Here is a 57,479-nt window from a genome sequence, read left to right on the forward strand (position 1 = left end):
CACCAGCGTGGCGAAACGGCCGCCGAAGGTTTTCTCCCAGAAACGACGACGTTCGCCGATCGAGGCCAGCCGCTGTTTGGCCTGGCCGCGCCAGCGGCCCGCCACCTGCGCCATCTGCCCCAAACTGGCGGGCAGCAACGCCTCCAGCTTTTCGCGCAGCAACCGCGCCAGCACCGGCGCCTGGCCGCTGGACGACACCGCCACCACCAGCGGCGAGCGATCGATGATCGACGGGAAGATGAACGAACAGCGCGGCTGATCGTCCACCACGTTGGCCAACACCCGGCGTTTATCCGCCTCGGCGAACACCGCGGCATTCAGCGCGTTGTCGTCCGTGGCGGCGATCGCCAGAAACACGTCGTCCAGCTGTTGCGGGTCAAAGGTTTTCCCCAGCCAGAGCAGTTGCCCTTGCTGACGTTGTTGTTCCAGTTCCGGTGAGAGCGACTGCGCAACTATCCGTATTTCAGCCCCGGCGCGCTGAAGCAGATCGACTTTGCGCGCAGCCACGTCACCGCCGCCAACGACCAGCACCGGACGTTGTTTCAGGTCGGCAAATATTGGTAGATAGTCCACAACAGCCTTTTCATATAACAGAAAGATAGTGTGACTATACGGGCTGAGATTTAGCCTCTGAAATGACGAAAAGGAATGATTAGTTCCTTTATGGAATATAGGCCGCAACGCCAGAGGCAAACGGTGATAACTGCGGCGACGGTTTGCGCATTCGCGCGAAAATTAAGAGACGGGGAAATTGTGTAATGCCGCCCGGCGTCTCATACTGGGTGCCGAAGAAAAATGATCGGCAGCGCCGATAGCAAAGAAGGATTTTTCGGTATGTTTTCCCGTTTTTACCTGAAGACCAGCCTGCTGGCCCTCGCACTCGGCGGCGTCTTCAGCGTTTGTGCCGCACAGCCCGCAAAAGACGCGCCAATGGGCCGTTTCGCCGCCGAACAGACCCGCCACATCGCCACTTACTTCCCCGGCCGCATGGCGGGCAGCCCGGCCGAATTGCTCACCGCCGACTACCTGAAGCAGCAGTTCAGCAAGATGGGTTATCAAAGCGATATTCGCAGCGTCAACACGCGCTATCTCTACACCAGCAAAGACGGCAAGAAGAATTGGAACAACGTCACCGCCAGCTCGGTGATCGCCGCCCGCAACGGCGACAGCCCGAAACAAATAGTGATTGTCGCCCACTTCGACACCTACACGCCGCAGAGCGACGAAGACCTGGATAACAACCTCGGCGGCCTGACGCTGCAGGGCGTCGACGACAACGCCTCCGGCATCGGCGTGATGCTGGAACTGGCGGAGCGCCTGAAAAGCATCCCCACCGCCTACGGCCTGCGCTTTGTCGCCACCAGCGCCGAAGAGATCGGCTCGCTGGGCGCACAGAACTACCTGCAACGCATGAGCGCGGAAGAGAAAAGCAACACCGTGCTGGTGATCAACCTCGACAGCCTGATCACCGGCGATCGTCTGTACTTCAACGCCGGGCGCAACACGCCGCCGCAGATGGCGAAACGCTCCCGCGATCGCGCGCTGGATATCGCCCATCGCTACGGCATCGCCGCCGCCAGCAATCCGGGTAGCGCCCAGCATCCGAAGGGCACCGGCTGCTGCTCCGATCAAGAGGTGTTCGACGCCGCAGGCATCCCGGTGCTGTCAGTGGAGGCCACCAACTGGTCGCTGGGCGACAAGGACGGCTACCAGCAGCGCGCCGTCAGCCCGCACTTCCCGCAGGGCATCACCTGGCACCGCCCGCAGTATGACAACCTGCAGTACCTGGATCGCTACCTGCCGGGGCGGATCGACAAACGCAGCCGCGAAAGCGTGCAGATCCTGCTGCCGCTGATCAAAGAGCTGGCGCAGGCGCACCCGCCGAAAGCACAGAAGAAAAAGTAGTTCGCAAAAAAACAGGGCCCAGCACTGCTGAGCCCCGTCATGTTGATCGCGCCGTTTAGCCTTCGTGCAGGCCGCACTCGCGCTTCAGGCCGAAGAAACGCGTCTCTTCCTCGCTCATGCCCGGCTCCCACTTCTGGGTGGTGTGGGTATCGCCTACCGACAGGTAGCCCTGCTCCCACAGCGGGTGATAGCTCAGCCCATGTTCGGTCAGGTACTGGTAAATCTTGCGGTTGTCCCAGTCGATGATCGGCAGGATCTTGAACACCCCGCGCTGCACCGCCAGCACCGGCAGATTGGCGCGGCTGCCGGACTGCTCGCGCCGCAGGCCGGCGAACCAGCTCTGCGCCCCCAGCGTCTCCAGCGCGCGGTTCATCGGCTCGACCTTGTTGATCTGGTTGTACTTCTCAATCCCTTCCACGCCCTGCTCCCACAGTTTGCCGTAGCGCGCCTCTTGCCAGGCGGGAGACTGTTCGGCGCGGAACACCTGCAGATTCAGCTTCAGCTGGTCGGTCAGTTGATCGATAAAGCGGTAGGTTTCCGGGAACAGGTAACCGGTGTCGGTCAGGATCACCGGGATATCCGGCCGGATGCGCGTCACCAGGTGCAGGCATACCGCCGCCTGAATGCCGAAACTGGACGAGAGTACGAACTCGCCGGGCAGATGCTCCAGCGCCCATGCAACGCGCTGTTCGGCGCTGAGGGTCTCCAGTTGGCCGTTGACCACCGCCAATGCCAGCGCCTGCCCGGATTTGGGCAACGCGTTCAGCGCCGCCAGATCGAATTCAGCCATGTTGTCTCTCCTGCTACTTGAAATTACCTGTGCGGCCCCTCTGCCCAGGGGCCGCCCGGCCTCACTCCCAGAAATCTCGCGCCGGATCCAGCACCGGTTTGACGATGCCCGCGCGAACGGTGAAGTCGCCGAAGCCTTCGCCGGCGTTGCGCTCCTTCGCCCAGCGCCCCACCAGCAGGTCGATCTCGCTCAGGATCTCGTCTTCGTTGATGTTCTCGCGGTACATGCGCGGAATGCGCGTGCCTTCGCGGTTGCCGCCCAAATGCAGGTTATAGCGGCCGACCGCCTTGCCCACCAGCCCCAGCTCCGCCAGCAGCGCGCGGCCGCAGCCGTTCGGGCAGCCGGTGATGCGCAGCACGATATGCTCGTCGCCCACCCCGTGCCGATGCATGATCCCTTCCACCTTGGTGACGAACTGCGGCAGGAAGCGCTCGGCCTCCGCCATCGCCAGCGGGCAGGTCGGGAACGATACGCAGGCCATCGAGTTCTTGCGTTGCTCGCTGATCTCGTCGTCGATCAGGCCATGATCGCGCGCCAGGGCTTCGATCTTCGCCTTCTCGCTTTCCGGCACGCCGGCGATGATCACGTTTTGGTTCGCCGTCAGACGGAAGTCGCCTTTATGGATCTTGGCGATCTCCGCCATGCCGGTCTTCAGCGGGCGCCCCGGATAGTCCAGCAGGCGGCCGTTCTCGATAAACAGCGTCAGGTGCCATTGATCGTCGATGCCCTTCACCCAACCGATGCGATCGCCGCGGCCGGTGAATTCATACGGCCGGATCGGCGCGAAGGTGATACCGGCGCGCTTTTCCACTTCGGCGCGGAAAACGTCCACCCCGACGCGCTCCAGCGTGTATTTGGTTTTGGCGTTCTTGCGATCGGTGCGGTTGCCCCAGTCGCGCTGCGTGGTCACCACCGCTTCCGCCACCGCCAGCGTATGCTCGAGCGGAATGTAGCCGAATTCGCTGGCCTGCCGCGCGTAGGTCTTCTTGTTGCCGTGTTCGATGGACAGCCCGCCGCCCACCAGCAGGTTGAAGCCTACCAGCTTGCCGTTTTCGGCGATCGCCACGAAGTTCATGTCGTTGGCGTGCAGATCGACGTCGTTCTGCGGCGGGATCACCACCGTGGTTTTGAATTTGCGCGGCAGGTAGGTCGGCCCCAGAATCGGCTCTTCGTCGGTGGTGGCCACCTTCTCCTGATCCAGCCACACCTCAGCGTAGGCACGGGTGCGCGGCAGCAGGTGTTCGGAGATCTTCTTCGCCCACTCGTAGGCTTCCTGATGCAGCTCGGATTCCACCGGGTTGGAGGTGCACAGCACGTTGCGGTTAACGTCGTTGGCGGTCGCCAACGCGTCCAGCCCCAGACGGTTCAGCAGCTGGTGCACCGGTTTGACGTTGCCTTTCAGAATGCCGTGAAACTGGAACGTCTGGCGGTTGGTGATGCGAATGCTGCCGTACAGCGTGCTCTCCTGCGCGAACTTGTCGATGCCCAGCCACTGCTGCGGGCTGATGATGCCGCCCGGCAGGCGGCAGCGCAGCATCATGGCGTGGCGCGGCTCCAGCTTCTGCTCGGCGCGTTCGGCGCGAATATCGCGGTCATCCTGCTGGTACATGCCGTGAAAACGGATCAGCAGGAAGTTGTCGCCGTTGAAGCCGCCGGTCAGGCCGTCGTTCAAATCTTCGGCGATGGTGCCGCGCAGGAAGTTGCTCTCCTTCTTCATGCGCTCCGCATCGGCCAGTTTGCCTTCGACTACCAAAGGCCCGGGGTGTTTATCACTCATCAGTAAACATCTCGCTGATAACGGCGCTCAAGGCGCAGCTCACTTAAAAATTCATCCGCCTGCTCGGTATCCATGCCACCGTGCTCGGCCACCAGTTCCAGTAATGTGTTTTCCACGTCTTTCGCCATGCGATTGGCATCGCCGCAGACGTAAATGTGCGCGCCTTCCTGAATCCAGCGCCACACTTCCGCGCCCTGTTCGCGCAGTTTGTCTTGTACGTATATTTTATGTTGCTGGTCGCGGGACCAGGCCAGATCGATGCGGGTCAGCAGGCCGTCTTTCACGTAGCGCTGCCATTCGACCTGATACAGGAAATCTTCGGTGAAGTGCGGGTTGCCGAAGAACAGCCAGTTTTTGCCGCTGGCGCCGTCGGCGTCGCGCTGCTGCATAAAGGCGCGGAACGGCGCGATGCCGGTGCCCGGGCCAATCATGATCACCGGCGTTTCCGGGTTGGCCGGCAGGCGGAAGTTGTCGTTGTGTTCGATAAACACCCGCACGTCGCCGTCTTCCTCCAGGCGATCCGCCAGGAAGCCGGAGGCGCCGCCGCTGCGGGCGCGCCCGTCGATGTCGTAACGCACCACGCCCACGGTGATGTGGACTTCGCTTTCGTTCTCCGCCTGCGAAGAGGCGATGGAGTACAGACGCGGCGTCAGCGGGCGCAGCAGGCCGACCAGCTGTTCGGCGCTCAGATCCGCCGGCGCCTGACGCACCATGTCGACGATCGGCGTGTTGTGCGCGTACTGCTGCAGCGCAGCTTTATCCGCCAACAGGCCGATCAGCGTTTCATCGCGCGACAGCGCGGCGTATTTATCGACGATCGGCGTGGTGTTCTGCGTCAGCTCGAAATGGCTGCGCAGCGCCTGCGCCAGCGGCAGGGTTTGCCCTTCCACCTCGACCGGCTCGTCGCCTTTCAGCCACAACAGCTGCACCAGTTCGTCCACCAGCGCCGGATCGTTGTCGAACCATACGCCGAGCGCATCGCCCGGCTGATAGCGCAGGCCGGAGTCGCCCAGATCGATTTCGATATGGCGCACGTCTTTATCCGACGCGCGGCCGGTAATTTTCTGATTGACCGCAAGCTGGGCGGTAAGCGGTTGTTCCTTGCTGTACGGGCTGCTGTCGATCAGATCGACCGCGCCGCTGGCCAACACGCCCGGTGCGGCGCTTTCCGCCGGCGCGCGCGCCTTCAGCACCGACACCACCTGTTTGCGCCAGGCGGCGGCCAGTTCCTGGTACTCCACGTCGGCGTCCACGCGCTCCACCAGGCGCTCGGCCCCCAGCTCGGCCAGCTTGCCGTCGAAATCCTTACCAGACTGGCAGAAATTCTCATAAGAGGTGTCGCCCAGCCCGAACACCGCAAAAGCGGTGTCATTCAGCTTCGGCGCCTTCTTCGAAAACAGGAATTTATGCAGCGCCACCGCTTCTTCCGCCGGCTCGCCTTCCCCCTGCGTAGAGGCGACGATCACCAGCAGGCGCTCTTGAGCTATCTGCTTGAACTTGTAGTCGCCGGCGCTGATCAGCGTGGCGCTCAGATTGGCGGCCAGCAGATCGTCGCGCAGCTGCTCCGCCAGGCGGCGCGCATTGCCGGTCTGCGAAGCGGAAATGATGGTGATGCCGGCGGCAGCCGCAGGGGCGACAGGCGCAATGGCCACGGCTCCGGGCTGTTGATTGACCATGCCCCAAAAATAGCCGGACAGCCACGCCAGCTGCGTCGGCGAATAGTCGCCGATCGTCGCCTGCAAGCGCGCCAGCTGTTCGGGCGTCAGCGGGAGCAAAGATGTTGGAGGAGCCTGAGTCGTCATTGCTGTACTTATTTCCTATACTTAGCGCCTTTCCTGCCAGGCGCGCGCCAGTGTCAGTCGCTGTCTCTTCGCTGCGTCGGGTGTGCGGAAAAGATCAGGAGAGTTTGTAAGGTTACCGAGCAGAATAGCAACGATTAAATAAGGGATAGCAATAAATCATAACCAAAATGACTAAGCTGTTTTTCCGGTAAGGGATAACGCTTAAACCGTTAAACAAAGTTTTTTATCCAGATGAAATTAAAGCGCTTTTTTTCATCGTTTTTTCACCGTTCAACATTTCGGCTCATTACCCCAGCCGATAGGTGCCGCAAACACCAAACAAAAAAAGTGTTAACCGGATGCGTTTGCCGTGGCGGTAGACCATAACGGTATAAATGGCAAGCAGACGCGCTTTCCGGTACTATGCGGCGGTTTTTGAGTCAATGAGGCCGTAATAATGGCAACCACGCTGTTTAAAGATTTTCAGTTTGAAGCCGCACACCGTTTGCCCCACGTGCCGGAGGGCCATAAGTGCGGCCGTCTGCATGGGCATTCGTTTATGGTGCGTCTGGAAGTGACCGGTGAAGTGGATCCCCACACCGGTTGGGTGATGGATTTCGCCGAGCTCAAGGCTGTGTTTTCCCCGATCTGGGAGCGGCTGGATCACCATTATCTGAACGATATTCCAGGATTGGAAAATCCCACCAGCGAAGTGCTCGCCGCCTGGATTTGGCAGCAGCTCAAACCCCAGTTGCCGGAACTGACTGCGGTGATGGTGAAAGAGACCTGTACTGCGGGATGCGTATATAAAGGTTAAAAGAAAGGGCGCCCAAGGGCGCCCTGATTTTAGGCGATGTTCAGATACTTGTGGGTCTGCATCGACAGCCGCCAGTTGCGCGCGATGCAGGTTTCGATGCACAGGCGGGTCGCCTCTTCTTTCTGGCTGATCGGCTGCAGCGCGATAATGCGCGCCTTGTCGTCCTGCAGCGTCGCCAGCAGCGCGTCCAGCGCCTCGATGTCGCGCTCGCGCGCCACCGGATGCTTCACCTCGTCGGCGCGCCGCAGCGCCTGATCCAGCACCTTCATGCCGCCGCGCATATTCACCTTCGGCGAAACCGTCACCCAGGTTTTGGCGGAACAGCGCACCTCGTGGGTGCCGCTGGTCTCAATCTGGCAGCCGTAGCCATGCTGTTCGAACAGCTCGGTCAGCGGCGCCAGATCGTAGATGCAGGGTTCGCCGCCGGTGATCACCACATGGCGCGCGGTGTAGCCTTGTTGGCGCATCACCGCCAACAGCTGCTCGGCGCTGGCGTTGCCCCAGGCGTCGCTTTCCTCTGTTTTGACCAGGATCCGTTGCAGGTCGACTTCCCGATTGGCTTCCTTTTCCCAGGTATGTTTGGTGTCGCACCAACTGCACCCTACCGGGCAGCCCTGCAAGCGGATAAAAATGGCCGGCACGCCGGTGAAGAAGCCTTCGCCCTGCAAGGTTTGGAACATCTCATTGATCGGGTACTGCATCGGTTTCTCAATCTGGAAAAGTAAAAAGCGATTATCGCAGATTCCGGCCCGGCGACCAAACGGCCAACATTGTATTAAATTTTATTCTCCGCGCCGCCGCCAGCATATCTCACCACCCACGGCGTTCATTTAATTTGTGAGTCGGGCTTTGGCCTTTCATTCACGGTGTAACCCGCTTCGCAAAAACAACATTTATTTAACGCATAAGATAAATATATTTGACATAAAGCGCCGACGCGCAGATGTATATACAAGCAAACACAAGCCGAGCGTCAGTTTCGGCCACGTTCCATCCATCACGACTACATCTGCGTTTAGAGGGTGCCATGACTCATTCCACCAGCGAGTTGAACATTCAGCAGGCCATCGACGACAGCAAGTTTTCGCTGTTTCACTGGACCCTGATCATTCTCGGATTCCTGATCCTCGCCATCGACGGTTTCGATACCGCCGCCATGGGCTATATCGCCCCCTCGGTCGCTAAAGACTGGGGCATCGTCAAACAGGATCTGGGGCCGGTGCTGAGCGCCGCGCTGCTGGGGCTGTCGCTCGGCGCGCTGATCGCCGGGCCAATCTCCGACCGCATCGGCCGCAAGCGCGTGCTGGTGTTTTCCTGTCTGTTCTTCGGCCTGTCGAGCCTGGCCACCGCCTACGCCGGCTCGCTCAATAGCCTGACGCTGTGGCGTTTCCTCACCGGCCTCGGGCTGGGAGCGGCGATGCCCAACGCCATCACGCTGATCTCCGAATACGCGCCGCAGCGCTGCCGTTCGCTGGCGATCAACACCATGTACTGCGGTTTCCCGCTGGGCGCGGCCGGCGGCGGCGCCATTTCATCGTGGCTGATCCCGAGCTACGGCTGGCACAGCGTGCTGCTGCTCGGCGCCATTGCGCCGCTGGCGTTGACGGTTTTGCTGATCCTGCTGCTGCCGGAATCAGTCAAATACATGGTCAACCGCGGGCAGGATGCAGCGAAGATCAAGCGCATCGCACAGCGCTTCGTCAGCCAGAGCCTGGACGGCGTGACGCGTTTTTACCTGTACGAAGAAAAGCTTACGCACACCAAGACCAGCGTCGGCCTGCTGTTCAGCCGCCCTTACCTGCTCGGCACGCTGATGCTGTGGCTGACCTACTTTATGGGGCTGGTAATTTACTACGTGTTGCTGAGCTGGATGCCGATCCTGATGCAGGGGCTGGGTTACCAGCTGGAGCAATCGGCGATGCTCACCTCGCTGTTCACCTTCGGCGGCACGCTTGGCATCCTGGTGGCCGGCTGGCTGATGGATCGCTGGAACGCGCATAAGGTGGTCTCGAGCGGCTTTGTCGCCACTGCCCTGCTGATCGTGGCGATGGCGACCGAGGACAAACACATCGTGCTGCTGGGCGCCTTCATCTTCCTGATGGGCGTCACCATGAACGGCGCGCAGTCCGGGCTGCAAACGCTGGCGGCCACCTTCTACCCCACCCACAGCCGCGCCACCGGCATCGCCTGGATGCAGGGCATCGGCCGCTTCGGCGGCGTCGCCGGCACCATGATGGGCGCCCAACTGCTGGCGATGCAGTGGGAGGTGCAGAGCATCCTGATGTTCCTGTGCGTGCCGGCGCTGATCGCCGCCATCGCCACGGTATGCAAAATGAGCCGCAAACCGACGCTACAACCGGCGGCCTGACCCTGGCAAGCCCGCCACCGACGGCGGGCTTTTTCCCTGCGGCGATAGGGTTTGTTTATCCCCTGGCCGCAACTGTAATCAGTCTGTAAAAATATTGTGACTAGCCGCCCAAAAATGAGTCATTTTTAATTCATTTTTGCCGAACAGCTCACTTTTCTCCGGCTTTCCATACATGAAGCCGGCGATAAAAAATCGCATATCAAACTGATATAAAAAGAAAATAACTTTTTCTTATGCCACTTTTAAGCGGCAACTGGTCAGTGTTGCATATGCTTGTACATACAAGTATATGTTAATAAACCCTACGCATTGTTATGCCGTGGTACTCATCCCCCACCGCGGCATGGAATCTGCACCGATACTGTTTGAGGAAACTGCTGTGACTACAAATAACAAAGTTCGCAATGTCGATGTACGCGCGCCACGCGGCACACAATTAAACGCAAAAAGCTGGCTGACCGAAGCGCCGTTACGCATGCTGATGAACAACCTCGATCCTGAAGTTGCGGAGAACCCACACGAGCTGGTGGTGTACGGCGGCATCGGCCGCGCCGCGCGCGACTGGGATTGCTACGACAAGATCGTCGAAACGCTGAAAACGCTGGAAGAAGACGAAACCCTGCTGGTGCAGTCCGGCAAGCCGGTCGGCGTCTTCAAAACCCACAGCAACGCGCCGCGCGTGCTGATCGCCAACTCCAACCTGGTGCCGCACTGGGCGACCTGGGAACACTTCAACGAACTGGACGCCAAAGGCCTGGCCATGTACGGCCAGATGACCGCCGGCAGCTGGATCTACATCGGCAGCCAGGGCATCGTTCAGGGCACCTATGAGACCTTCGTCGAAGCGGGCCGCCAGCATTACGACGGCAGCCTGCAGGGCCGCTGGGTGCTGACCGCCGGCCTGGGCGGCATGGGTGGCGCGCAGCCGCTGGCCGCGACGCTGGCGGGCGCCTGCTCGCTGAACATCGAATGTCAGCAGAGCCGCATCGATTTCCGCCTGAAAACCCGCTACGTCGATGAGCAGGCTAAAGATTTGGACGACGCGCTGGCACGCATCAAAAAATACACCTCGGAGGGCAAAGCCATCTCCATCGCCCTGTGCGGCAACGCGGCGGAAATCCTGCCTGAGCTGGTTCGCCGCGGCGTGCGCCCGGACATGGTCACCGATCAGACCAGCGCCCACGATCCGCTGAACGGCTACCTGCCGAAAGGCTGGAGCTGGGAAGAATATCGCCAGCGCGCCCAGACCGAACCGGCCAAAGTGGTCGCCGCCGCCAAGCAGTCGATGGCCGATCACGTCAAAGCCATGCTGGCCTTCCAGCAGATGGGCGTGCCGACCTTCGACTACGGCAACAACATTCGCCAGATGGCGAAAGAAACCGGCGTCGACAACGCCTTCGACTTCCCGGGCTTCGTGCCGGCCTACATCCGTCCGCTGTTCTGCCGCGGCATCGGGCCGTTCCGCTGGGCAGCGCTGTCCGGCGATCCGCAGGACATCTACAAAACCGATGCCATGGTGAAAGAGCTGATCCCGGATGACGAACACCTGCACCGCTGGCTGGACATGGCGCGCGAGCGCATCAGCTTCCAGGGCCTGCCGGCGCGCATCTGCTGGGTTGGCCTCGGCCAGCGCGCCAAGCTGGGCCTGGCGTTCAACGAGATGGTGCGCCGCGGCGAACTGTCCGCCCCGATCGTCATCGGCCGCGACCACCTGGATTCCGGCTCCGTTTCCAGCCCGAACCGTGAAACCGAAGCGATGAAAGACGGCTCCGATGCGGTTTCCGACTGGCCGTTGCTCAACGCCCTGCTGAACACCGCCAGCGGCGCCACCTGGGTTTCCCTGCACCACGGCGGCGGCGTCGGCATGGGCTTCTCCCAACACTCCGGCATGGTGATCGTCTGCGACGGCACCGACGAAGCCGCCGAGCGCATCGCTCGCGTCCTGCACAATGACCCGGCTACCGGGGTCATGCGTCACGCCGACGCCGGTTACGATATCGCTATCGACTGCGCCCGTGAGCAAGGCCTGAACCTGCCGATGGTTGCCGCGACCCAAGGAGAAAAAGCATGAAAGCGCTGACTATTCGCCCGGGCAAACTGACGCTGGCCCAGCTACGCGACGTCTATCAACACCCGGTGACGCTGACGCTGGACGACAACGCCTACGCGCCAATCCAGCAGAGCGTGGCCTGCGTGGAACGCATCGTTGAAGAAAACCGCACCACTTACGGCATCAATACCGGGTTTGGCCTGCTGGCTTCGACGCGCATCGCCCGCGACGATCTGGAAAACCTGCAGCGTTCGATCGTGCTGTCGCACGCCGCCGGCGTGGGCGAGCCGACCGACGACAACCTGGTGCGCCTGATCATGGTGCTGAAGATCAACAGCCTGTCGCGCGGCTTCTCCGGCATTCGTCTGGAAGTCATCCAGGCGCTGATCGCGCTGGTCAACGCCGAAGTTTATCCGCATATTCCGCTGAAGGGCTCGGTCGGCGCCTCCGGCGACCTGGCGCCGCTGGCGCACATGAGCCTGGTGCTGCTGGGCGAAGGCCAGGCGCGCCATCAGGGCCAATGGCTGCCGGCGACCGAAGCGCTGGCTAAGGCCGGCCTGAAACCGCTGACGCTGGCGGCGAAAGAGGGCCTGGCGCTGCTGAACGGCACCCAGGTCTCCGCCGCCTTCGCGCTGCGCGGCCTGTTCGATGCCGAAGACCTGTTCGCCGCCGCGACCGTGGCGGGCAGCCTGACGGTGGAAGCGGCGCTGGGCTCTCGCAGCCCGTTCGATGCGCGCATCCACGAGGTGCGCGGCCAGCGCGGCCAGATCGACGCCGCCCTCGCCTACCGCCACCTGCTCGGCGCGCGCAGCGAAGTCTCCGACTCGCATCGCAACTGCGAAAAAGTGCAGGATCCTTACTCCCTGCGCTGCCAGCCGCAGGTGATGGGCGCCTGCCTGACGCAGATCCGCCAGGCCGCCGAGGTGCTGGAAATTGAAGCCAACGCCGTCTCGGATAACCCGCTGGTGTTCGCCGAACAGGGCGACGTGCTGTCCGGCGGCAACTTCCACGCCGAGCCGGTGGCGATGGCCGCCGATAACCTGGCGCTGGCGTTCGCCGAAATCGGTTCGCTGTCCGAGCGCCGCATCTCGCTGATGATGGACAAACACATGTCGCAACTGCCACCGTTCCTGGTGGAAAACGGCGGCGTGAACTCCGGCTTCATGATCGCCCAGGTGACCGCCGCGGCGCTGGCCAGCGAAAACAAAGCGCTGGCGCACCCGTCGAGCGTCGACAGCATTCCGACCTCCGCCAACCAGGAAGACCACGTTTCCATGGCGCCGGCCGCCGGTCGCCGCCTGTGGATCATGGCGGACAACGTGCGCGGCATTCTGGCGGTCGAATGGCTGGCCGCCTGCCAGGGCCTGGATTTTCGCAACGGCCTGAAGACCTCGGAAGGTCTGGAGCAGGCGCGCCGTCTGCTGCGCGAGCATGTCAGTTTCTACGACAAGGATCGTTTCTTCGCCCCCGACATTGAAGCCGCCAGCCAACTCTTGGCGGCCGGTCACCTGACATCGCTGCTGCCTGCGGCGCTGCTGCCTAGCCAGGCATAATCATCACACACTGAATCACGCAGTTTGTTCTGCCCCGCCGGGTGCGTTCCACCCGGCGCGGGCAGCGCGTGCCTGTTCGGCAAACACTTAACGGGAAGCAACATGCGTAACGAAACAACACAACTCAGACGCGGACTAAACGCGCGGCACATCCGTTTCATGGCTCTCGGCTCGGCGATCGGTACCGGCCTGTTCTACGGCTCCGCCGGCGCCATCCAGCTGGCCGGCCCGGCCGTGCTGCTGGCCTACCTGGTGGGGGGCGCAGCGGTGTTCATGGTGATGCGCGCGCTGGGTGAAATGGCGGTGCACCAGCCGGTTTCCGGCTCGTTCGGCCACTACGCCAGCCACTATCTCGGCCCGCTGGCCGGGTTCCTCACCGGTTGGACCTACACCTTCGAAATGGTGATCGTCGCCCTGGCGGACGTCACCGCCTTCGGCATTTATATGGGGCTGTGGTTCCCGGACGTCGCCCAGTGGGTCTGGGTGCTCAGCATCATTCTGTTTATCGGCGCGCTCAATTTGTGCAGCGTCAAGGTGTTCGGCGAGCTGGAATTCTGGCTGTCGCTGGTCAAGGTCGCCGCCATCGTGGCGATGATCGTCGGCGGCGCGGCGGTGATGCTGTTCGGCTTCGGCCAAGCCCAGCACGCTACCGGTATCAGTAACCTGTGGCAGCACGGCGGCTTTATGCCCAACGGCATCGGCGGCGTGGTCGCGTCATTGGCGGTGGTGATGTTCGCCTTCGGCGGCATCGAGATCATCGGCATTACCGCCAGCGAGGCGAAAGACCCCGCCAAAGTGCTGCCGAAAGCGATCAACGCCGTGCCGGTGCGCATCCTGCTGTTTTACGTGCTGACGCTGACGGTGCTGATGGCGATCTACCCGTGGAACAGCATCGGCCAGAACGGCAGCCCGTTCGTTGAGATCTTCAGCAACCTCGGCATCAGCTCCGCCGCCAACGTGCTGAACGTGGTGGTGATCACCGCCGCCATCTCGGCCATCAACAGCGACATCTTCGGCGCCGGCCGCATGATGTACGGCATGGCGCAGGACGGCCAGGCGCCGCGCAGCTTCACCAAACTGACCGCCAGCGGCGTGCCGTGGATGACGGTGCTGGTGATGTCGGTCGCCCTGCTGCTGGCGGTGGTGCTCAACTACCTGATCCCGGAGAAGGTCTTCATGATCATCGCCTCGATCGCCACCTTCGCCACCGTCTGGGTGTGGCTGATGATCCTGCTGTCGCAGATCGTCATGCGCCGCACGCTGTCGCCGGAAGAAACTCGTCAGTTGAGCTTCCCGGTGCCGTGGTGGCCGGTGGCGCCGGCATTGGCGACCGCCTTTATGGCATTCGTCATCGGCCTGCTCGGCTACTTCGAAGAGAGCCGCATCGCGCTGTACGTCGGGCTGGTGTGGATCGCTTTACTCACCGTGGCTTACTGGCTGTGGGTGCGCAAGAAAGGCGGGGGTTCGCCGGTGACCGCGGCAACGCAGCAGATGTAACGCTCGCTTCTGATAAAACCCGCTGCGGCGGGTTTTTTAATGCGCCTGCGCCAATGCTTGCAGGACATCCGCCTGCAAGTCGTCAAACGCCTCCAGCCCGGCGGACAACCGCACCAATCCCTCGCTGATATGATGGCGCCGCCGCTCTTCGGGGCTGTAGGCCGAGTGCGTCATGCTGGCCGGGTGTTGCGCCAGGCTTTCGCAATCGCCCAGACTGACCGCGCGCAAGATGAGCTGCAGCGCATTGAGGAAGCGAATGCCTGCACTCATGCCGCCCCGCAGTTCAAACGCCAGCATGCCGCCGGGGCGCGCCATTTGCCGCTGCGCCAACGCATGCTGCGGGAAGTTCGCCAGGCCGGGATAATACACCCGCTCGACCGCAGGATGCTCCGCCAACATCTCCGCCAGACGCTGCGCGTTATCGCAATGACGATCCATGCGCAGCGGCAAGGTTTTCAAACCGCGCAGTACCAGCGCAGCATCCTGCGCCGACAGCACTGCCCCGTTCATGTCCTTCAGCCCCTCAAGCCGGATCGTCTGCGCCAGCGCCTCGCTCGTCACCGCCAGCCCGGCCAGCAGATCGCCGTGGCCGCCGAGGTACTTGGTGGCCGAGTGCACCACGATGTCGGCGCCCAGCGTCAGCGGCCGCTGCAGGTACGGCGTACAGTAGGTGTTGTCCACCAGCAGCAACGCCTGATGCCGGTGTGCAATCTCCGCCACTGCGGCGATATCGATCAGTCGCATGTTGGGGTTGGCCGGGGTTTCGCAATACACCAGCCGGGTGCGCCTACCGATCGCGGCGGCCAGCCGCTCCGGCCGGGTCAGATCAACATGGGTTATCTTGACGCCAAAGCGCGCCAGACCGTGATGAAAATAGCTGAAGGTGCACCCATACACCGTTTCATCGACGATCAGCTCATCGCCCGGGCTGAGCAACGTCCAGCAACAGGCGGTGATCGCCCCCATGCCGGAAGAGAACGCCACCGCCGCTTCCCCCTCTTCGAGGTTGGCGATGCGCTGCTCCAGCAGATTCAGCGTCGGGTTGGCGATACGTGAATAGAAATACCCCGGTTCGGTGCCGGCAAAGCAAGCGCCGCCATATTCCGCCGTGGGAAAGGTAAAAGTGGAGCTCATAAACACCGGCGGGCACAGCGCCCCCTGATGCTGCTGAGGATCGTAGCCATAATGAATAGCGCGGGTAGCGAAGGCATGGTCAAGTTTGCCGGACATAACGACTCCTTATCTGAGTGAACGAAGCCGATTCAATTATTCATCGGAAGCATCCGGCGGCAACGCGCCATCCCGTGTACGCCGCCCGATAATTTGCAGAGTGCGCAGCAGCAGCATGACGCCCAGCAGGGTGTCCGGCTGCTTCAGCAAGGCGTAAGCCGCACGAAAATTGGCGGGCGGCGGGTTCAATTGCAGCTCGCTGTGCGCCATCTTCAACGCAGTCCCTCCCTCCCAACCGACCGTAACCAGCCCTTCGAATACGCCGGCCAGTTTTTCCACCAGCGCGTTGTCGGCGATATCCACTACGTCCGACAGCAACGATAGCAGATCGACCACGTTGTCCAGCCGCCCGCCGGCCAGCAGCGGCCGCAGTTTTTCCAGCAAGCCCGCCAGCGATTGGAGTTCATCACCATGCACCGTGCTTTCCGTCATATCAGCCCCCTTACCGTGGCCCAATACAGACCGCGGTTAAAACCGTTGCGCAGCATGCCGCCCACCTTGGTGGCCGGGGTCGGCAGCACGTCGTGACGGTAGTCGTACACCAGCGGCATGCCGGCATTCAGCCCCATTTGCGCGACCGCCTGCACCTTGCCGTCGTAATGGCTGACCGTTTGCCCCAGCCGTATTTCCGCCACGATGTTGTCGGCGATCACCGGCGCCTGATTGTGGCAAGAACCGCCCGCCTTGCTGACCGGCAGATCCACGGTGTCGCCTATCACGTATACGCCCTGCTGGCCGTACACCTGCAGCGTTTGGTGATCGGTCGGCAACCACCCCTCGCCGTTTTGAATATCGCTCAGGCCGGTGTTGCGCACCGCTTCCACCGCCCGGATCGGCGGCGTGGCCATCAGGATGTCAAACGGCTGTTCCTCCCCCTCGGCGGAATAGGCGATGTTGCGCTGTGCGTCCACCCGGCTGAGGGTAAAACCGCGCTGGTGACGGATATCGCGCGCGGCAAAAATGGCGGGCAGCGCTTCGCCGGTCGGGCGCTGCAAAAACAGGCAGTTGCGCAGCAATTGGGAAATGGTCGGATAGGTATAAACGATCTCCACCGCCTTACGCACGCCGCGCCGCCGCAGGTAGTCATCCAGCATCAGCGTGGTTTCGATCGGCGCGATGCCGCACTGGTGGGGCACGTTGGGGGTTTCAGGGAAGGAAACGGTGATGAAGATACGCCCTTTCTCGATAGTCGCCAGTTTTTGCGCCAACCGCCTGGCGGCCTGATACTGGTAAAAATGATCGCCCGCCTGCGCCAGCCCTTCGATACGCTCCGGCCAGGGGACGCAGCCGGTAGCAAAGACCAGAAAGTCATAGGAATAAATTTTACCGCTTTGCGTGGCTATATTTCGCTGTGTTAAATCGAAAGATTCCGCTTTATCAACAATGAATTGTATTTCAGGGCGCAATAAACTCCGCTGTGAGCGCGTGAGTTCCTGCTTGAAAAAAGTATTGAACGCCACATACATAAACGCCGGTTTGTAATAATGCAGCGGTGAATCCGATATCATTAATAACTCGACTTTATTATTAATAATTTCTCGGTGCAATTTTTCGGCCAATACATTGGCCAGGATGGTGCCGCCGGTTCCGCCGCCGACAATGACGATTCGCTGTCGCATCAAGCCCTCTCTCAACCGGCCAGCAAGCCGGCAGTATTAAGGCATAGTGAGGATGAAGATCTACGGCAGAACGGCGAGAAATAAACTGCCTCATTGGCAGTCTAGTAACGAATAATTATAAAGCAAATAAAAATGGAATATAAAATAAACACAGTTACTATCTTTAATAAAATTATCGGGTTAAATAGGACCACGTTTTCAATAAAAAAATTATTATTAGACTGACATTCATCACGAATTTAAAACATAAAAAAACCCGCCGCAGCGGGTTTTTATTTAGCAACCGAATCGGTCGAACTTACTGGCCTTTAACTTCTTTCAGGCCGTTGAACGGCGCACGGTCACCCAGCGCTTCTTCGATACGGATCAGTTGGTTGTACTTGGCAACGCGGTCAGAACGGCTCATGGAACCGGTTTTGATCTGGCCAGCCGCAGTCCCTACCGCCAGGTCGGCGATGGTCGCGTCTTCGGTTTCACCGGAACGGTGAGAGATCACCGCGGTGTAGCCGGCGTCTTTCGCCATCTTGATAGCCGCCAGAGTTTCGGTCAGAGAACCGATCTGGTTGAATTTGATCAGGATGGAGTTAGCGATGCCTTTCTCGATGCCTTCTTTCAGGATCTTGGTGTTGGTCACGAACAGATCGTCGCCCACCAGCTGGATTTTGTCGCCCAGAACTTTGGTCTGGTAAGCGAAGCCCGCCCAGTCGGATTCATCCAGACCATCTTCGATAGACACGATTGGGTACTGTTTGGTCAGATCTTCCAGGAAGTGAGTGAACTCTTCGGAAGTGAAGGCTTTGTTGCCTTCGCCGGCCAGCACGTATTTACCGTCTTTGTAGAATTCGGAAGCCGCGCAGTCCATCGCCAGAGTGACGTCTTTGCCCAGCTCGTAGCCCGCCGCTTTTACCGCTTCAGCGATAACCGCCAGCGCTTCGGCGTTGGAACCCAGGTTTGGCGCGTAGCCGCCTTCGTCGCCCACGGCGGTGTTCATGCCTTTGGCTTTCAGAACTTTCGCCAGGTGGTGGAACACTTCAGAACCGATGCGCACCGCTTCTTTCAGGGTTTTCGCGCCAACCGGCTGAATCATGAATTCCTGAATGTCGACGTTGTTGTCAGCGTGCTCGCCGCCGTTGATGATGTTCATCATCGGCAGTGGCATGGAGAATTTGCCTGGGGTGCCGTTCAGTTCAGCGATGTGCTCGTACAGCGGCATGCCTTTAGAAGCTGCGGCCGCTTTCGCTGCTGCCAGGGAAACCGCCAGAATGGCGTTGGCGCCGAAGTTGGATTTGTTTTCGGTGCCGTCCAGCTCGATCATGATCTTGTCGATGTTCGCCTGGTCTTTGGCATCTTTACCCAGTACTGCCTGAGCAATCGGACCGTTTACTGCAGCAACGGCTTTCAGTACGCCTTTACCCAGGAAACGAGACTTGTCACCGTCACGCAGTTCCAGCGCTTCGCGGGAACCGGTAGAAGCACCTGACGGCGCAGCAGCCAGGCCGACGAAACCGCCTTCCAGATGAACTTCGGCTTCAACAGTCGGGTTACCGCGGGAGTCGATGATTTCACGACCGATGACTTTAACGATTTTGGACATTAGGTTTTCCTCAGTACAAGTTAAACTAAAACTCCAGACAAACAGCGCGCGGTTCTCACCGCGCGCCGCCTACCAAATATTTTATTTCACCTGGCGCTTCTGATGCTCGCCTGCGGCTTTCACGAAGCCGGCGAACAGCGGATGCCCATCACGCGGCGTAGACGTAAATTCCGGGTGGAACTGACAGGCTACAAACCACGGGTGATTCGGCAGTTCAATGATCTCGACCAGCTTGTTGTCGGCGGAACGACCGGCGACACGCAGCCCTGCGGCTTCGATCTGCTTCAACAGCATGTTGTTAACTTCGTAACGGTGACGGTGACGCTCGACAATGGTCGGTTCGCCATACAGCTGACGCACCAGGCTGTTGTCGATCAGGTTGCACTGTTGGCCACCTACGCGCATCGTGCCGCCCAAATCGCTTTCTTCGCTGCGCACTTCGACGTTGCCGTCTTCGTCGCGCCATTCGGTGATCAACGCCACCACCGGGTACTTACAGTCTGGCATAAACTCGGTGGAGTTGGCGTTTTCCATGCCCGCCACGTTGCGAGCGAACTCCATCAACGCCACCTGCATGCCCAGGCAAATGCCCAGGTAAGGAATGTTGTTCTCGCGCGCATAGCGTGCGGTCATCACTTTGCCTTCCACGCCGCGGTAACCGAAGCCGCCCGGGATCAGGATCGCGTCCAGCCCTTTCAGCACTTCCACGCCGCGGGTTTCCACGTCCTGCGAGTCGATCAGCTTGATGTTCACGGTCAGACGGTTTTTCAGCCCGCCGTGCTTCAGCGCTTCGATCACCGACTTGTAGGCGTCCGGCAGCTCAACGTATTTGCCGACCATGCCGATGGTCACTTCGCCGCCCGGATTGGCTTCTTCGTAGATCACCTGTTCCCATTCGGCCAGGTTGGCTTCCGGTGCGTTCAAGCTGAATCGTTTACAAATATAATCGTCCAGCCCCTGAGATTTCAATAGGCCTGGGATTTTATAAATAGAATCAACGTCTTTCAGAGAGATAACCGCTTTTTCCGGCACGTTGCAGAAAAGCGCGATTTTAGCGCGTTCGTTAGCAGGAACTGCGCGATCGGAACGGCAAATCAGCACATCAGGCTGAATACCGATGGAAAGCAGCTCTTTTACGGAATGCTGGGTCGGCTTGGTTTTCACTTCGCCGGCCGCCGCCATGTACGGCACCAGCGTCAGGTGCATATACAGAGTGTGCTCGCGGCCCACTTCCACCGCCATCTGACGGATAGCTTCGAGGAACGGCAGCGATTCGATATCGCCGACGGTGCCGCCGATTTCCACCAGCACCACATCGTGGCCTTCGCCACCTTCGATGATGCGCTCTTTGATCGCGTTGGTGATGTGCGGAATGACCTGCACGGTCGCACCCAGATAGTCGCCGCGGCGTTCTTTACGCAGCACGTCGGAGTAGATGCGGCCGGTGGTGAAGTTGTTGCGACGCGACATTTTGGTGCGGATGAAGCGCTCGTAGTGACCCAAATCCAGATCGGTTTCTGCGCCGTCTTCGGTGACGAAAACTTCCCCATGCTGAATCGGGCTCATGGTGCCCGGATCCACGTTGATGTACGGGTCCAGTTTCATGATGGTAACGTTGAGGCCACGGGCTTCAAGAATAGCCGCCAGAGAGGCTGCGGCAATGCCTTTACCCAGAGAGGATACGACCCCGCCGGTCACAAAAATATAATTAGTTGTCATGCTGAACCTGAGAGTTTAGGTTTAAAGACGATGGAAGAACCAGGACGGGAAAGTAGTATACCCGAACCTCTCCTGACCTACAAACGATCGTTTTGCTGTCCATCATCTCGGCCGCCCTCCCGTGTTCATCAGGGTTTACTCCGCCGGCGCCGCATAAACCCTCCAGATAAAACAAAGAGTTAGCAGAGAAAATTTCTTTTTACCGCCCCTCAGGAGCGATAAAACGCCTTAGATTTCAGTTTGTTGCCCTTTTGCTGCCGCCGGCAGCCATGCGCCTTTGACCTGACCGAAAGCTTAACCGTTTCAGCTAGAGCGAACCTTGTCGGCGATCAACATTGTCGCGGCGATTCAGCTTTCCTAAACCCGATTAGCCTGGGATCGAGGCTCATCGCGTTAACGACTGATGTAGAGCATGCGTTCAGGCATATCAACAATCACACGATGACCCCGCATAAAGCCCATCCCCAACAGACCATCAAAGCCCAGCACCTCAGACGTTGGGCCTTCGGTAACGATAGCCAAATCGTTGTGATGCCGGCCCCGGCGATCGGTCAAGGTGAATCTGGTCACTCGGCAATCCAGGTTCGTGGCCTCAGGCTCAATGGAACGACAGCCGGAAAACAAGAGGCCAGCCGGCAAGCCAGCGGCAAACAAAAGAGAATGGCTGGCGCCGGTATCAACAATCAGGCGCAACGGTTTATTGCCAACGAAGGCCGTCACGCTCAGCCCCTCATCGGTCTGTTCGAACGGATAAGAAGCCCATTTTGCAATGTCTGAAGGCAGATGAGCCAACATTTGCAAACGATCGTTTTCGAAGTCCATCAGCACTTTTCGATCGCGGAACAACCCGAGCCCCATCACTTCACTTACCGGCACCTCGTTTCCCAGGCTGAGTCCCCAGGGCTTAAAACTCACCGCTTCGACGTCGTTAAAAGGGATATTGCCAATAAACAGCCGACTAATCCGCCAGGCAGACACCTGATTTTCACCGCCAGAGAGATCTCTGAGCTGCCGAGGTGCCAGCCGCACCACCTTCAGGCTCGGTTGCGCGACCAGACGCTCCAGATCGTGTTGATAAAGGTGTATCCCTTCTGCGCTGCCGGTATCCAGCATGAGCGTGTGTAACCGGTTATCGATCTGCACATCGACTAATGGCAGCCTGCGTTCATCATACCGCAGCCGCCCAACATCAGCAGGAGGCGACGCCGTGCTGAAACCGGGAAAAAAACATGCTAAAAGCACCAGCCTCTTGATCATGACGCCACCTTCCTTTGCCTGCGTGGAACTTCCTTAATGTTCGATCCAGTGCCATTAACGTCGGCAGTACATCAGATTTCAGATTTCTTCACCTGCTGCCAGGCGTCTTCCATCTGCTCCAGCGTGGCGTCTTCAAGCCGCAGCCCGCGTTGCTGGACGATCGCTTCCACCTGGCGGAAGCGGCGCTCGAACTTGCGGTTCGCCGCCTGCAGCGCGTTCTCCGCCTTGTGCCCCAGATGGCGCGACAGGTTCACCGTGGCGAACAGCAGATCGCCGATCTCCTCTTCCAGCTTGCTCTCATCGACCACCGCCTGGCGGGCTTCGTGCATCACTTCATCGATCTCTTCGTACACTTTGTCCAGCACCGGCCCCAGGGTGTTCCAGTCGAAGCCGACCGAGGCGCAGCGTTTTTGAATTTTGTGCGCCTTCATCAGCGCCGGCAACGCCTGCGGAATGTCGTCCAGCACCGAGTGCAGCGCTTTTTCGGCGCGCTCGCCGGCCTTGAGCTGCTCCCAGCGCGCGGCCACGGCTTCGCTGTCCCCCCCCTCGGCGTCACCGAAAATGTGCGGGTGACGGCGCTCCAGCTTATCGCTGATGGCGGTGCACACCTCATCGAAATCGAACAGCCCCTGCTCCTGCCCCATCTGGGCGTAGAACACCACCTGGAACAGCAAATCGCCCAGTTCGTCGCGCAGATCGGCGTAGTCCTGCCGCTCGATGGCGTCCAGCACTTCGTAAGTCTCTTCCAGCGTGTAGGGCGCGATGGTGGCGAAAGTTTGCTTGCGGTCCCACGAGCAACCGACCTGCGGGTCGCGCAGCGTTTTCATGATGTTCAGCAGGCGCTGCAGCGGAGTGGATTGGGTCATAAAAAATCTCTGAGAAAGAATGAGGGCGCATGGGAGCGCCCGCCGAATGCATGGACCTCGGGCCGTATCGATGGCGCATACGGCCCGAAAGGCGATATGGGCTTAGTTGCCGTGCAGACGCTTGGCGTCTATCACGTCCGGCAGCTGGTTCAGCTTCGCCAGCACTCGGCTCAGCACCTGCTGGTTGTAGATTTCTATATCCATGTCGATGGTGGCCAACTGTTTCTTGGTGTCGCTGCGGCTGGCAACCCCCAGCACGTTGACCTTTTCGTTGGCCAAAATGGTGGTAATGTCGCGCAGCAACCCGCTGCGATCGTTGGCCATCACGCGCACCACCAGCGAATAACCGCTGGAGTAGCTTTCACCCCATACCGCATCGACGATGCGCTCCGGCGCGTGCGATTGCAAATCGACCAGCTGATCGCAGTCCGCACGGTGGATCGAGATGCCGCGCCCCTGGGTGATAAAACCGACGATGTCGTCGCCCGGGATCGGCTGGCAGCAGCGGGCAATGTGGTGCATCAGGTTGCCCACGCCCTCCACCACCACTCGGCCGTTGTCCTTGTTGCGGGCCGGCGGCGGCGCTTTCTGCTGCACCAGCTGGCGCAGCGCCTCGCGATCCTGTTCTTCGGCGCTCGGCTTGTTGAACTTGCCCTGCAGGTAATTCACCATCTGGTTCAGGCGAATGTCCCCGCCGCCGATCGCCGCCAATACCTCGTCCAGCGAGTTCATGTTGTAGCGCGGGATCAGCAGCTTTTCGGCCTCTTTCAGGCTGATGCCGAGGTGTTCCAGTTCGTTGTCCAGCATCTGGCGGCCGGCGAGAATGTTCTTGTCGCGATCCTGCTTGCGGAACCAGTTGTGGATCTTCGAGCGCCCGCGGCTGGTGGTGACATACCCCAGGTTTGGGTTCAGCCAGTCGCGGCTCGGGTTCGGCTGTTTCTGGGTGATGATCTCAATCTGATCGCCCATCTTCAGCTGATAGGTAAACGGCACGATGCGGCCGCCGATCTTGGCGCCGATACAGCGGTGACCGACGTCGCTGTGAATGTGGTAGGCGAAATCGAGCGGCGTGGAGCCGGCCGGCAAATCCACCACGTCGCCTTTCGGGGTAAATACATAGACCCGATCGTCGAACACCTGGCTGCGCACTTCGTCGAGCATCTCGCCGGAGTCCGCCATTTCTTCCTGCCAGGCGATCAGCTTGCGCAGCCAGGCAATGCGTTCTTCGTAGCCGGAGCGCACGGTCACGCCTGCGCCCTCTTTGTACTTCCAGTGCGCGGCCACGCCCAGTTCGGCATCTTCGTGCATTTGGCGCGTGCGGATCTGAATCTCTACGGTTTTGCCGCGCGGCCCCAGCACCACGGTGTGGATCGACTGGTAGCCGTTCGGCTTCGGGTTAGCGACGTAGTCGTCGAACTCATCCGGCAAATGGCGGAAGTGGGTATGCACGATGCCCAACGCCGCGTAGCAATCCTGCAGGCGCTCCGCCACGATGCGCACCGCACGCACGTCGAACAGTTCGTCGAACGCCAGGTGTTTTTTCTGCATCTTGCGCCAGATGCTGTAGATGTGTTTCGGCCGGCCGTAGATCTCCACCCGAATGCCTTCGTTGGCCATCTCGGCGCGCAGCCCGGCGACGAAATCGTCGATGAACTGTTCGCGATCGATGCGGCGCTCATGCAACAGCTTGGCGATGCGCTTATATTCTTCCGGATGCAGGTAGCGGAAGCAGAAATCCTCCAGCTCCCACTTCAGCTGGCCGATGCCGAGCCGGTTGGCCAGCGGGGCGTAGATGTTGGAACACTCTTTCGCCGCCAGCACGCGTTCGTCTTCCGGCGCGTCTTTCACCTCACGCAGGTGGGCGATGCGCTCCGCCAGCTTGATGACCACGCAGCGGAAATCCTCCACCATCGCCAACAGCATGCGGCGCACGTTGTCGACCTGTTCGGAGGCCATCGAGTCGTTTTGGGTGGCTTTCAGTTGGCGAATGGCGTCCATATCGCGCACGCCGTGCACCAGCGCGACGATGCCCTTGCCGAACGCTTCGGTCAGGGTCTCTTCCTGCACGATGCCGGCGTCCACCAGCGGGAACAGCAGCGCGGCGCGCATGCTGTCGTTGTCCATGCTCAGCGTCGAGAGAATTTCCACCATCTCCAGGCCGCGCCACAGCAGCAGCGAGGCGTCAGGATGGTTTTGGGTCTGCTGCTCACAATAACGCCAGGTTGCGGCCAATCGCTCACATGACTGCGGGTTAGGTAGCCCCAAGCCGGCGATCCACTCATCAAGAGCGAACTCACCCGCCGTATTCAGATGTGCACTTCTTACCGCAACCATAACTTCTCCCTACTTTGCAGCGACCTCTGGCGCACGCTCGTTGATAAACAGCGCCATTGATTCAAGATGCCCCGTGTGCGGAAACATATCCAACATCCGCACGCGCGCAAGACGATAACCGGCGTTCAACAGCACGTTGCTGTCGCGAGCCAGCGTGGTGGGGTTACAGGAAACATACACCACCCGCGCCGGCGCCAGTTTTACAATGTGTGACATCACCCCGGCCGCACCGGCGCGGGCGGGATCCAGCATCACCTTATCAAACCCTTGTGCTGCCCAAGGTTGCCGCGCAACGTTGTCCTCCAGATTCTCATGGAAGAACGACGCATTATTCAGCTTATTCTTATGTGCATTATATTGCCCATTCGCTACCAGCGTGGCAACACCTTCGATGCCCACCACCGCGGCGGCGCGGCGCGCCAGCGGCAGGGTGAAATTACCCATGCCGCAGAACAGGTCCAGCACCCGATCATTGGGTTGAATGTCGAGCCATTCAAGGGCCTGCGCCACCATTTGTTGGTTTACGACGTCATTGACCTGAATAAAGTCGCGCGGACTGAAGTCTAAGCGTAGCCCGTCAACCTGATAATACGGCGTTTCACCGCACAGTTTTTCCACCCGATCGCTGTCCGGCGCCAGATAAACGGCGACCTTTTCCCGCTCGCCAAACGCCAACAGCGCCTGCCGATCCGCCTCTTTCAGCGCGTCGAGATGACGCAGCACCAGCAGCGGGCCGTTATCCGCCAGCACCAGCTCCACATGCCCCAGCCGCCGCACCGCCTGCAGCCCGCTCAGGCAGGCGCGCACCGGCGCCAGCAGCTGCTCCAGCTCCGGCCGCAGCACCGGGCAGTGCTCCACCACCACCAGCTCGCTGGAGGCCGCCTGGCGAAAGCCCATCATCAGGCGCTGCTGCTTCGGCTGCCACGCCAGGCTCAGGCGGGCGCGGCGGCGATAGCCGTATTCCGGGCCGGCGATCACCGGTTCCTGTTGCGGGGTTACTCCGGTTTCGCGGGCGATCATGCGCACCAGCGCCGCCGCCTTGCTCTGCTGTTGCAGCGCCTCATCCGCATGTTGCTGCTGGCAGCCGCCGCACACGCCGAAATGCGGGCAGCGCGGTTCTACCCGCTGCGGGCTGCGGCTCAGCAGGCGTTTGAGCTTGCCTTTGGCGAACTGGCGCTTGTCTTCGGTCAGTTGGATTTCCGCCTGCTCGCCCGGCAAGACGCCCGGCACGAACACCGCTTTGCCGTCGTGGCGCGCCACGCCCTGGCCGAAAGGATCGAGATCGCTCACCGTCACGGTGAAGATTTGTGAGCTCTGCCGGGTCGTCACGCGGCGTTTGGGAGAGTAGAATTGCGCCATATTTGTCGATTGTGTGCTGGTTCATTAAGCTAGTGTCAGCTGTCAATTCTCCCACATTGGAATCCCATGACCAAATACAGCCTGCGTGCGCGCATGATGATCCTGATTCTGGCACCGACCTTGCTGATTGGTTTGCTGCTCAGCACCTTCTTCGTGGTGCACCGCTATAACGAGCTGCAGGAACAACTGGTCGACGCCGGCGCCAGCATCATCGAGCCGCTGGCGGTGGCCAGCGAGTACGGCATGACGTTCCGCAGCCGCGAATCGGTCAGGCAGTTGGTCAGTCTGTTGCACCGCCGCCATTCGGACATCGTGCGTTCGATCACCGTGTTCGATGCGCAGAACAATCTGTTTGTCACCTCCAATTATCACCACAACTTCGCTCAGCTGCAGCTGCCGAAAGGCGTGCCGTTACCCACTGAGCTGATGCTCACCCGACGCGGCGATTCGCTGATCCTGCGCACGCCGATCCTGTCGGAAAGCCAGTATCCGGATGAAACCGCCGACGGCGGCAGCCACCCCGACAACAACCTGGGCTATGTGGCGATCGAGCTGGATCTGCAGTCGGTGCGGCTGCAGCAATATAAAGAGGTGTTCGTCTCCACCCTGCTGCTGTTGCTGTGCATGTGCATCGCCATCCTGTTCGCTTACCGGCTGATGCGCGACGTGACCGGCCCGATCCGCAACATGGTGAATACCGTCGACCGTATCCGCCGCGGCCAGCTCGACAGCCGCGTGGAGGGCTACATGCTCGGCGAGCTGCACATGCTGAAGAACGGCATCAACTCGATGGCGATGTCGCTCACCGCCTATCACGAAGAGATGCAGCAGAACATCGATCAGGCCACCTCCGACCTGCGTGAAACCCTGGAGCAGATGGAGATCCAGAACGTCGAGCTGGATCTGGCGAAAAAACGCGCGCAGGAGGCGGCGCGCATCAAGTCCGAATTCCTGGCCAACATGTCGCACGAGCTGCGCACCCCGCTCAACGGCGTAATCGGCTTCACCCGCCAGATGCTGAAAACCGATTTGAGCGCGACCCAGACCGACTATTTGCAGACCATCGAACGCTCGGCCAACAACCTGCTGACCATCATCAACGACGTGCTGGACTTCTCCAAGCTGGAGGCCGGCAAGCTGGTGCTGGAGCATATTCCGTTCGCCCTGCGTGAAACGCTGGACGAAGTGGTGGTGCTGCTGGCGCCCAGCGCCCACGATAAGGGGCTGGAACTGACGCTGGATGTGCACAACGACGTGCCGGAGCAGGTGATCGGCGACTCGCTGCGCCTGCAGCAAATCATCACCAACCTGCTGGGCAACGCCATCAAGTTCACCGAAACCGGCAATATCGATATTCGCGTCGAGCTGCGCAAACGGCTGGATCGCCGGGTGGAAGTGGAAGTGCAGATCCACGACACCGGCATCGGCATCTCCGAACGCCAGCAGTCGCAGCTGTTCCAGGCGTTTCGTCAGGCAGACGCCAGCATCTCCCGCCGCCACGGCGGCACCGGGCTGGGGCTGGTGATCACGCAAAAACTGGTGAAAGAGATGGGGGGCGATATCTGCTTCCACAGCCAGTTAAACCGCGGCTCGACCTTCTGGTTCCACATCACGCTGGATCTGAACGAGGGCATGCTGTCGCTGGCGCCGAGCCTGCCGGATCTGAACGGCAAAACGCTGGCCTATATCGAGTCCAACCCGACGGCGGCGCAGGCGACGCTCAACATGCTCAGCGTCACGCAACTGGTGATCACCCACTCGCCGACGCTGGCCCAGCTGCCGCCAGGCCACTATGACTTCCTGCTGGCCGGCGTGCCCATCCCGTTCCGCGCCAATATGGCGCAGCACGAGGACAAATTGCTGGCCTCGCTGAAGCTGGCCGATCGGGTGATTCTGGCGCTGCCGTGCCAGGCGCAGATCGACGCCGAGCTGCTCAAGCAACAAGGCGCGCTCGGCTGCCTGATCAAGCCGATCACCAGCACCCGGTTGTTCCCGCTGCTCAGGATGGAGACACCGACACGCCTCACCGCGCCGCCTGAGCGTAAACGCCTGCCGCTGACGGTGATGGCGGTTGACGACAACCCGGCCAACCTGAAGCTGATCGGCACGCTGCTGGGGGAACAGGTAGAAAAAACCCTGCTGTGCGAGAGCGGCGAGGAAGCGCTGGCGCTGGCGCGCGACAACGTGCTGGATCTGATCCTGATGGACATTCAGATGCCGAAGATGGACGGCATTCACGCCAGCGAGCTGATCCGCCAACTGCCGCATCACAACTCCACGCCGATCGTCGCCGTTACCGCCCATGCCGCCAGCGGCGAGCGCGAGCACCTGCTGCAGGCCGGGATGGACGACTATCTGGCCAAGCCGATCGACGAGAAAATGCTGACCCGCGTGCTGTCGCGCTACCACAGCGGCGACGTGGAAAACGCCGTCGCCGACGACGCGCCGCTGTCGCTCGACTGGCCGCTGGCGCTGCGTCAGGCGGCCAATAAACCGGATCTGGCGCGCGATCTGCTGCAAATGCTGCTCGATTTCCTGCCGCAGGTGCGCGAGCGGGTGCAAGCGCTGCTCGACGGCCAGCATGACGACGAGATCCTCGATCTGGTCCATAAGCTGCACGGCAGTTGCAGCTACAGCGGCGTGCCGCGCCTCAAGCAGCTGTGTTTCTACCTCGAGCGGCAGCTGCGCCAGGGCGTCACCAACGACGAGCTGGAGCCGGAGTGGCTGGAGCTGTTGGATGAGATTGAACTGGTGATCCACGCGGCGCGCGCGCATCTGACGCAACCGGCCTGAATCCTCAGGCCATAACGCAAAAAGGCACGCCGCAGCGTGCCTTTCTTTTTAACGCCAGACGCCTATCACTGCGCCAGCAGGTACAGCTGGCTCTCGCCGCGCTGGATATTCAACGCCAGCACCGACGGCTTGCTGTCGAGGATTTTACGCAGCTCGCCCAGGTTCTGGATCGGCTGCTGGTTCACGCCCAGGATCACATCGCCCTTTTTCAGGCCGATACGCGCCGCGGCGCTGCCGGCTTTCACGCTGTCGACCTTGACGCCCTTCACATTGCCGACCTGGGTGTTGCTCAGCTCGGCGCCTTCGATGCCGGTGTAGATATTGCCCGAGGCCACCTGAGTCTGCGCGCTTTGCTCCAGCGTGACGTCAATCGTCACCGGTTTGCCGTCGCGAATAATGCCCAGCGACATCTTGCTGCCGACCGGCAGCGTGCCGATCTCCGCCCGGAACGAGGCGAAGCTGGAGATGGCCTTGCCGTTCATGGTGACGATCACGTCGCCGGCCTTGATGCCCGCCTTCGCGGCGGAAGACTTCGGCATCACCTGGCTGACGAAGGCCCCGCGCTGCGCGTCGACCTTCATCGCCTTGGCCAGCTCAGAGTTCAGCTCGGTGCCCATGATGCCCAGCTCGCCGCGTTTCACCTGGCCATATTCGACCATTTGTGCCGTCAGGTTTTTCACCATGTTGCTCGGAATGGCGAAGCCGATACCGATGTTGCCGCCGTCCGGCGCCAGGATCGCGGTGTTGATGCCGATCAGCTCGCCGTTCAGGTTAACCAGCGCGCCGCCGGAGTTACCGCGGTTGATCGCCGCATCGGTCTGGATGAAGTTTTCATAGTTTTCAATGTTCAGGCCGCTGCGCCCCAGGGCGGATACGATGCCCGAAGTGGCGGTTTCACCCAGCCCGTACGGGTTGCCGATCGCCACGGTGTAATCGCCGACGCGCAGCTGATCGGAATCCGCCATCTTGATCGCCGTCAGATTCTTGAAGTCTTTCAGCTGGATCAACGCGATATCGGAACGCGGATCCTTGCCGATCACCTTGGCGTCGAAACGGCGGCCGTCACTCAGCTGCACCTGGATCTTGTTGGCGTTGTCCACCACGTGGTTATTGGTCACCACATAGCCCTTGGCGGCATCGATGACCACCCCGGCGCCCAGCGCCTGGAATTTCTGCTGCGTGCCCTGCGGCTGGCCATCCGGCCCTGGCTGTTCGCCGCCCTGACACATCGGCGAGCCCTGGAATGGCGAACCGTCCTGACAGAACGGCGAATCTTCGCCGAAGAACTGTTGGAACTGCTGCGGCATGCGCGGCGTATTGACCGTGGTGCTGCCCTCAACGTTAATGCTCACCACGGAAGGCATCACCTTTTCCAGCATCGGCGCCAGGCTCGGCAGCTGTTGGGTGTTGGAAGAGGCGGTTTCAGCGGCGCTGGCCGTGACCGGGCCCATCGCCATACCGATACTGAATGCCAGTGCGCTCAGAACTAATGCGGTTTTTTTCATCTGTGTGTCTCTTATAAAGTCGTTCAAAAAGAATGGCCGTCTTGCGTGCTTATTCAGAGTTAATTAATAGCCCGAAGTTCCGGCACAGATGATTGGCAATAGTAAACAAATATTGTCCGTCTTTACAAAAGTCGAGACAGCCAACCGGTTGGAATTGCTGACAATTATTCTTCAGTTGAATTATTCCGCCGCCATTAATCGGCGATATTCATCATAGGCGTAAAGGTCGGTCATTCCGCTGATATAGTCCTGCAATAAACGGGCGCGGAAATAATATTCCCGAATGGCTTGCTGCTCCAGCGATAAATGCTGCAGCCCCTCTACCGCCTCCGCATACGCCAGCCGATGCTTGGTGGACAGCTTGTGGAACAGGCGCGTTTCGATCGGGTAAGCGCGGTGACTGTCCTCGCGCACCAGCTGGCTGAAGTCCGCCAGCGACATCGCCAGCAGCGGGCTGTAAATGTCCAGCAGGCCGCTGATCACCCGGTAGCCTTGCAGCTCGAGCTGCTCGACCTCCGGGTGGTTGAACACGTGCTTGAACGCCACATTTTTAAATATTTTCAGCAGCCGGTACGCCGGGCTGGAATCCTCCAGCAGCGCCTGATTGAAACTGCCCTGATAGACCGCGTCCAGATTGTCGATAAAGCGTTGCGCCGCATGCGGCACCAGCCGCGCCACGGTAAACACCCGCAGATACATGAAGAACTGATCTTCCGCGCTGCGCCGCGCGCCGCCGCGATCGATCTTGCGAAACGCGCTGGCGACGGTCTTGTCGAACAGATCGCCCGGCGCCACTTCGCCCCACTCCTGAATCAGGTGCTGATACAGCTGCTCGACGGTGAAAATGCTCTTCTCCACCGCGTCTTCCAGATCGGCCACGCAGTACGAGATATCGTCGGCGGCCTCCATGATGTAGGTCAGCGGGAAACGATCGAACTCGCCCATGTGCAGCTCGCGCCGCAGCCGATCGACGAAGGCCTCTTCCGCCAGATAGTAGCCGGGCTTTTTCATCAGATAGCTGTGGCTGGCGGGGATGTCGCTCGCCCAGTAGGCCGGGCGGGTGTATTTCAAAATGCAGCCGACCTGCGCGTAGGTCAGGTTGAGCTTCAGCAGGCTGTACACCATGCGGATCGCCTGGGCGTTGCCCTCGAAGTGGCTGAGATCCTGACGGATCCGGCTGCGCAGCCGGTTCAGATCGCTCTCCCCTTCATGCAGGCGCAGCGTCGCCACCTGGCAGCGATCGTGGCTGCCCGGCTCGCTGCCGCAGCTGGCGGGATCGAGCCGTTGGGCGAACCAGTCGTTGATCGCCGACTCACCGAAGTGACCGAACGGCGGATTGCCGATGTCGTGCATCAGACAGGCCATTTCCACGATGCTTTCAAACGGATCGAGCAGCCGGGTCAGGCCGAGCTCATCAATTCTCCCCGCCTGTTTGAAACGGTTGAGGATCTCTTTAGCGATGTGGCGCCCGACCTGCTGCACCTCCATCGAGTGCGTCAGGCGGCTGCGCACCGCCGCGTTGCGCTCCAGCGGAAACACCTGGGTTTTTTGCTGCAGACGGCGAATGGCGGCCGAGTTGACGATGCGCCCGCGATCGCTCTCGAACTGCCGCACGATGTCGTACTCTTCCTCGGCCTCGATCGGTTTGCTGAAAGGCCGTTGGAAGCTGATTTTTTGCTTGAAGTCGATCCCGGACATCTGTTTCTCCGCCGTTGCGCCCTGCCCCCGTGATAACAATTCCCGGCGGCGGATGCAACGCATTATCTCTCTCACACAGCCATGATAGACTATGCCGCAATTCTCACGGCCAATCAGCGAGTGTTATTTATGAAAGTAGGCATCATCGGCGCAATGGAGCAGGAAGTCACCCTGCTGCGCGATCAAATCGAAAACCGTCAAACCATTCAGCGCGCGGGCTGCGAAATCTACACCGGCCAGATCGGCGGCGTTGAGGTGGCCCTGCTGAAATCCGGCATCGGCAAAGTTTCTGCGGCCATGGGCACCACCCTGCTGCTGGAACACTGCAGCCCGGATCTGGTGATCAACACCGGTTCCGCCGGCGGCCTGGCCAGCACCCTGCGCGTGGGCGATATCGTGGTGTCGGAAGAAGTGCGCTACCACGACGCCGACGTCACCGCCTTCGGCTACGAGCCGGGCCAGATGGCCGGCTGCCCGGCGGCGTTCGTCGCCGACGACGCGCTGATCGCGCTGGCGGAAGGCTGCATCAAACAGCTGGATCTGCACGCGGTGCGCGGCCTGATCTGCAGCGGTGACGCCTTCATCAACGGCGCCGAGCCGCTGGCGCGCATTCGCGCCACCTTCCCGCGCGTCGCCGCCGTGGAAATGGAAGCCGCGGCGATCGCCCACGTCTGCCATCTGTTCGGCACGCCGTTCGTGGTGGTGCGCGCCATTTCCGACGTCGCCGACAGCGAGTCGCACATGAGCTTTGACGAGTTCCTGGTGGTAGCGGCCAAACAGTCCACGCTGATGGTCAACGCCATGCTGCAAACCCTGGCCAAGCGTGGTTAATGTGAGGCTGCGCTTTACCTCGATGCTCTGTTTGTTGGCGCTCTGGCTGGCCATGCCGGCCGGCGCCGCTCAGCGGGTGATCAGCCTGGCGCCCAACGCCACCGAACTCGCCTATGCCGCCGGCATGGGCGATGTGCTGGTGGCGGCGAGCGCCTATTCCGATTATCCGCCGCAGGCCGCCAGGCTGGAGCAGGTGGCCACCTGGCAGGGCATCAATCTGGAGCGGGTGCTGGCGCTCAAGCCGGACCTGATCCTCGCCTGGCGCGGCGGCAATCCGCAGCGCGTGCTGGATCAGCTCGCCGCGTTCGGCATCCCGATCTTCTATGCGGACGCCGACAATCTCGAAGGGATCGCCGGCTTGCTGGACCAGCTGGCGCAATACAGCCCGCACCCGGAGCAGGCGCATCAGGCGGCGGAAGGCCTTCGCCGCCAGTTCGCCGCTCTCAGACAACAGTACGCCGCTAACTCGCCACGGCGCGTGCTGCTGCAGTTCGGTACCCAGCCGCTGTTCACCAGCTCCGGCGCAACATTGCAAAGCCAGGTGCTGGCGCTGTGCGGCGGGCAGAACGTCTTCGCCGACAGCCGCACCCCTTGGCCGCAAATCAGCCGCGAACAGGTGCTGGCGCGTCAGCCGCAGGCCATCGTCATCACCGGCGGCGCGAAAGAAGCCGCCAATGTGAAAGCCTTCTGGGCGCCGCAGCTGCAGGTGCCGGTGATCGCGCTGAACGAAGACTGGTTCAACCGCGGCGGGCCACGCATCCTGTTGGCGGCACAGCAGCTGTGCCGCCAGCTGGCGGAGATCCGCTGATGCTGGTGTTCTGGTTGGATATTCTCGGTACGGCGGTGTTCGCCATCTCCGGCGTACTGCTGGCCGGCAAGTTGCGCATGGATCCGTTCGGCGTGCTGGTATTGGGCGTGGTCACCGCGGTCGGCGGCGGCACCATCCGCGACATGGCGCTGGCCAACGGCCCGGTGTTCTGGGTCAAGGATCCCACCGATCTGGTGGTGGCGATGATCACTTGCGTCTTGACGCTGCTGCTGGTGCGCCAGCCGCGCCGTCTGCCGCAGTGGGTGCTGCCGGTGCTGGACGCCGTCGGGCTGGCGGTGTTCGTCGGCATCGGCGTCAACAAGTCCTTCGCGGCCGGCACCGGCCCGCTGGTGGCAATCTGCATGGGAGTGATCACCGGCGTCGGCGGCGGCATTATCCGCGACGTGCTGGCGCGCGAGATCCCGATGATCCTGCGCACCGAAATTTACGCCACCGCCTGCATCATCGGCGGCATCGTGCACGCCACGGCGTTTTACACCTTCCACATGCCGCTGCAACAGGCCATGATGCTGGGTATGATCATCACCCTGGCCATTCGGCTGGCGGCCATCCGCTGGCACCTCAAATTGCCCGCCTTTATTCTCGAACGCTGAGCCGTCGCCCTGTGGGGCGGCGCTTGGCAACGCCGCATTTGGTGATTTATTAGACTAAAAACGGGCTTGGTGGTATTATTTTCAACCAATAAATAGCGTAGTGACGATGTAAAATTCTGTTATCCGCAGGTTAATCCCTTCCCCGCGCTGTTAAACCTTTTTAACTTTTTGCCGATAAGTCATCACAAGATTGCTTACGGATGGCTATTCCCGCAATGATGAAAAAAATCCTGCTTGCCTGCTGTAGCGCCCTGCTGAGTGGCGCCGCGCATGCCGATGCCGTCAGCGGCCGGATCGGCGTTACTCTGACCATTGAACCGCAATGCGCCGTGCGCCTCGAGGCCGCCGCCCCACGGGCCGAATGCAGCCATGCGGCGGCGCAGCCGAACATTACCCGCCAACCGGCGCAGGAGAACAGGGCGGAAGTGATCCTCGTGGAATGGTAGGCATAAAAAAACCCGCCGGCCGTAAGGCGAGCGGGTTGATATTCTGACAGGCAAACTCAGATGCTGAACGACGAACCGCAACCGCAGGTGGTTTTGGCATTCGGGTTGGTCACCACGAAGCGCGACCCTTCCAGCCCTTCGGTGTAGTCCACCGAGCCGCCGACCAGATACTGCAGGCTCATCGGATCGACCACCAGCGCCACGCCCTGCTTCTCGATGGTCATGTCGCCATCGTTGACCTTGTCGTCAAAAGTGAAGCCGTACTGGAATCCGCTGCAGCCGCCGCCGGTAATGTAAACCCGCAGCTTAAGGTTCGGATTTTCTTCGTCAGCAATCAGGAATTTAACCTTGCTTGCTGCTGCCTCGGTAAATTGCAGGGGCAGTGCCGTTTGATCACTCATACTCTTTACTCCCAACATTGTTCAGCATCAGATCGCTACTATGGCTGCCTGATTAATATTAACGATTATCCGATACCTGAGTGTTGCGTTCAAGTATTCACCGCATTTGTTGTATTTTCCTTACCTGTTTTCTCCGCCGCTTCCCGCGCCAGCTGCGCCTCCTGCCTTTGCAGCGTGCGGGCCAGGATCGACGAATACAGCGGCTTGCCGCCGAGCAGCTGCGCCACCACCGTGGCGCCGAGGCAGGTGATGATCATCGGTAAAATGAGTTGGTAGTTGTCGGTCATTTCCAGCACCAGCACGATGCCGGTCAGCGGGGCGCGCACCGTGGCGGCGAACAGCGCCCCCATGCCGGCGATGGCGAAGGTGCCCGCCTCGATGCCGTACTGCGGGAACAGGTGCGCCCCGGCCAGCCCGAAGGCGGTGCCAAACAGCGTGCCCAGCGCCAGCATAGGCGCGAAGATGCCGCCCGGCGCGCCGGAGCCGAAGCACAGCAGCGTAGTGAAGATGCGGGTGATAAAGATAAACATCAACATGCCGACGCTGTAATTGCCCGCCGCGGCGATCGGGATCAGCCCAAAGCCGCCGCCCGCCGCCTCCGGCTGGATCAGCCCCAGAATGCCGCACACGCCGCCGAGCAGCCCGCCCATCAGCAAGACATTGCGCATTCTGCCGCCGTGCAGGCGCGCGAACATGTCTTGAGTGCGGAAGATCAGCGCGTTGAACCCCACGCCCACCGCGCCGAATATCGCCCCCAGCACCAGATAGAGCCACAGGGTATTAATGGGCGCCGAAGAAAGTTTGTCGACCGCGATCACCGAGCCCTGGCCGTTAAACAGCTGGAACACCACGCTCGACATGATCACGCCGATAAACACCGCTTTAATCGAGATCAGGTTGTAGCGGAACTGCGGCCGCATCTCTTCGATGATGAACAGGATGCCGGCCAGCGGAGCGTTGAACGCAGCGGACAACCCGGCGGCGGCCCCGGTCGCCAGCAGCGTATGACGCGCCTCGGCGCCGCGAATGCGCAGCACGTCCAATACCATGCGCCCGACGTTGCCGCCCATTTGCACCGTGGGCCCTTCGCGCCCCAGCACCATGCCCGCCCCCAGCGTGCCCATGCCGCCGATGAATTTCACCGGGATAACGCGCCACCAGCGCACCGGCCGCAGCTCCTCCAGCGCGCCTTCGATCTCCGGAATGCCCGAGCCGCCCGCCTCAGGGGCAAAGCGCCGCACCAGGTAATAGCCCAGCGCCGCCAGCGCGGCAGACAGGATAAACGCCAGTGGCCACACCAGGATCCAGGAGTCGGCGACCTGCGCCAGCGAAGCCAGCCGCTGCTGCTGCACCCACTCCACCGCCTTATCGAAGGCCACGCCGAGCAAACCGGCCAGCGTCCCCACCAGCGCGGCCATCACCAGGATCGCCACCGGCGTTTTATCGCGGCGAATAAACTGACGCACCGCATCGCTGCGGCTAAGACGCGGGCTCAACGTCCCGACTGGCTGTGATTGTGATTCCGTCATCGCGAGTAATTCGTTAGGTAATTTGTAATACAAATAGGCAAGGCGGTTATTCTACCCCAACCCGGCGGCGGGCGCTGCCGTTAATGGTATCTGACTCTGATCGTTTCATAACGCGGCGCTCTCCTCTAGAATAGCGCGGTCAAATCATTCAAAAGAGAATCCAGGAGCCGATTTATGAGCCTACACAGCAAGTCCGAAAGTCTGTACGCCCAGGCGCAACAGTTGATCCCCGGCGGGGTGAACTCTCCGGTGCGTGCATTCACCGGCGTGGGCGGTGTGCCGCTGTTTATCGAGCGGGCAGACGGGGCTTATCTGTTCGATGCCGACGGCAAGGCCTATATCGACTATGTCGGTTCCTGGGGGCCGATGGTGCTGGGACACAACCACCCGGCGATCCGCGACGCGGTGATCGAAGCGGCGCAGCGCGGCCTGAGCTTCGGCGCGCCGACCGAGATGGAAGTCAAAATGGCGCAGCTGGTCACTGAGCTGGTGCCGACGATGGATATGGTGCGCATGGTGAACTCGGGCACCGAAGCCACCATGAGCGCCATCCGCCTGGCGCGCGGCTACACCAACCGCGACAAAATCATCAAGTTCGAAGGCTGCTACCACGGCCACGCCGACTGCCTGCTGGTGAAAGCCGGTTCCGGCGCGCTGACCCTCGGCCAGCCGAACTCACCGGGCGTGCCGGCCGATTTCGCCAAGCACACCCTGACCTGCACCTATAACGACCTAGATTCGGTGCGGGCCGCCTTCGAGCAGTACCCGTCCGAGATCGCCTGTATCATCGTCGAGCCGGTTGCCGGCAACATGAACTGCGTGCCGCCGCTGCCGGAATTCCTGCCGGGCCTGCGCGCGCTGTGCGACAAGTACGGCACGCTCTTGATCATCGATGAAGTGATGACCGGCTTCCGCGTGGCGCTGGCCGGCGCACAGTCCTATTACGGCGTCGAGCCGGATCTGACCTGCCTCGGCAAAATCATCGGCGGCGGCATGCCGGTGGGCGCCTTCGGCGGCCGCCGCGACGTGATGGATGCGCTGGCGCCGACCGGCCCGGTCTACCAGGCGGGCACCCTGTCCGGCAACCCGATCGCCATGGCGGCGGGCTATGCCTGCCTGACCGAAGTGTCGCAGGTGGGCGTGCACCAGACGCTGACCGAACTGACCGAGATGCTGGCCGCTGGCCTGCTGCACGCGGCGCAGGAAGAGAATATCCCGCTGGTGGTCAACAACGTCGGCGGCATGTTCGGCCTGTTCTTCACCGACGCGCCGGCGGTCACCTGCTACCAGGACGTGATGCAGTGCGACGTGGAACGCTTCAAGCGCTTCTTCCATCTGATGCTGGAAGAAGGGGTGTATCTGGCGCCGTCCGCCTTCGAAGCGGGCTTCATGTCCGTGGCGCACAGCAAGGAAGACATTCAGCGCACCATCGACGCCGCGCGTCGCTGCTTTGCCAAGCTGTAATCACGGCCGAATGGCCAAAAAAACGGGCGCCTCGGCGCCCGTTTTGCTTTTCGCTGCCGCTTAAAGCAGCGTGCCGTAAATGGTCAACAGCGCCACCACCACCACGATGATCATCGTCACCTTGCGCGCCAGCGTCACCGCCGCCCGCGGCGTTTGCACCGGATCCATATGCGGATCGCGCGCCAGCGAGAACTGCGCCAGCCGCGTCAGCACCTGATACGACGATGAATGCCGATCCCCCAGCGAGGCGAACCAGGCCGGCAGCGCCCGCTCGCCGTGGCCGAACAGCGCATAGGCCACCCCGGCCAAGCGCACCGGGATCCAGTCCAGCCAGTTCAGCAGGTGATCGATGCCCGATTGCGAACGCTCCAGCGGCGTATTGTGGCGCGCCAGCCAGGTTTGATAGGCGCGCAGGAAGGCATACCCCGCCAGCGCGATCGGCCCGTAAGGCCCAAAGACCACGAACCAGAACAGCGGCGCCAGGTAATAACGGAAGTTGATCCACAGCAGCGCGTTTTGCAGCTCGCGCAGGCGCAGCTCTTCGCTGCAGTCCACCGGCAAACCGTGGATCAACGCCAGCTCTTCCGCCATCTGATCGCTGGCGTGGGTATCGCCCTGCCGCGCCGCTTTCAGATAGGCGCGGTAGTGTTTGCGCTTGATGCCGGCGCCGACGCACAGCAGATCGATGACGATCCACAGCAGCAGCGTCACCACGCCGAAGAACAACCCGTGCGACAGCCACAGAACGCCCCAGACGACCACCATCCAGGCGGCGGTCATCGCCAGCGTCTGCGCCAGCGAAACCCGATGCAGCCGCTGAAACACCACTTCGAGACGGTGATCCAGCTGCCAGTGTTCTCCCAGCTTAAACAGGCGCTCCCAGGCCAAAACCAGCAACAGCGTAAACAGCGTCATTAGCGATTCCTCTCCCTTTTTCTTGTCTCAAGCATAGCGTCGGCGGGCGCGCCGCGTTGTTCCAGAGATGCCAGATAGCGATCCCAATCGAACGCCGGCCCGGGATCGGTCTTGCGGCCGGGGGCGATATCGCAATGCCCGGCGATATTGGCCACCAGCGGCGGATAATGTTCGGCCAGCAGCGCGGTGACCGCCTGCAGCGCGCGGTATTGCGCCTCGGTGTAGGGTAACTGATCGGTGCCTTCCAGCTCGATGCCGATGGAGAAATCGTTGCACCGGTCGCGCCCCTGATACAGGGAAACACCCGCGTGCCAGGCGCGCTGGTCGAAGGGCACGTACTGCACGATCTCCCCGTCGCGGCGGATCAGGCAGTGCGCCGACACCCGCAGCTGATGGATCTCGGCGAAATAGGGGTGCTGCGCGGGATCGAGCGTGCCGGTAAACAGCTGGTCGATATAGGGGCCGCCGAACTCGCCGGGCGGCAGGCTGATGTTGTGGATGACCAGCAGCGACGGCGGCTCGTCATCCGGGCGCCGATCGCAGTGCGGCGAGACCACTCGCGTCACCCCGATAATCCAGCCATTTTCCAACTGCATCAGACACCTCTCTGCGGTGGTACTTATTCCTGCAACAGAGTAGCATGTTCCCCTACGATCTAACCGTCCATTTCGGAGTTTTCCATGCCGACACGCCGCTACAGTGCCGACAGTCGCCGCACCGAGCTTCTTGAACGAATTGAAAGTGATATTCCCTATGCCGTCGCCCAGGCGCTGCGCGAAGACCTGGGGGGTGAAGTCGACTCCGGGCGCGATATTACCGCGCAATTGTTACCGGCGGACAAGCAGGCCGAAGCCACCGTCATCACCCGCGAAGCCGGCGTATTCTGCGGCCGCCGCTGGCTGAATGAGGTCTTTATTCAATTGGGCAACCAGGTGCAGGTGGAGTGGCTGGTGGCGGACGGCGACCGTCTGACGCCGAACCAACCGCTCTGCCGGCTGCGCGGCCCCGCACGAGTGATGCTGACCGGCGAGCGCACCGCGCTGAACTTCGTGCAGACGCTCTCCGGCGTGGCGACCGAGGTCAGCCGCTATGTGGCTCTGCTGGAAGGCACCCGGACTCGCCTGCTTGATACCCGCAAAACCCTGCCCGGCCTGCGCACCGCGCTGAAATACGCCGTGCTGTGCGGGGGCGGCAGCAACCACCGGCTGGGGCTGTCCGACGCCTTCCTGATCAAGGAAAACCACATCATCGCCTCCGGCTCTATCAAGAACGCGGTGGAAAAAGCCTTCTGGCTGCACGCCGACGTGCCGGTGGAAGTGGAAGTCGAATCGCTCGATGAACTGCAGCAGGCGCTGGACGCCGGCGCCGACATCATCATGCTGGACAACTTCAGCGTCGAGATGATGCGCCAGGCGGTCGCACAAACCCAGGGCCGCGCCCAGCTGGAAGTATCCGGCAACGTCACCAGTGAGACGCTGCGCACCTTCGCCGAGACCGGCGTGGATTACATTTCGGTCGGCGCGCTGACCAAGCATGTGACCGCGCTCGATCTGTCGATGCGCTTCAAATGATCCCCTCGCCCCCCGGCCGCTGCCGGGGGCGTTACCGTAAAATTGCGAAGCCCCTCGCACCCTTTTATTCACCGCTGCAAACAACGTCATTACTGATGGAAGCGCGCCGAGAAACGCGCAAAAGCCCCTCGCCGTGCCCCCGCGCAAACCGCTACCGTTGCCTTCCACACCCTTATGGAGGAGACAACGCATGGAAACGCAACGCGGCTTTACCCTGATAGAACTGATGGTGGTGATCGCCATCATCGCCATCCTCAGCGCCATCGGCATTCCCGCCTACCAGCGCTACATCCAGAAAGCGGCGATGACCGACATGCTGCAAACCATGTCGCCGTACAAACTGGCGGTCGAGCTGTGCGTGCTGGACGAAGGCGCCCCCACCGGCTGTGAAGCCGGCAGCAAAGGCATTCCCACCGGCGGCACGTCGCGTTACGTCAGCGGGGTGAAAGTCGTCAAAGGCGTGATCACACTGACCGGCACCCAAACGCTGCAGGGGCTGGCGGTGGCATTAACCCCCAAAGTGAACGCCGATGGGCTGACCCGCTGGAGCCGGCTGTGCAGCAGCGAAAACGCAACGCTGGTTGAAGTGTGCCAGGAAGTCTTCCGCTTCGACAACGCGGCGGAGTAACGGTGATGAACGCGCAAATCAGCGAAGAAGTTCACGCCCTTTGCCGGCGCTATCAGGCGCTGGCGCTGAACGAAGATCCGACCACCCTGACGATCGCCCTCAACGAAGAGGCGCCGCAAGGGCTGCTGGCGGCGCTGCGTTTCGCCACCGGCAAGCGCATCCATCTGGAGCAATGGCCGGCGGCCAGGCTGGAGCAGGCGCTGAACCAACGCCAGGAACCGCTACCGGCGCCGCTGGCGGCCGAAGAAGACAGCGCCGACATCGCCTACCCCGACGACGGCGACGCGCCGGTGGTGCAGTTCATCAACCAGACGCTGCGCCTGGCCATTCAGCGTCGCGCCTCGGACGTCCACTTCGAGCCCTTTCGGCAGCATTTTCGCATTCGCCTGCGCATCGACGGCGTGCTGCAAACCCTCGCCTCGCCGTCACCCCAGCTGACCGCACGCCTCATCGCCCGGCTGAAGATCCTCGGCCAGCTGGATATCGCCGAGCGCCGTCAGCCTCAGGACGGGCAGCTCAGCCTGACGCTGGACGGCGCGCGCTATGCCATGCGTATCGCCACTCTGCCGACGCTGCACGGCGAAAAGGTGGTGCTGCGCGTTCAGCAGGGCGAACAGCAGGAGCTGCCGCTGGATCAACTGGGCATGAGCCGAGCGGACCTGGCGCGCTACGCGGCGGCGCTGGCCTGCCCGCAAGGTTTGATCCTGGTGACCGGCCCGACCGGCAGCGGCAAGACGGTAACGCTGTACAGCGGCCTGCGCCAGTTGAACGATGCGCAAAGCAACCTGTGCAGCGTCGAAGATCCGATCGAGATCCCGCTGTTCGGCGTCAATCAAACCCAGATCAACGCCAAAACCGAGCTGAGCTTCGCCCGGGTGCTGCGCGCCCTGCTGCGCCAGGATCCGGATGTCATCATGATCGGCGAGATCCGCGATGCGGAAACCGCCGAGATCGCGGTTAAGGCCGCGCAAACCGGCCACCTGGTGCTGTCGACGCTGCATACCAACTCCACCGGCGAAACCCTGACGCGCCTGATGCACATGGGTATCCCCGGCTACCTGCTCGCCGGCTGTCTGAAACTGGTCATCGCGCAGCGGTTGGTGCGCAGGCTGTGTCGCCACTGCCGCTACCCGCACAGCCAACCCACGCATTTTCCTGCCTCGGTCTGGCCGGAACCGCTGACCGCCTGGCGCGCCGATGGCTGCGAGCATTGCTTCGGCGGCTACTACGGGCGCATCGGCGTGTATGAACTGTTGCCCATTACGCCGGAAATACAGGCGGCGTTGCTGGCGAACGCCGCGCCCAGCCTGCTGGCGGATGTCGCCCGCGAGCAGGGGCAGTTTTCGCTGCTGCAGGCGGGCCTGGCGCTGGCCAGCGAAGGCGCGACCTCGCTGGAAGAGCTGTACCGCGTGATCGACGTCGTCCAGCTCGGCGTAACCGCGCCATGAAAGCGCGCCGGCTGTTTCTGTGGCAGGCTTTCGACGCCCAGGGCGCCCTGCGCCGCGGCGAACTGATGAGCAATGAAAAACGGCAGGTGAGCCGGTTACTGATTGAGCAAGGTATGCAACCCTGGCGGATCGGGCACGGCAAACGCGTCACGCCCGGCCAGTGGCGCGGAGAACCTTTGATCCACTTCACCCGCCAACTCGCCACCCTGCTGCAGGCCGGGTTGCCGCTGGTCAATACGCTGCAGCTTCTGGCAGCAGAGCACCCTTCGGCGGCCTGGCGTTGCCTGTTGCGCCAGTTGGCAGAACAGGTGCGCGAAGGGCAGCCGCTCTCCGAAACCCTTGCCGCGCAGCCAGGCGTTTTTCCACTTATCTATCGCCAACTGATCGCCATCGGCGAGCTAACCGGCAATCTCGATCGCTGCTGCCTGCAGCTGGCGCAGCAGCAGGAAGCCCAATTGCTGCTGCGCCGCAAAGTGACCAAAGCGCTGCGCTATCCCCTCTTCATCTGTGCGGTGGCGCTGCTGGTCAGCGTGCTGATGCTGGTGATGGTGCTGCCGGAATTCGCCAAGGTTTATCAGTCGTTCGATGCGCCGCTACCCTGGTTTACCCAAGGGTTATTGGGGTTGTCCGCGCTGCTGATCGCCGTTGGCCCCTATTTGGCGCTGCTGCTCGGCGCGTTGATGTTCGGCTATTGCCGCTGGCTGCATCCGCGCCCGCCGTGGCGCCGACGTGAGCAGGCCGCCTTGCTGCGCCTGCCGCTGATCGCCCGGCTGGTGAGCGGCGGCGCGCTGAGCCAAACCTTTCGTATTCTGACCATGACCCAACGCGCGGGGCTGACGCTGGTGGAAGGCTTGAACGCGGCGGCGCTGGCGGCCGACCATCTGCTGTACCGGCAGGCGCTGGAGCAGGTGCAGCGGCAGCTCGCCGAAGGCGAGGCGTTTCATCACGCCCTCGCCCTGCAACCGCTGTTTCCGCCGCTGTGCCGGCAGCTGGTGCGGGTGGGCGAAGAATCGGGCTCGCTGGACGTCTTGCTGGATAAATTGGCGCAGTGGTATGAACGGCAGACGCACGAGCTGGCCGATACGCTGGCGCAAACGCTGGAGCCGCTGCTGATGCTGGTGGTGGGCGGGATTGTCGGCGCTTTGGTGATCGCCATGTACCTGCCTATCTTTCAACTGGGCAGCGTGCTGGGATAAAAAAGAGGATAGCGGGCGCGGCGGTGCGCTACGCCCGAATGCAAGGTGCGGCTTATTTGCTGCCGAATACGCGGTTTTCCTGCTCCGCCACGCGGATAAAGGTGGTGCGCTTGGTCAGCTCTTTCAGGCGCTCGGCGCCAACGTAGGTGCAAGCAGAGCGCAGGCCGCCGAGGATATCGCGCACGGTAAACTCCACCTCGCCGCGCAGCGGCAGTTTGACGGTTTTGCCTTCGGCCGCGCGATACTCCGCCACGCCGCCGACGTGGCGCTTCATCGCCGACTCGGAGCTCATGCCGTAGAACAGCATGAACTTTTCGCCGTTCTCTTCCACCACGGTGCCTTCACACTCGTCGTGGCCGGCCAGCATGCCGCCCAGCATCACGAAGTCAGCGCCGCCGCCGAAGGCTTTAGCGACGTCGCCCGGCACCGAGCAGCCGCCGTCGCTGACGATTTGGCCGCCCAGCCCGTGGGCCGCATCGGCGCATTCGATCACCGCCGACAGCTGCGGGTAGCCCACGCCGGTCTTCACGCGGGTAGTACAGACTGAGCCCGGGCCGATGCCAACCTTAACGATGTCGGCGCCGGAGAGGATCAGCTCTTCCACCATCTCGCCGGTCACTACGTTGCCGGCGCAGATCACGTGATTCGGGCAGGCTTCGCGCGCTTTCTGCAGGAAGGCGACGAAGTGTTCAGAGTAGCCGTTGGCCACGTCGATGCAGATGAATTTCAGCGCCGGAGACAGGGCCAGGATCTGCTGCATTTTGGCGAAGTCGGCTTCGGAGGTGCCGGTGGACACCATCACGTGGCGCAGCACCGATTCCGGCATGCGCTGCACAAAGTCAGCCCATTGCTCGACGCTGTAATGTTTGTGTACGGCGGTGAGAACGTCGAAAGAAGCCAGGGCCTCTGCCATGCGGAAGGTGCCCACCGTGTCCATGTTGGCGGCGATAATCGGCACGCCGGACCAGCTGCAACCTGAATGCTTGAAGGTAAACTGACGTTCCAGTTCAACCTCGGAGCGGCTTTTCAGCGTGGAGCGCTTAGGGCGGATCAACACGTCTTTAAAGCCCAACTTCAAATCTTCTTCAATACGCATGACTTATGATTTCCTGGTTAATGGCGACGGATCGCAAGGAGGATATTCGAACCTCTGCCCGACGGCTTTCCAGTGGCGCAAAAAGACGGCGGCGAGATTAATGCCAGTTCCAGTGACGTTATAATACGCGCTAATAATCGCCGAACAAGACTGCGAATTCGCCTTTATTTACGCTACAATCCGACAAATTTACCTGCATAATCGCAGTGTGATTGCCCGCTCATTTTTGCCGTGCCGCTGCGCTTTTTCTCGCCGCCCGAACGGTGCCGACGCGCAAGCGCCGCCTGCCGACTTGCACTTCTGCGCGATCGCTTTATGATTCGACTATTATTTTTTTATGAACATCGGATGCACCTAACACCATGGCCTACATTGTTGCGTTGACCGGGGGCATAGGCAGCGGCAAGACGACCGTCGCGAACGCCTTTGCGCGCCACGGCGCAACCCTTGTCGATGCCGACGTGATCGCCCGTCAGGTCGTCGAGCCAGGCACCCCTGCCTTGGCCGCGATCGCCGAACGATTTGGTAATGAAATGTTGCTGCCGGACGGCGCGTTGAACCGTGCTGCGCTGCGTCAGCGCATCTTCAGCCATCCCGATGACAAAACCTGGCTGAACCAGCTGCTGCATCCGCTGATACACCGTGAAACCCAGCGCCAACTGGCGCAGGCCGCCAGCCCGTACGCGCTGTGGGTGGTGCCGTTGCTGGTGGAAAACGGCCTGCAGGATCGCGCCGATCGGGTGCTGGTGATCGACGTCGACGCCGAAACCCAGCTGGCTCGCACCATCGCGCGCGACGGCGTCAGCCGTGAGCAGGCGCAAAGCATTCTCGCCGCCCAAGCCACGCGCCGGCAGCGCCTCGCCGTGGCGGATGACATTATTGACAACAGCGGCGCCGCTCAGGGGATAGAGCCACAGGTCGCCGCACTGCATCGTCGCTACCTTGAACTGGCGGCAACAGCGCCCCAACAGGATTAAACTGCATGAGTGATGTTTCCCCAACCGTTCTCTTTGAACACCCGCTGAACGAAAAAATGCGCACCTGGCTGCGCATCGAATTCCTGCTGCAACAGCTGCACGGCCAACGCGCCCTGAGCGAAACCGCCATCGCCCTCACCTTCTTTCGCACCGTCTCCGACTTGCTGGACGTGCTGGAGCGCGGCGAAGTGCGCACCGAACTGCTCAAAGAGCTGGAGCGCCAGCAGCAAAAACTGCTGGCCTGGGCCGATGTGCCGGGCGTGGACATGGCGCTGATCGATCAGTTGCGCGGCCAGTTGAAGTCGCGCGCATCGGCGCTGATGGCGGCGCCGCGCCTCGGCCAGGCGCTGCGTGAAGACCGGCTGATCGGCCTGGTGCGTCAACGGCTGAACATTCCCGGCGGCTGCTGCAGCTTCGATCTGCCGACCCTGCACATGTGGATGCACGCGCCGCAGCAGGATCGCGATGCCGACGTCGCCGCCTGGCTGCAGTCGCTGGATCCGCTGAACCAGGCGCTGAGCATGGTGCTGGATCTGATCCGCCAGTCCGGACCGTTCCGCAATCAAATCAGCCTGAACGGCTTTTTCCAGGATAATGCCGAAGGGGCAGATCTGCTGCGCCTGCGCCTCCATCTGGCGCCGCAGCTTTATCCGCAGATTTCCGGCCACAAGACGCGTTATGCCATTCGTTTCCTGCCGCTGGACAGCGAAAATGGCGTGGTGCCTGAACGCCTGACGTTCGAACTGGCCTGTTGTTGAACTTGTGAAAGAAAGCCTTCTCAGCACTGACAGAAGGCGTAAGGAACCGTTATGACGACCGTAGTAAAATGCCCAACCTGTGGCACCGGCGTGGTTTGGGGTGAAGTCAGCCCGTTCCGGCCGTTTTGCAGCAAGCGCTGCCAGCTGATCGATCTCGGCGAGTGGGCCGATGAAGAGAAGCGCATTCCGAGCAACAGCGATCTGTCGGAAAGCGAAGACTGGAGTGAAATGGACGATCGCTGATCGCCCACGGTTGGCCTGGCAGGCGCCAGGCCACGCTTGTCATTGCGCGGCGTTCGCCTGCGCCACCAACAGTCGGATGATGCCGACGTTGGCTTCCGGGAATTCGTCTTCACGCAGATCCGCCTGTTTTACCCAGCGCATCGGTTGCCCTTCACGGCCGAACGGCTCGCCTGCCCAGGCCTCCACCAGATAAAAATTCAGCGTCACGATGCGATCGCTGAAGCGATGCTCCACCACCTCCAGCAGCTCGGCACGTTCGGCTTCGATACCGGTCTCTTCCCGCAGCTCGCGGCTCAGCGCCTGTTCCGGCGTTTCACCCTGTTCGATCTTGCCGCCGGGAAACTCCCAGAACCCGGCCATGTGCGCGTCGGCGGCGCGGCGGGTAATAAAGATCTCCCGTTGCGCATTGCGGATGATGCCCACGGCGATATTCAGATGTTTCATCTCACCCTCCTGATGGGTGTCAAAAAACAGGGGCTCAGCAAGCTGAACCCCTGGTGTTATCGGTTAACCGCGGCCGGCATTACTGCAGGCGGCCGTGGCACTGCTTGTATTTCTTGCCGGAGCCGCATGGGCATGGATCGTTGCGGCCCACTTTACGCTCGGCGGTCGCCGGCGCGTTCGGATCTTCGGTCACCAGCGCGTTCTCGTCGTGGTGGCTCAACTGTTGGTGCTGCGCCAGGCGCTCGGCCTCTTCACGGCGCTGCTGTTCCAGCGCTTCCACCTCTTCCGGCATCCGCACCTGAACCTTGCTCAGCACGCTGATCACTTCATATTTCAGCGATTCCAGCATGGTGGCGAACATGTTGAAGGATTCGCGCTTGTACTCCTGCTTCGGATCCTTCTGCGCATAGCCGCGCAGGTGGATACCCTGACGCAGGTAGTCCATCGCCGCCAGGTGTTCTTTCCACAGGGAATCCAGCGTCTGCAGCATCACGCCCTTCTCGAAGTTGCGCATCATTTCGCTGCCGACCACGTCTTCCTTACGCTGGTACTGCTCTTTGGCGTTCTCCAGAATGCGTTCGCGCAGCGTCTCTTCGTGCAGCTCCGGCTCTTTGTCCAACCATTGTGCGATCGGCATCTCCAGATCGAAGTCGTTCTTCAGGCGCTCTTCCAACCCCTGAATGTCCCACTCTTCTTCCAGCGACTGCGGCGTGATGTAGTTGTCGATGGTGCTCTTGAACACGTCCTCGCGGATGCTGGCGATGGTTTCGCTCACGTCGGACACGTCCAGCAATTCGTTACGCTGGCTGTAGATGGCGCGGCGCTGATCGTTGGCGACGTCGTCGTATTCCAGCAGCTGCTTACGGATGTCGAAGTTGCGGCTCTCTACCTTGCGCTGCGCGTTGGCGATCGCCTTGGTCACCCACGGGTGCTCAATCGCTTCGCCTTCTTTCATACCCAGTTTACGCATCATGCCGGATACGCGATCCGAGGCGAAGATACGCATCAGGGCATCTTCCATCGACAGGTAGAAGCGGGATGAACCGGCATCGCCCTGACGACCGGAACGGCCGCGCAGCTGGTTATCGATACGGCGCGATTCATGGCGCTCGGTGCCGATGATATGCAGGCCGCCCGCCGCCAGCACCGCGTCGTGGCGTTCTTTCCAGGCGGCTTTGATGGCTTCGATCTGCTCTTCGGTCGGCGCTTCCAGCAGCGCTACTTCGGCCTGCCAGCTGCCGCCCAGCACGATATCGGTACCACGGCCCGCCATGTTGGTGGCGATGGTCACCGCGCCGCTCTGGCCGGCCTGGGCGACGATATCCGCTTCCATGGCGTGGAATTTGGCGTTCAGCACCTTGTGGTCGATGCCCGCTTTGGTCAGTTCGCGGGAAACCACTTCGGATTTCTCGATCGAGATGGTGCCCACCAGCACCGGCTGGCCTTTGGCGGTACGCTCGCGGATGTCTTCGATGATGGCGCCGATCTTCTCTTTCTCGGTCATGTAAACCAGATCCGGCATATCCTTACGGATCATCGGACGGTTGGTTGGCACCACGATGGTGTCCAGCTTGTAGATCGAGCTGAATTCAAAGGCTTCGGTATCGGCGGTACCGGTCATCCCCGCCAGCTTCTCGTACAGACGGAAGTAGTTCTGGAAGGTGATCGAAGCCAGCGTCTGGTTCTCGTTCTGGATCTCCACGCCTTCTTTGGCTTCCACCGCCTGGTGCAGGCCGTCGGACCAGCGGCGGCCCTGCATGGTACGGCCGGTGTGTTCGTCGACGATGATCACTTCGCCGTCTTTCACGATGTAGTCAACGTCGCGGGTGAACAGCACGTGGGCGCGCAGCGCGGCGGTAACGTGGTGCATCAGCATGATGTTGGTCGGCGAGTACAGCGACTCGCCCTCATCCATGATGCCGGCTTCCACCAGCATCTCTTCGATCAGGATCAGGCCGCGTTCGGTCAGGTGAACCTGGCGCGCCTTCTCATCCACCGAGAAGTGGCCTTCACCCTTGAAGGTGTCGGAGTCTTCTTTTTCCTGGCGGATCAGTTTAGGGATCAGCTTGTTGACCTTGATGTACATCTCGGAGCTGTCTTCGGCCGGGCCGGAGATGATCAGCGGCGTACGCGCTTCATCGATCAGGATGGAGTCCACCTCATCCACCAGCGCATAGTGCAGTTTGCGCTGCACGCGCTCTTCCGGGCTGAACGCCATGTTGTCGCGCAGGTAGTCGAAGCCGTATTCGTTGTTGGTGCCGTAGGTGATGTCGGCGGCGTAAGCTTCACGCTTGGCCGGCGCCGGCATGCCCGGCAGGTTGATACCGATGCTCAGGCCGAGGAACTCGAACAGCGGACGGTTGTTTTCGGCGTCACGCTGCGCCAGATAGTCGTTGACGGTCACGACGTGCACGCCGCGGCCGCTCAGGGCGTTCAGGTAAGCCGGCAGCGTGGCGGTCAGGGTTTTACCTTCACCGGTGCGCATCTCGGCGATGCAGCGGTCATTCAGCACCATGCCGCCCAGCAGCTGCACGTCGAAGTGACGCATGCCGAACACGCGTTTACTCGCCTCACGCACTACGGCGAAGGCTTCCGGGATCAGGCTTTCCAGCGATTCGCCCTTCTCCAGGCGCGCGCGGAATTCGTTGGTTTTCGCTTTCAGCTCATCATCGGACAGTTTTTCCATGTCCGGTTCCATGCGGTTGATCTGCTCAACCACTTTGCGCATGCGGCGCAGGGTACGATCGTTACGGCTGCCAAAAACTTTGGTTAATAATTTCACTAACATGATGTTTGATATCTCTGTCATGACGGCCTGATACGGCAGTCAACTTGCTATTATTTATGGTTTTTGTGCCCGAAGGGCGGAGTCAGACGAGCGCGGCAGGCCCGGCGCGAATGCCCTGTACCTGCGCCACCCACAGGCCGGTCTGGTGCCGTGCCAGCGTTGGCAGCACCTCAAGGTGGGTGTGGCGAATGATGGTCGGCGGCTTCGGCTCGTGCGTCAGCAGCGCGTTGAGGGTGGACAGCAGCGCCAGTTGCGCCACCTGCAAAGGGGGTTCCGCTTCGGCTTCGCTCTCCTGCACCCGCGCATAAACCGCCTGCGGTGCCAGCGCGAAAGAAAGGTGACGAATGACGGTGCGCAGCGCATGTTGCTGCCAATAATCTACGCTGAAGGTAGGACGGCGGTGCGCGTCCTGCAGCAGGGCCAGGCTGTTGAAGGTGCCATTGGCCGCATTTTGCCGGTTAAGGCTGGACGATGTATTCGGCAGTGCGGCCTGATCGGGGGCGCCGGACAAACTGGAAGACGCGCCAAGCGTGGCCGCAACCATCCCTAACAGGAGATGGGGCCAGAAATAACGTCTGCCAAATTGTCGCCAACGATTTAGAATACCGATCACGAGTTTATAATCCGCCGGAGCCCATTATGCGCGATAGCCGTCCACAATTATTAGATGTCCTGTTCGACGACGCGTCTGCCGGCAGCAAAGGGCCGCTGCATAACGTCCAGCAACGCGCGGTGGCGCTGCTCAAGCTTAACCGTGCAGTGAAGGGCCTGTTGCCCGCTCCCCTGCATCCCTGGTGCCGCGTCGCGAATTTCCGACAGGGTATTTTAGTGCTCGAAACGGCAAATGCCAGTTGGATGATGCGCTTGCGCTACGAACAACCCGCTTTGCTGTCTGCACTACGAGCGCAAATTCTACCATCATTGTCGTCGATCGACATCAGGATTAATCCGGCCTTGATGGCGAAAGGCAGCCACCAGGTGCAAAACGCAGAGAAAGCGCCGGAAAAACCGGTGCCGATGCGGCATTTGAGTCTGGAAAGTGCGGAAGAACTGAGAGGATTGGCGAGCCGTAGCCCGGAAAAACTGCGCAAGATATTGGAACGGCTGGCTGCATTGGCCGGAGAGGGTACCAACACAACCAGTCGTGATAAGTAATCAGCGACACAACTGCAAAACATCAGACCGCATCACGAGCCTGAATGCTCAGGCTCTCAAAGGATGCGCCTGCCGTTATTCGCAGCGGGCGAGGAATTCAGACCTTACGCCAATACGGTAGACGGTGCCTTGAATGCCAATGGCATTTCGGCTTCGTCCTGGAAGGTCACGTATTCCCACGCTTCCTGCTTGGCCAACACGGCCTGCAGCAGTTTGTTGTTCAACGCGTGGCCAGACTTGTACGCGGTAAACGCGCCAATGATGTTGTGGCCGCACATGAACAGGTCGCCGATGGCGTCCAGCATTTTGTGACGTACGAATTCGTCTTCGAAACGCAGGCCGTCTTCGTTCAGCACGCGGTAGTCATCCACCACGATGGCGCAGTCGAAGCTGCCGCCCAGGGCCAGGCCGCGGGACTGCAGGTATTCGATGTCACGCATGAACCCGAAGGTGCGCGCGCGGCTGATTTGACGCACGAACGACTCAGCCGAGAAATCAAGACGATAGCGCTGAGAGCTGGCGTCGATAGCCGGGTGATTGAAGTCGATGGTGAAGTCCAGGCGGAACCCGTTATGCGGGGACAGCTCGGCCCATTTGTCGCCATCTTCAACACGCACGGTCTCTTTCAGACGCAGGAATTTCTTCGCCGAGTTCAGCTCTTCGATGCCAGCATCCAGCAGCAAGAACACGAACGGACTGGCGCTGCCGTCCATGATTGGGATTTCAGCGGCGTCGACTTCGATGACGATGTTGTCGATGCCCAACCCAGCCAGCGCGGCGTTGAGGTGCTCAACGGTCGAAATACGCACGTCATGCTCATTCACCAGGCAAGTACAGAGCATGGTATCACGCACGGATTTTGCATCAGCCGGAAAATCAACCGGTGGATTCAAGTCAGTGCGACGATAGATGACCCCGGTATTAGCCGGCGCTGGGCGCATTGTCAGCGTGACTTTCTTGCCGGTATGCAAACCGACGCCAGTCGCCTGAACAATACGTTTTAATGTCCTTTGTTTGATCATCGTTTTATCTCGCAATGTTATCCATCCTACCAGCCAAGCATACAGCATGGCTGGCGGGACAGTTTAGCACAAAGAGCGGAGATTCCAAATTCTCAGGATATTCTTAGTCTGCCTGTTTACGCAGGAAGGCTGGAATATCAAGATAGTCGGGCTCTTTATTCGGTTGCGCAGCTTGGTCGTTGACCACCTTGGCGGCAGGTTTCACTTCCTGCGGCAGAGGCGACATGCCGTGCTGCTGATAGCGGTGATCCATCACCGGCTGGCTGGCCTGCTTATTGGTCACCAGGGTGATTTCAGGACGCTTGTCCATACCGATACCGGTTGCAACCACGGTAACGCGCAGTTCGTCGTTCATTTCCGGATCCAGCGAGGTACCGATAACCACGGTCGCGTTGTCGGAAGCGAATGCACGGATGGTGTTACCCACGGTTTCGAACTCATCCAGACGCAGGTCGAAGCCGGCGGTAATGTTGACCAGCACGCCGCGCGCACCGGACAGGTCGATGTCTTCCAGCAGTGGGCTGGAGATCGCCATTTCGGCCGCTTCTTCGGCACGGTCTTCACCGCAAGCCACGCCGGAACCCATCATCGCGTAGCCCATTTCGGACATCACGGTGCGCACGTCGGCGAAGTCGACGTTCATCAGGCCCGGACGGGTGATCAGCTCGGCGATACCCTGCACCGCGCCTTTCAGCACGTCGTTGGCCGCGCCGAACGCGTCCAGCAGAGAGATGCCGCGCCCCAGAACTTTCAGCAATTTGTCGTTCGGGATGGTGATCAGTGAGTCCACGTGTTTGGACAGCTCAGCGATACCCTGCTCCGCGAATGCCATGCGCTTCTTGCCTTCGAAGTTGAAAGGCTTGGTCACCACGGCCACGGTCAGAATACCCAAATCTTTAGCCACTTCAGCCACCACTGGCGCCGCACCGGTACCGGTACCGCCGCCCATGCCGGCCGCGATGAAGACCATGTCTGCGCCGTCCAGCGCTGCGCGCAGGGCTTCGCGGTCTTCTTCCGCTGAATTGCGACCCACTTCCGGGTTCGCGCCCGCACCCAGACCTTTGGTAATACCGCTACCGATCTGGATGGTTTGGCCAACCGCCGTTTTGCGGAGCGCCTGGGCGTCCGTGTTCACAGCGAAGAATTCAACACCTTCGATGCGCTCGCGCACCATGTGTTCAACGGCGTTGCCACCGCCGCCGCCGACGCCGATGACTTTAATCACCGCGTCATTGGTTAGTTCCATTGGTTCAAACATAGTTTCTCTCCGTTTTGTGCCTGTCGCTGCGAGATCATAAAAAGATTACTCAGCATGATCTCTTTGTTGAAACATTAAAACTCTTTTCTCAGCCAGCTATTGATGCGTTTAAACCAATTGCCCACCGAGGCGCGTTTTTCTACTTCCGTCTCACCGCTCAGGTGAGACTCTTTTCCATAGTGCAGCAGACCTACCGCCGTCGAGTAGTAAGGCTCCTGCGCATAATCCGTCAGACCCGTGATGTTCAAGGGTTGGCCGATGCGTACCTGAGTGTGGAACACCCGTTGCGCACAGGCTGCCAGGCCATCAATCTGGGCGGCGCCACCGGTCAGCACGATACCTGCCGCCAGATGATGCTTCACCCCTTGCTGACGCAGTTGCTCCTGCAATTGCAAAATTTCATCGTTAACCAGATTCAACAGTTCGGTGTAGCGTGGCTCAATGACTTCAGCCAGCGTCTGTCTTTGCAGACTGCGCGGAGGACGTCCCCCGACGCTAGGCACCTCTACATTCTCATCCTTGCTAACAATCGACCCAAGCGCACAGCCGTGTCGAACTTTAATCGCTTCCGCGTCGGTCGGCGGCGTGCCGAAGGCGTAGGCGATATCGCTGGTGACCACGTTCCCGGCATAAGGGATCACTTTGGTGTGGCGCAGCGCACCGCCGGTGTACACCGCCATATCCATGGTGCCGCCGCCGATATCCACCACGCAAACGCCGAGTTCGCGTTCATCTTCGGTCAGCACCGCGTAGCTCGCGGCCAGACCGGCGAAAATAAGTTGGTCAACTTTCAGGCCGCAACGTTCCACGGCCTTGACGATGTTCTTCGCCATATCGTTATGGCAGGTAATCAGATGCACCTTGGCCTGCATGCGCACGCCGGACAGCCCAACCGGGTTTTTGATGCCTTCCTGATAATCGATGGCGTATTCCTGAGGAATCACGTGCAGGATGCGGTGTTCGTCGCGCACGCGCACCGATTTGGCGGTGTGCACCACGTTCTCCACGTCATCCTGCGTCACTTCCTCTTCCGAAATCGGCACCATGCCGATTTCGTTCTGGCAGCTGATGTGTTTGCCCGACAGCGCCAGATACACCGAGGAAATCTGGCAGTCCGCCATCAGCTCTGCCTGATCGATGGCGCGCTGTACGCACTTCACCACCGACTCCAGGTCGTTTACGCCACCCTTATCCATGCCGCGAGACGGGCAGCTGCCCACCCCGATAATGTTGACCATGCCATCGGGCAGAACTTCCCCTACCAACGCGGAGACTTTTGCAGTACCGATCTCCAGTCCAACTACCAGTTTTCTGTCCGTCGACTTGATCATTGTTGTTTTGCCTGTGCCTGATTCTGTTGCTGATTACTGTTTTGCTGACCGCCAAGCGCCTGCGGATCGACCAACACCGGAGCCCACCCTACCGAAGCGCCGGACTCGTAGCGCAGATCGACATAGCTGACACGCTTGCTCTCCGCCTGGCCCTGCTGCTGCAATACCGGGTAAAGCTCGATAAACCGCTGCAAACGCCCGTTGCGATCATCGCGCCCCAGCTCAAGCCGGACATCGTTGTCCAGCGCCAGCTGCCAGGAATGGCGCGCGGTCATCGCCGCCATTTTCAGCGTATATTTGCTGGCCGCCAACGAAGCGCTCATCGCCCGATAGCCTTCCAGCACATCCTGCTCGCTCCCTTCCGGCCCGTAGAGCAGCGGCAGCTTCTGCTTGCCCGCCCGCTCCGCCGGCACGCTGAACGCTTTACCTTCGGCGTCCACCATGTGCAAATCGTTCCAGCGCGCCACCGGGACGTACTCCACCAGATGGATCTTCAGCTCATCCGGCCATTGTTTGCGCACGCTGGCCTGCTTGATCCACGGCAGACGTTCGATCTGCTGCTGGATGACGTCCACATCCTGCGTCATAAAGGTGCCGGGCGCGCCCAGCGCCAGGATCGCCTGACGAATATCATCGTTGGTGGTGTAGTGGCGTTCGCCGGTCACCACCAGCCTTGAGAGCGGCAGGCGACTGGCGTCTTTCATCCAGCCAAGCACCGCCCAACCGCTCCACACGACCGTTCCCAACACCATCAGCAGGAAAATCATTCCCGCCAACTGGGTTCCATTGCTGCGGCGCGGGCCGTTATCCACCTCGCGATCGCGCGCATTCAGGGCAGCTTGCGACATATCAGTCGGCCAACTCCAAAATTCTCGCCACCAACTGCGAGAAGCTTAATCCAAACTGGCGCGCCGCCATCGGCACCAAGCTATGACTGGTCATGCCCGGAGAGGTGTTCACCTCAAGCAGATAGAAGCTGCCATCGCTGTCTTGCATCACGTCGACGCGGCCCCAGCCGCTGCAGTCCAGACCGCGGTAGGCGCGCAGCGCCAACGCCGCCATCTCGGCTTCCTGCTCGGCGCTCAAACCGCTCGGGCAGAAGTACTGCGTGTCGTCCGAAATGTACTTGGCCTGATAGTCGTAAAACACGCCGGCCGGCTGGATGCGGATCGACGGCAGCACCTGGTCGCCCAGCATCGCTACGGTATATTCCGGGCCGCTCAGCCATTTCTCCACCAGCACATCGTCGTCATGACGGAAGGCCTCTTCCAGCGCGGCTTCCAACGCGGCGCTCTCGGTGACCTTGCTCATGCCGACGCTGGAGCCTTCGCGGCTCGGCTTGACGATCAACGGCAGGCCGAGATCCGCCACGCGCGCCAGCAGCGCTGCTTTTTCAGCGCCGAGATACAGCTGGCGATTCAGCGCCACGTAAGGCGCCACCGGCAAGCCCATCGACTGCCACACCATCTTGGTGCGCCATTTGTCCATGGTCAGCGCCGAGGCCATCACGCCGCTGCCGGTATAAGGCAGTTCGAGGAACTCCAGCAGCCCCTGCAGGGTGCCGTCCTCGCCGCCGCGCCCGTGCAGCGCGATAAACACCTTGGTGAACCCCTGCTCTTTCAACTGGGTCACCGGGAAATCGCGGGTATCGACGCCGTGCGCATCGATACCGGCTTCGCGCAACCCGGCCAGCACCGCGGCGCCGGATTGCAGGGAGACTTCACGTTCAGCGGAGGTGCCGCCCAGCAGAACTGCAACTTTATCAGCCATGGTGCTCCTCCTCTTTCTTCGGCGGCTGCAGCTTCAGCTCGGCCAGTTTACGGGCGATTTTGCCCACGTTGCCGGCGCCTTGCACCAGCACCAGGTCTTCATCCTGCAGCAGCTGCGCCAGGGTTTCCGGCACGGTATCGGCATCGGAAACCAGGATCGGATCCAGCTTGCCGCGGCTGCGGATGGTGCGGCACAGCGAACGGCTGTCCGCGCCCGGGATCGGCGCTTCGCCGGCGGCGTACACGTCGAGCATCAGCAGCACATCCACCTGCGA

Annotated in this window: 50 protein-coding genes (2 of these 50 cut by a window edge); 20 read left to right on the forward strand and 30 right to left on the reverse strand. The window is 60.9% G+C overall.

Annotated features, from left to right (window positions below; all coding sequences use genetic code 11):
• Positions 1–573: the 5' end (the start) of a siroheme synthase CysG gene (cysG, locus tag ACJ8MK_RS11630; protein WP_060422416.1), read on the reverse strand. 858 nt of this gene lie to the left of the window's left edge; 573 of the gene's 1,431 nt are visible here — the first part of the coding sequence; it begins with the start codon at positions 571–573; its stop codon lies beyond the left edge, outside the window.
• Between the two features lie 261 nt (positions 574–834).
• On the opposite strand from cysG, the gene ACJ8MK_RS11635 reads away from it, so the two are divergent.
• Positions 835–1,905 (forward strand): aminopeptidase, encoded by a 1,071-nt coding sequence (locus ACJ8MK_RS11635; RefSeq protein ID WP_033649282.1) that lies wholly within the window; start codon positions 835–837, stop codon positions 1,903–1,905.
• Positions 1,906–1,960: 55 nt separating this feature from the next.
• On the opposite strand, the gene ACJ8MK_RS11640 is transcribed toward ACJ8MK_RS11635, so the two are convergent.
• From ACJ8MK_RS11640 to cysJ, 3 genes are all read right to left on the reverse strand, one after another.
• A complete protein-coding gene (locus ACJ8MK_RS11640) occupies positions 1,961–2,695 on the reverse strand; it encodes a phosphoadenylyl-sulfate reductase (RefSeq protein WP_016929052.1) in 735 nt (244 codons plus the stop codon).
• Between the two features lie 61 nt (positions 2,696–2,756).
• A complete protein-coding gene (gene cysI, locus ACJ8MK_RS11645; protein WP_016929053.1) occupies positions 2,757–4,472 on the reverse strand; it encodes an assimilatory sulfite reductase (NADPH) hemoprotein subunit in 1,716 nt (571 codons plus the stop codon).
• Positions 4,472–6,274, reverse strand: coding sequence for an NADPH-dependent assimilatory sulfite reductase flavoprotein subunit (cysJ, locus tag ACJ8MK_RS11650; protein ID WP_033652936.1), 1,803 nt, complete (start codon positions 6,272–6,274; stop codon positions 4,472–4,474). The genes cysI and cysJ overlap by 1 nt, the downstream gene beginning before the upstream one ends.
• A 436-nt stretch (positions 6,275–6,710) precedes the next feature.
• On the opposite strand from cysJ, the gene queD reads away from it, so the two are divergent.
• Positions 6,711–7,070 (forward strand): 6-carboxytetrahydropterin synthase QueD, encoded by a 360-nt coding sequence (queD, locus tag ACJ8MK_RS11655; protein WP_004932638.1) that lies wholly within the window; start codon positions 6,711–6,713, stop codon positions 7,068–7,070.
• Between the two features lie 29 nt (positions 7,071–7,099).
• Here the strand turns inward: queD and queE are convergent, their stop codons facing one another.
• Positions 7,100–7,771, reverse strand: coding sequence for a 7-carboxy-7-deazaguanine synthase QueE (queE, locus tag ACJ8MK_RS11660; protein WP_164039461.1), 672 nt, complete (start codon positions 7,769–7,771; stop codon positions 7,100–7,102).
• A 326-nt stretch (positions 7,772–8,097) separates the two neighbouring features.
• Between queE and ACJ8MK_RS11665 the strand changes: the two genes are divergently transcribed.
• The 4 genes from ACJ8MK_RS11665 (at position 8,098) to ACJ8MK_RS11680 (ending at position 14,538) form a co-directional block, all read left to right on the forward strand.
• Positions 8,098–9,438, forward strand: coding sequence for an MFS transporter (locus tag ACJ8MK_RS11665; RefSeq protein ID WP_033637149.1), 1,341 nt, complete (start codon positions 8,098–8,100; stop codon positions 9,436–9,438).
• A gap of 379 nt (positions 9,439–9,817) precedes the next feature.
• A complete protein-coding gene (hutU, locus tag ACJ8MK_RS11670; protein WP_025159649.1) occupies positions 9,818–11,509 on the forward strand; it encodes a urocanate hydratase in 1,692 nt (563 codons plus the stop codon).
• Positions 11,506–13,041: a histidine ammonia-lyase gene (hutH, locus tag ACJ8MK_RS11675; RefSeq protein WP_033637148.1), complete on the forward strand. Its 1,536-nt coding sequence runs from the start codon at positions 11,506–11,508 to the stop codon at positions 13,039–13,041. The genes hutU and hutH overlap by 4 nt, the downstream gene beginning before the upstream one ends.
• Positions 13,042–13,143: 102 nt before the next feature.
• Complete coding sequence (locus ACJ8MK_RS11680) at positions 13,144–14,538, forward strand: amino acid permease (protein ID WP_033652933.1); 1,395 nt, start codon at positions 13,144–13,146, stop codon at positions 14,536–14,538.
• Between the two features lie 36 nt (positions 14,539–14,574).
• Here the strand turns inward: ACJ8MK_RS11680 and ACJ8MK_RS11685 are convergent, their stop codons facing one another.
• The 9 genes from ACJ8MK_RS11685 to rlmD form a co-directional block, all read right to left on the reverse strand.
• Entirely contained in the window at positions 14,575–15,768 is a 1,194-nt protein-coding gene (locus tag ACJ8MK_RS11685; RefSeq protein ID WP_039568871.1) for a methionine gamma-lyase, read from the reverse strand.
• Between the two features lie 36 nt (positions 15,769–15,804).
• Complete coding sequence (locus ACJ8MK_RS11690) at positions 15,805–16,200, reverse strand: hypothetical protein (protein ID WP_077791442.1); 396 nt, start codon at positions 16,198–16,200, stop codon at positions 15,805–15,807.
• Positions 16,197–17,387 carry an NAD(P)/FAD-dependent oxidoreductase gene (locus tag ACJ8MK_RS11695; protein ID WP_039568868.1) on the reverse strand — a complete coding sequence of 397 codons (1,191 nt, stop codon included), beginning with the start codon at positions 17,385–17,387 and terminating at the stop codon, positions 16,197–16,199. The genes ACJ8MK_RS11690 and ACJ8MK_RS11695 overlap by 4 nt, the downstream gene beginning before the upstream one ends.
• A 298-nt stretch (positions 17,388–17,685) precedes the next feature.
• Positions 17,686–18,981 (reverse strand): phosphopyruvate hydratase, encoded by a 1,296-nt coding sequence (gene eno, locus ACJ8MK_RS11700; RefSeq protein ID WP_033637140.1) that lies wholly within the window; start codon positions 18,979–18,981, stop codon positions 17,686–17,688.
• Positions 18,982–19,062: 81 nt separating this feature from the next.
• Positions 19,063–20,700 carry a glutamine hydrolyzing CTP synthase gene (pyrG, locus tag ACJ8MK_RS11705; RefSeq protein WP_033637139.1) on the reverse strand — a complete coding sequence of 546 codons (1,638 nt, stop codon included), beginning with the start codon at positions 20,698–20,700 and terminating at the stop codon, positions 19,063–19,065.
• Between the two features lie 393 nt (positions 20,701–21,093).
• Positions 21,094–21,957 (reverse strand): hypothetical protein, encoded by an 864-nt coding sequence (locus ACJ8MK_RS11710; RefSeq protein ID WP_103798964.1) that lies wholly within the window; start codon positions 21,955–21,957, stop codon positions 21,094–21,096.
• A 71-nt stretch (positions 21,958–22,028) separates the two neighbouring features.
• Positions 22,029–22,823 (reverse strand): nucleoside triphosphate pyrophosphohydrolase, encoded by a 795-nt coding sequence (gene mazG / locus ACJ8MK_RS11715; RefSeq protein WP_015376670.1) that lies wholly within the window; start codon positions 22,821–22,823, stop codon positions 22,029–22,031.
• A gap of 102 nt (positions 22,824–22,925) precedes the next feature.
• The gene (relA, locus tag ACJ8MK_RS11720; protein ID WP_004932686.1) at positions 22,926–25,157 is read right to left on the reverse strand and encodes a GTP diphosphokinase; all 2,232 of its coding nucleotides are present in this window, start codon (positions 25,155–25,157) and stop codon (positions 22,926–22,928) included.
• Between the two features lie 9 nt (positions 25,158–25,166).
• Positions 25,167–26,516: a 23S rRNA (uracil(1939)-C(5))-methyltransferase RlmD gene (rlmD, locus tag ACJ8MK_RS11725; RefSeq protein ID WP_103687279.1), complete on the reverse strand. Its 1,350-nt coding sequence runs from the start codon at positions 26,514–26,516 to the stop codon at positions 25,167–25,169.
• A gap of 66 nt (positions 26,517–26,582) precedes the next feature.
• Between rlmD and barA the strand changes: the two genes are divergently transcribed.
• Positions 26,583–29,309: a two-component sensor histidine kinase BarA gene (gene barA, locus ACJ8MK_RS11730; protein WP_041033294.1), complete on the forward strand. Its 2,727-nt coding sequence runs from the start codon at positions 26,583–26,585 to the stop codon at positions 29,307–29,309.
• Between the two features lie 65 nt (positions 29,310–29,374).
• Here barA and degP read toward each other — a convergent pair whose 3' ends face one another.
• Both degP and dgt read right to left on the reverse strand, forming a co-directional pair.
• Positions 29,375–30,814 (reverse strand): serine endoprotease DegP, encoded by a 1,440-nt coding sequence (gene degP, locus ACJ8MK_RS11735; RefSeq protein WP_033649228.1) that lies wholly within the window; start codon positions 30,812–30,814, stop codon positions 29,375–29,377.
• Positions 30,815–30,994: 180 nt separating this feature from the next.
• Positions 30,995–32,512: a dGTPase gene (gene dgt, locus ACJ8MK_RS11740; protein WP_442517763.1), complete on the reverse strand. Its 1,518-nt coding sequence runs from the start codon at positions 32,510–32,512 to the stop codon at positions 30,995–30,997.
• 129 nt (positions 32,513–32,641) lie between these two features.
• On the opposite strand from dgt, the gene mtnN reads away from it, so the two are divergent.
• The 4 genes from mtnN (at position 32,642) to ACJ8MK_RS11760 (ending at position 35,211) form a co-directional block, all read left to right on the forward strand.
• Entirely contained in the window at positions 32,642–33,343 is a 702-nt protein-coding gene (gene mtnN, locus ACJ8MK_RS11745; RefSeq protein WP_033637132.1) for a 5'-methylthioadenosine/S-adenosylhomocysteine nucleosidase, read from the forward strand.
• 22 nt (positions 33,344–33,365) lie between these two features.
• Positions 33,366–34,151: a vitamin B12 ABC transporter substrate-binding protein BtuF gene (btuF, locus tag ACJ8MK_RS11750; RefSeq protein WP_074026412.1), complete on the forward strand. Its 786-nt coding sequence runs from the start codon at positions 33,366–33,368 to the stop codon at positions 34,149–34,151.
• On the forward strand, positions 34,151–34,765 hold the full coding sequence (locus ACJ8MK_RS11755) for a TRIC cation channel family protein (RefSeq protein WP_049213097.1): 615 nt from the start codon (positions 34,151–34,153) through the stop codon (positions 34,763–34,765). Before btuF ends, ACJ8MK_RS11755 begins: the two co-directional genes overlap by 1 nt.
• A gap of 200 nt (positions 34,766–34,965) precedes the next feature.
• On the forward strand, positions 34,966–35,211 hold the full coding sequence (locus ACJ8MK_RS11760) for a hypothetical protein (protein WP_152692914.1): 246 nt from the start codon (positions 34,966–34,968) through the stop codon (positions 35,209–35,211).
• A 56-nt stretch (positions 35,212–35,267) separates the two neighbouring features.
• On the opposite strand, the gene erpA is transcribed toward ACJ8MK_RS11760, so the two are convergent.
• Positions 35,268–35,612: an iron-sulfur cluster insertion protein ErpA gene (gene erpA, locus ACJ8MK_RS11765; RefSeq protein WP_033649222.1), complete on the reverse strand. Its 345-nt coding sequence runs from the start codon at positions 35,610–35,612 to the stop codon at positions 35,268–35,270.
• A gap of 89 nt (positions 35,613–35,701) precedes the next feature.
• Positions 35,702–37,141: a H(+)/Cl(-) exchange transporter ClcA gene (clcA, locus tag ACJ8MK_RS11770; protein ID WP_033637129.1), complete on the reverse strand. Its 1,440-nt coding sequence runs from the start codon at positions 37,139–37,141 to the stop codon at positions 35,702–35,704.
• Positions 37,142–37,315: 174 nt separating this feature from the next.
• Between clcA and hemL the strand changes: the two genes are divergently transcribed.
• Positions 37,316–38,605 carry a glutamate-1-semialdehyde 2,1-aminomutase gene (hemL, locus tag ACJ8MK_RS11775; protein ID WP_103772790.1) on the forward strand — a complete coding sequence of 430 codons (1,290 nt, stop codon included), beginning with the start codon at positions 37,316–37,318 and terminating at the stop codon, positions 38,603–38,605.
• A 60-nt stretch (positions 38,606–38,665) separates the two neighbouring features.
• On the opposite strand, the gene ampE is transcribed toward hemL, so the two are convergent.
• Positions 38,666–39,520, reverse strand: a complete 855-nt coding sequence (gene ampE / locus ACJ8MK_RS11780; protein WP_025301586.1) for a beta-lactamase regulator AmpE — start codon at positions 39,518–39,520, stop codon at positions 38,666–38,668.
• The gene (gene ampD, locus ACJ8MK_RS11785) at positions 39,520–40,116 is read right to left on the reverse strand and encodes a 1,6-anhydro-N-acetylmuramyl-L-alanine amidase AmpD (protein ID WP_039568845.1); all 597 of its coding nucleotides are present in this window, start codon (positions 40,114–40,116) and stop codon (positions 39,520–39,522) included. The genes ampE and ampD overlap by 1 nt, the downstream gene beginning before the upstream one ends.
• An 84-nt stretch (positions 40,117–40,200) precedes the next feature.
• Here ampD and nadC point away from each other — a divergent pair, with 84 nt between their 5' ends.
• The 4 genes from nadC (at position 40,201) to hofC (ending at position 44,363) form a co-directional block, all read left to right on the forward strand.
• On the forward strand, positions 40,201–41,091 hold the full coding sequence (gene nadC, locus ACJ8MK_RS11790) for a carboxylating nicotinate-nucleotide diphosphorylase (protein ID WP_442517764.1): 891 nt from the start codon (positions 40,201–40,203) through the stop codon (positions 41,089–41,091).
• Positions 41,092–41,281: 190 nt separating this feature from the next.
• Positions 41,282–41,719, forward strand: a complete 438-nt coding sequence (gene ppdD / locus ACJ8MK_RS11795) for a prepilin peptidase-dependent pilin (protein ID WP_041033285.1) — start codon at positions 41,282–41,284, stop codon at positions 41,717–41,719.
• A 5-nt stretch (positions 41,720–41,724) separates the two neighbouring features.
• Positions 41,725–43,167, forward strand: a complete 1,443-nt coding sequence (gspE, locus tag ACJ8MK_RS11800; RefSeq protein ID WP_161725413.1) for a type II secretion system protein GspE — start codon at positions 41,725–41,727, stop codon at positions 43,165–43,167.
• The gene (gene hofC, locus ACJ8MK_RS11805; protein WP_161725411.1) at positions 43,164–44,363 is read left to right on the forward strand and encodes a protein transport protein HofC; all 1,200 of its coding nucleotides are present in this window, start codon (positions 43,164–43,166) and stop codon (positions 44,361–44,363) included. The genes gspE and hofC overlap by 4 nt, the downstream gene beginning before the upstream one ends.
• A 52-nt stretch (positions 44,364–44,415) precedes the next feature.
• Here the strand turns inward: hofC and ACJ8MK_RS11810 are convergent, their stop codons facing one another.
• Entirely contained in the window at positions 44,416–45,459 is a 1,044-nt protein-coding gene (locus ACJ8MK_RS11810) for a GMP reductase (RefSeq protein WP_015376656.1), read from the reverse strand.
• 362 nt (positions 45,460–45,821) lie between these two features.
• Between ACJ8MK_RS11810 and coaE the strand changes: the two genes are divergently transcribed.
• Genes coaE through yacG form a run of 3 tightly spaced genes read left to right on the forward strand, consistent with a single transcriptional unit; the run spans position 45,822 to position 47,437 of the window.
• The gene (gene coaE, locus ACJ8MK_RS11815; protein WP_033637119.1) at positions 45,822–46,436 is read left to right on the forward strand and encodes a dephospho-CoA kinase; all 615 of its coding nucleotides are present in this window, start codon (positions 45,822–45,824) and stop codon (positions 46,434–46,436) included.
• A gap of 5 nt (positions 46,437–46,441) precedes the next feature.
• The gene (gene zapD / locus ACJ8MK_RS11820; protein WP_101427783.1) at positions 46,442–47,194 is read left to right on the forward strand and encodes a cell division protein ZapD; all 753 of its coding nucleotides are present in this window, start codon (positions 46,442–46,444) and stop codon (positions 47,192–47,194) included.
• Positions 47,195–47,245: 51 nt separating this feature from the next.
• Positions 47,246–47,437, forward strand: coding sequence for a DNA gyrase inhibitor YacG (gene yacG / locus ACJ8MK_RS11825; RefSeq protein ID WP_004932737.1), 192 nt, complete (start codon positions 47,246–47,248; stop codon positions 47,435–47,437).
• Between the two features lie 39 nt (positions 47,438–47,476).
• Here yacG and mutT read toward each other — a convergent pair whose 3' ends face one another.
• From mutT to secM, 3 genes are all read right to left on the reverse strand, one after another.
• Entirely contained in the window at positions 47,477–47,881 is a 405-nt protein-coding gene (mutT, locus tag ACJ8MK_RS11830; RefSeq protein ID WP_033652916.1) for an 8-oxo-dGTP diphosphatase MutT, read from the reverse strand.
• A 79-nt stretch (positions 47,882–47,960) separates the two neighbouring features.
• Positions 47,961–50,669 (reverse strand): preprotein translocase subunit SecA, encoded by a 2,709-nt coding sequence (gene secA, locus ACJ8MK_RS11835; protein ID WP_033637114.1) that lies wholly within the window; start codon positions 50,667–50,669, stop codon positions 47,961–47,963.
• 82 nt (positions 50,670–50,751) lie between these two features.
• Positions 50,752–51,282 (reverse strand): secA translation cis-regulator SecM, encoded by a 531-nt coding sequence (gene secM / locus ACJ8MK_RS11840; RefSeq protein WP_033649205.1) that lies wholly within the window; start codon positions 51,280–51,282, stop codon positions 50,752–50,754.
• A 26-nt stretch (positions 51,283–51,308) separates the two neighbouring features.
• Here secM and ACJ8MK_RS11845 point away from each other — a divergent pair, with 26 nt between their 5' ends.
• The gene (locus ACJ8MK_RS11845) at positions 51,309–51,824 is read left to right on the forward strand and encodes a DUF721 domain-containing protein (RefSeq protein WP_033637110.1); all 516 of its coding nucleotides are present in this window, start codon (positions 51,309–51,311) and stop codon (positions 51,822–51,824) included.
• Between the two features lie 104 nt (positions 51,825–51,928).
• On the opposite strand, the gene lpxC is transcribed toward ACJ8MK_RS11845, so the two are convergent.
• The 6 genes from lpxC to murC form a co-directional block, all read right to left on the reverse strand.
• A complete protein-coding gene (lpxC, locus tag ACJ8MK_RS11850) occupies positions 51,929–52,846 on the reverse strand; it encodes a UDP-3-O-acyl-N-acetylglucosamine deacetylase (protein WP_025159644.1) in 918 nt (305 codons plus the stop codon).
• 103 nt (positions 52,847–52,949) lie between these two features.
• Positions 52,950–54,104: a cell division protein FtsZ gene (gene ftsZ / locus ACJ8MK_RS11855; protein WP_004932757.1), complete on the reverse strand. Its 1,155-nt coding sequence runs from the start codon at positions 54,102–54,104 to the stop codon at positions 52,950–52,952.
• Between the two features lie 74 nt (positions 54,105–54,178).
• Positions 54,179–55,435, reverse strand: a complete 1,257-nt coding sequence (gene ftsA / locus ACJ8MK_RS11860) for a cell division protein FtsA (RefSeq protein ID WP_004932758.1) — start codon at positions 55,433–55,435, stop codon at positions 54,179–54,181.
• Entirely contained in the window at positions 55,432–56,283 is an 852-nt protein-coding gene (gene ftsQ, locus ACJ8MK_RS11865; RefSeq protein ID WP_033637108.1) for a cell division protein FtsQ, read from the reverse strand. The genes ftsA and ftsQ overlap by 4 nt, the downstream gene beginning before the upstream one ends.
• Before the next feature lies 1 nt (position 56,284).
• The gene (locus ACJ8MK_RS11870; protein ID WP_342124775.1) at positions 56,285–57,205 is read right to left on the reverse strand and encodes a D-alanine--D-alanine ligase; all 921 of its coding nucleotides are present in this window, start codon (positions 57,203–57,205) and stop codon (positions 56,285–56,287) included.
• A protein-coding gene (gene murC / locus ACJ8MK_RS11875; protein ID WP_025301571.1) for a UDP-N-acetylmuramate--L-alanine ligase crosses the window boundary here: on the reverse strand, positions 57,198–57,479 show its end. 1,194 nt of this gene lie beyond the right edge of the window; only the last 282 of its 1,476 coding nucleotides appear in the window; its start codon lies off the right edge, out of view; its stop codon occupies positions 57,198–57,200. Before murC ends, ACJ8MK_RS11870 begins: the two co-directional genes overlap by 8 nt.

It is taken from the genome of Serratia sp. CY38905 (genome assembly GCF_052168875.1).
Taxonomy (GTDB): domain Bacteria; phylum Pseudomonadota; class Gammaproteobacteria; order Enterobacterales; family Enterobacteriaceae; genus Serratia; species Serratia sarumanii.

Coding starts and splice junctions, on each gene's coding strand:
- ACJ8MK_RS11635 (WP_033649282.1), top strand. CDS start 835: ATGTTTTCCCGTTTTTACCTGAAGACCAGCCTGCTGGCCCTCGCACTC.
- ACJ8MK_RS11640 (WP_016929052.1), bottom strand. CDS start 2,695: ATGGCTGAATTCGATCTGGCGGCGCTGAACGCGTTGCCCAAATCCGGG.
- cysI (WP_016929053.1), bottom strand. CDS start 4,472: ATGAGTGATAAACACCCCGGGCCTTTGGTAGTCGAAGGCAAACTGGCC.
- cysJ (WP_033652936.1), bottom strand. CDS start 6,274: ATGACGACTCAGGCTCCTCCAACATCTTTGCTCCCGCTGACGCCCGAA.
- queD (WP_004932638.1), top strand. CDS start 6,711: ATGGCAACCACGCTGTTTAAAGATTTTCAGTTTGAAGCCGCACACCGT.
- queE (WP_164039461.1), bottom strand. CDS start 7,771: ATGCAGTACCCGATCAATGAGATGTTCCAAACCTTGCAGGGCGAAGGC.
- ACJ8MK_RS11665 (WP_033637149.1), top strand. CDS start 8,098: ATGACTCATTCCACCAGCGAGTTGAACATTCAGCAGGCCATCGACGAC.
- hutH (WP_033637148.1), top strand. CDS start 11,506: ATGAAAGCGCTGACTATTCGCCCGGGCAAACTGACGCTGGCCCAGCTA.
- ACJ8MK_RS11680 (WP_033652933.1), top strand. CDS start 13,144: ATGCGTAACGAAACAACACAACTCAGACGCGGACTAAACGCGCGGCAC.
- ACJ8MK_RS11685 (WP_039568871.1), bottom strand. CDS start 15,768: ATGTCCGGCAAACTTGACCATGCCTTCGCTACCCGCGCTATTCATTAT.
- ACJ8MK_RS11690 (WP_077791442.1), bottom strand. CDS start 16,200: ATGACGGAAAGCACGGTGCATGGTGATGAACTCCAATCGCTGGCGGGC.
- ACJ8MK_RS11695 (WP_039568868.1), bottom strand. CDS start 17,387: ATGCGACAGCGAATCGTCATTGTCGGCGGCGGAACCGGCGGCACCATC.
- eno (WP_033637140.1), bottom strand. CDS start 18,981: ATGTCCAAAATCGTTAAAGTCATCGGTCGTGAAATCATCGACTCCCGC.
- pyrG (WP_033637139.1), bottom strand. CDS start 20,700: ATGACAACTAATTATATTTTTGTGACCGGCGGGGTCGTATCCTCTCTG.
- ACJ8MK_RS11710 (WP_103798964.1), bottom strand. CDS start 21,957: ATGATCAAGAGGCTGGTGCTTTTAGCATGTTTTTTTCCCGGTTTCAGC.
- mazG (WP_015376670.1), bottom strand. CDS start 22,823: ATGACCCAATCCACTCCGCTGCAGCGCCTGCTGAACATCATGAAAACG.
- relA (WP_004932686.1), bottom strand. CDS start 25,157: ATGGTTGCGGTAAGAAGTGCACATCTGAATACGGCGGGTGAGTTCGCT.
- rlmD (WP_103687279.1), bottom strand. CDS start 26,516: ATGGCGCAATTCTACTCTCCCAAACGCCGCGTGACGACCCGGCAGAGC.
- barA (WP_041033294.1), top strand. CDS start 26,583: ATGACCAAATACAGCCTGCGTGCGCGCATGATGATCCTGATTCTGGCA.
- degP (WP_033649228.1), bottom strand. CDS start 30,814: ATGAAAAAAACCGCATTAGTTCTGAGCGCACTGGCATTCAGTATCGGT.
- dgt (WP_442517763.1), bottom strand. CDS start 32,512: ATGTCCGGGATCGACTTCAAGCAAAAAATCAGCTTCCAACGGCCTTTC.
- mtnN (WP_033637132.1), top strand. CDS start 32,642: ATGAAAGTAGGCATCATCGGCGCAATGGAGCAGGAAGTCACCCTGCTG.
- btuF (WP_074026412.1), top strand. CDS start 33,366: ATGCTCTGTTTGTTGGCGCTCTGGCTGGCCATGCCGGCCGGCGCCGCT.
- ACJ8MK_RS11755 (WP_049213097.1), top strand. CDS start 34,151: ATGCTGGTGTTCTGGTTGGATATTCTCGGTACGGCGGTGTTCGCCATC.
- ACJ8MK_RS11760 (WP_152692914.1), top strand. CDS start 34,966: ATGGCTATTCCCGCAATGATGAAAAAAATCCTGCTTGCCTGCTGTAGC.
- erpA (WP_033649222.1), bottom strand. CDS start 35,612: ATGAGTGATCAAACGGCACTGCCCCTGCAATTTACCGAGGCAGCAGCA.
- clcA (WP_033637129.1), bottom strand. CDS start 37,141: ATGACGGAATCACAATCACAGCCAGTCGGGACGTTGAGCCCGCGTCTT.
- hemL (WP_103772790.1), top strand. CDS start 37,316: ATGAGCCTACACAGCAAGTCCGAAAGTCTGTACGCCCAGGCGCAACAG.
- ampE (WP_025301586.1), bottom strand. CDS start 39,520: ATGACGCTGTTTACGCTGTTGCTGGTTTTGGCCTGGGAGCGCCTGTTT.
- ampD (WP_039568845.1), bottom strand. CDS start 40,116: ATGCAGTTGGAAAATGGCTGGATTATCGGGGTGACGCGAGTGGTCTCG.
- nadC (WP_442517764.1), top strand. CDS start 40,201: ATGCCGACACGCCGCTACAGTGCCGACAGTCGCCGCACCGAGCTTCTT.
- ppdD (WP_041033285.1), top strand. CDS start 41,282: ATGGAAACGCAACGCGGCTTTACCCTGATAGAACTGATGGTGGTGATC.
- gspE (WP_161725413.1), top strand. CDS start 41,725: ATGAACGCGCAAATCAGCGAAGAAGTTCACGCCCTTTGCCGGCGCTAT.
- hofC (WP_161725411.1), top strand. CDS start 43,164: ATGAAAGCGCGCCGGCTGTTTCTGTGGCAGGCTTTCGACGCCCAGGGC.
- ACJ8MK_RS11810 (WP_015376656.1), bottom strand. CDS start 45,459: ATGCGTATTGAAGAAGATTTGAAGTTGGGCTTTAAAGACGTGTTGATC.
- coaE (WP_033637119.1), top strand. CDS start 45,822: ATGGCCTACATTGTTGCGTTGACCGGGGGCATAGGCAGCGGCAAGACG.
- zapD (WP_101427783.1), top strand. CDS start 46,442: ATGAGTGATGTTTCCCCAACCGTTCTCTTTGAACACCCGCTGAACGAA.
- yacG (WP_004932737.1), top strand. CDS start 47,246: ATGACGACCGTAGTAAAATGCCCAACCTGTGGCACCGGCGTGGTTTGG.
- mutT (WP_033652916.1), bottom strand. CDS start 47,881: ATGAAACATCTGAATATCGCCGTGGGCATCATCCGCAATGCGCAACGG.
- secA (WP_033637114.1), bottom strand. CDS start 50,669: ATGTTAGTGAAATTATTAACCAAAGTTTTTGGCAGCCGTAACGATCGT.
- ACJ8MK_RS11845 (WP_033637110.1), top strand. CDS start 51,309: ATGCGCGATAGCCGTCCACAATTATTAGATGTCCTGTTCGACGACGCG.
- lpxC (WP_025159644.1), bottom strand. CDS start 52,846: ATGATCAAACAAAGGACATTAAAACGTATTGTTCAGGCGACTGGCGTC.
- ftsZ (WP_004932757.1), bottom strand. CDS start 54,104: ATGTTTGAACCAATGGAACTAACCAATGACGCGGTGATTAAAGTCATC.
- ftsA (WP_004932758.1), bottom strand. CDS start 55,435: ATGATCAAGTCGACGGACAGAAAACTGGTAGTTGGACTGGAGATCGGT.
- ftsQ (WP_033637108.1), bottom strand. CDS start 56,283: ATGTCGCAAGCTGCCCTGAATGCGCGCGATCGCGAGGTGGATAACGGC.
- ACJ8MK_RS11870 (WP_342124775.1), bottom strand. CDS start 57,205: ATGGCTGATAAAGTTGCAGTTCTGCTGGGCGGCACCTCCGCTGAACGT.